At 43.7% G+C, this 55,873-nt stretch carries 48 protein-coding genes; 20 read left to right on the forward strand and 28 right to left on the reverse strand.

The features are described 5' to 3' along the window. Window positions 1-77: 77 nt before the first annotated feature. Window positions 78-422, forward strand: a complete 345-nt coding sequence (locus B9G53_RS26670; protein WP_141211704.1) for a hypothetical protein — start codon at window positions 78-80, stop codon at window positions 420-422. A 151-nt stretch (window positions 423-573) separates the two neighbouring features. Then, window positions 574-849: a hypothetical protein gene (locus tag B9G53_RS04190; protein ID WP_094529495.1), complete on the forward strand. Its 276-nt coding sequence runs from the start codon at window positions 574-576 to the stop codon at window positions 847-849. 75 nt (window positions 850-924) lie between these two features. Here B9G53_RS04190 and cysE read toward each other — a convergent pair whose 3' ends face one another. From cysE to B9G53_RS04210, 4 genes are all read right to left on the reverse strand, one after another. Beyond that, window positions 925-1,701 carry a serine O-acetyltransferase gene (gene cysE, locus B9G53_RS04195; protein WP_094529498.1) on the reverse strand — a complete coding sequence of 259 codons (777 nt, stop codon included), beginning with the start codon at window positions 1,699-1,701 and terminating at the stop codon, window positions 925-927. A gap of 99 nt (window positions 1,702-1,800) precedes the next feature. Next, window positions 1,801-2,436, reverse strand: a complete 636-nt coding sequence (locus tag B9G53_RS04200) for a carboxylesterase (RefSeq protein WP_094529500.1) — start codon at window positions 2,434-2,436, stop codon at window positions 1,801-1,803. Between the two features lie 50 nt (window positions 2,437-2,486). Beyond that, window positions 2,487-3,176, reverse strand: coding sequence for a GUN4 domain-containing protein (locus B9G53_RS04205; RefSeq protein WP_094529502.1), 690 nt, complete (start codon window positions 3,174-3,176; stop codon window positions 2,487-2,489). 173 nt (window positions 3,177-3,349) lie between these two features. Then, window positions 3,350-3,928: a hypothetical protein gene (locus tag B9G53_RS04210; RefSeq protein WP_094529504.1), complete on the reverse strand. Its 579-nt coding sequence runs from the start codon at window positions 3,926-3,928 to the stop codon at window positions 3,350-3,352. Window positions 3,929-4,493: 565 nt separating this feature from the next. On the opposite strand from B9G53_RS04210, the gene B9G53_RS04215 reads away from it, so the two are divergent. From B9G53_RS04215 to B9G53_RS04235, 5 genes are all read left to right on the forward strand, one after another. Further along, window positions 4,494-6,368 carry an iron uptake porin gene (locus tag B9G53_RS04215; protein WP_094529506.1) on the forward strand — a complete coding sequence of 625 codons (1,875 nt, stop codon included), beginning with the start codon at window positions 4,494-4,496 and terminating at the stop codon, window positions 6,366-6,368. 68 nt (window positions 6,369-6,436) lie between these two features. Beyond that, the gene (locus tag B9G53_RS27180; RefSeq protein ID WP_176453089.1) at window positions 6,437-6,808 is read left to right on the forward strand and encodes a hypothetical protein; all 372 of its coding nucleotides are present in this window, start codon (window positions 6,437-6,439) and stop codon (window positions 6,806-6,808) included. A gap of 379 nt (window positions 6,809-7,187) precedes the next feature. Beyond that, window positions 7,188-7,904 carry a 2-phosphosulfolactate phosphatase family protein gene (locus B9G53_RS04225; protein ID WP_094529510.1) on the forward strand — a complete coding sequence of 239 codons (717 nt, stop codon included), beginning with the start codon at window positions 7,188-7,190 and terminating at the stop codon, window positions 7,902-7,904. Between the two features lie 142 nt (window positions 7,905-8,046). Continuing rightward, window positions 8,047-8,940 carry a Dam family site-specific DNA-(adenine-N6)-methyltransferase gene (locus B9G53_RS04230; RefSeq protein ID WP_094529512.1) on the forward strand — a complete coding sequence of 298 codons (894 nt, stop codon included), beginning with the start codon at window positions 8,047-8,049 and terminating at the stop codon, window positions 8,938-8,940. Next, window positions 8,937-9,356, forward strand: a complete 420-nt coding sequence (locus B9G53_RS04235; RefSeq protein ID WP_094529514.1) for a PD-(D/E)XK nuclease superfamily protein — start codon at window positions 8,937-8,939, stop codon at window positions 9,354-9,356. The genes B9G53_RS04230 and B9G53_RS04235 overlap by 4 nt, the downstream gene beginning before the upstream one ends. Window positions 9,357-9,490: 134 nt before the next feature. Here B9G53_RS04235 and ahcY read toward each other — a convergent pair whose 3' ends face one another. From ahcY to B9G53_RS04250, 3 genes are all read right to left on the reverse strand, one after another. Next, window positions 9,491-10,780, reverse strand: a complete 1,290-nt coding sequence (ahcY, locus tag B9G53_RS04240) for an adenosylhomocysteinase (RefSeq protein WP_094529516.1) — start codon at window positions 10,778-10,780, stop codon at window positions 9,491-9,493. Window positions 10,781-11,262: 482 nt separating this feature from the next. After that, window positions 11,263-12,495: a 4-hydroxy-3-methylbut-2-enyl diphosphate reductase gene (locus B9G53_RS04245; RefSeq protein WP_094529518.1), complete on the reverse strand. Its 1,233-nt coding sequence runs from the start codon at window positions 12,493-12,495 to the stop codon at window positions 11,263-11,265. 73 nt (window positions 12,496-12,568) lie between these two features. Continuing rightward, window positions 12,569-13,648 carry a patatin-like phospholipase family protein gene (locus B9G53_RS04250; RefSeq protein ID WP_094529520.1) on the reverse strand — a complete coding sequence of 360 codons (1,080 nt, stop codon included), beginning with the start codon at window positions 13,646-13,648 and terminating at the stop codon, window positions 12,569-12,571. 178 nt (window positions 13,649-13,826) lie between these two features. Here B9G53_RS04250 and B9G53_RS04255 point away from each other — a divergent pair, with 178 nt between their 5' ends. After that, on the forward strand, window positions 13,827-14,426 hold the full coding sequence (locus B9G53_RS04255) for a nitroreductase family protein (RefSeq protein WP_094529522.1): 600 nt from the start codon (window positions 13,827-13,829) through the stop codon (window positions 14,424-14,426). Between the two features lie 275 nt (window positions 14,427-14,701). Here the strand turns inward: B9G53_RS04255 and psaK are convergent, their stop codons facing one another. Together psaK and B9G53_RS04265 are read right to left on the reverse strand one after the other, a co-directional pair. After that, window positions 14,702-14,974, reverse strand: coding sequence for a photosystem I reaction center subunit PsaK (gene psaK, locus B9G53_RS04260; RefSeq protein WP_094529524.1), 273 nt, complete (start codon window positions 14,972-14,974; stop codon window positions 14,702-14,704). A 223-nt stretch (window positions 14,975-15,197) separates the two neighbouring features. After that, on the reverse strand, window positions 15,198-16,841 hold the full coding sequence (locus B9G53_RS04265; RefSeq protein ID WP_094529526.1) for a transglutaminase domain-containing protein: 1,644 nt from the start codon (window positions 16,839-16,841) through the stop codon (window positions 15,198-15,200). 275 nt (window positions 16,842-17,116) lie between these two features. On the opposite strand from B9G53_RS04265, the gene B9G53_RS04270 reads away from it, so the two are divergent. Next, on the forward strand, window positions 17,117-18,040 hold the full coding sequence (locus tag B9G53_RS04270; RefSeq protein WP_094529528.1) for an acyl-CoA desaturase: 924 nt from the start codon (window positions 17,117-17,119) through the stop codon (window positions 18,038-18,040). A gap of 269 nt (window positions 18,041-18,309) precedes the next feature. Next, window positions 18,310-19,443, forward strand: a complete 1,134-nt coding sequence (locus tag B9G53_RS04275; RefSeq protein ID WP_094529530.1) for a cyclopropane-fatty-acyl-phospholipid synthase family protein — start codon at window positions 18,310-18,312, stop codon at window positions 19,441-19,443. A 108-nt stretch (window positions 19,444-19,551) separates the two neighbouring features. Here the strand turns inward: B9G53_RS04275 and B9G53_RS04280 are convergent, their stop codons facing one another. The 3 genes from B9G53_RS04280 to B9G53_RS04290 are packed head-to-tail and all read right to left on the reverse strand — an operon-like array spanning window position 19,552 to window position 22,414. Continuing rightward, a complete protein-coding gene (locus tag B9G53_RS04280; protein ID WP_094529532.1) occupies window positions 19,552-21,114 on the reverse strand; it encodes a mercuric reductase in 1,563 nt (520 codons plus the stop codon). A gap of 39 nt (window positions 21,115-21,153) precedes the next feature. Further along, entirely contained in the window at window positions 21,154-21,528 is a 375-nt protein-coding gene (locus tag B9G53_RS04285) for a DoxX family protein (protein ID WP_094529534.1), read from the reverse strand. 1 nt (window position 21,529) lies between these two features. Then, a complete protein-coding gene (locus tag B9G53_RS04290) occupies window positions 21,530-22,414 on the reverse strand; it encodes a DUF72 domain-containing protein (protein ID WP_094529536.1) in 885 nt (294 codons plus the stop codon). An 87-nt stretch (window positions 22,415-22,501) separates the two neighbouring features. On the opposite strand from B9G53_RS04290, the gene B9G53_RS04295 reads away from it, so the two are divergent. Beyond that, entirely contained in the window at window positions 22,502-23,014 is a 513-nt protein-coding gene (locus B9G53_RS04295) for a phosphate-starvation-inducible PsiE family protein (RefSeq protein WP_094529538.1), read from the forward strand. Between the two features lie 43 nt (window positions 23,015-23,057). Here B9G53_RS04295 and B9G53_RS04300 read toward each other — a convergent pair whose 3' ends face one another. Next, the gene (locus B9G53_RS04300; protein ID WP_094529540.1) at window positions 23,058-23,429 is read right to left on the reverse strand and encodes a PleD family two-component system response regulator; all 372 of its coding nucleotides are present in this window, start codon (window positions 23,427-23,429) and stop codon (window positions 23,058-23,060) included. Window positions 23,430-23,718: 289 nt separating this feature from the next. On the opposite strand from B9G53_RS04300, the gene B9G53_RS04305 reads away from it, so the two are divergent. Then, entirely contained in the window at window positions 23,719-24,702 is a 984-nt protein-coding gene (locus B9G53_RS04305; RefSeq protein ID WP_094529542.1) for an ATP-binding cassette domain-containing protein, read from the forward strand. 216 nt (window positions 24,703-24,918) lie between these two features. On the opposite strand, the gene B9G53_RS04310 is transcribed toward B9G53_RS04305, so the two are convergent. The 3 genes from B9G53_RS04310 to xdhA form a co-directional block, all read right to left on the reverse strand. Beyond that, a complete protein-coding gene (locus B9G53_RS04310) occupies window positions 24,919-25,887 on the reverse strand; it encodes an XdhC family protein (protein WP_094529544.1) in 969 nt (322 codons plus the stop codon). 3 nt (window positions 25,888-25,890) lie between these two features. After that, window positions 25,891-28,221 carry a xanthine dehydrogenase molybdopterin binding subunit gene (xdhB, locus tag B9G53_RS04315; RefSeq protein WP_217901504.1) on the reverse strand — a complete coding sequence of 777 codons (2,331 nt, stop codon included), beginning with the start codon at window positions 28,219-28,221 and terminating at the stop codon, window positions 25,891-25,893. Window positions 28,222-28,284: 63 nt separating this feature from the next. Then, window positions 28,285-29,700, reverse strand: coding sequence for a xanthine dehydrogenase small subunit (gene xdhA / locus B9G53_RS04320; protein WP_254923546.1), 1,416 nt, complete (start codon window positions 29,698-29,700; stop codon window positions 28,285-28,287). A gap of 242 nt (window positions 29,701-29,942) precedes the next feature. On the opposite strand from xdhA, the gene ispF reads away from it, so the two are divergent. From ispF to nadB, 4 genes are all read left to right on the forward strand, one after another. Continuing rightward, on the forward strand, window positions 29,943-30,422 hold the full coding sequence (gene ispF, locus B9G53_RS04325; RefSeq protein ID WP_094529546.1) for a 2-C-methyl-D-erythritol 2,4-cyclodiphosphate synthase: 480 nt from the start codon (window positions 29,943-29,945) through the stop codon (window positions 30,420-30,422). Between the two features lie 117 nt (window positions 30,423-30,539). Further along, on the forward strand, window positions 30,540-32,345 hold the full coding sequence (locus tag B9G53_RS04330; RefSeq protein ID WP_254923547.1) for an ABC transporter substrate-binding protein: 1,806 nt from the start codon (window positions 30,540-30,542) through the stop codon (window positions 32,343-32,345). A 152-nt stretch (window positions 32,346-32,497) separates the two neighbouring features. Continuing rightward, window positions 32,498-33,181 carry a hypothetical protein gene (locus B9G53_RS04335; protein WP_094529548.1) on the forward strand — a complete coding sequence of 228 codons (684 nt, stop codon included), beginning with the start codon at window positions 32,498-32,500 and terminating at the stop codon, window positions 33,179-33,181. Window positions 33,182-33,395: 214 nt separating this feature from the next. Next, window positions 33,396-34,988, forward strand: coding sequence for an L-aspartate oxidase (gene nadB, locus B9G53_RS04340; protein WP_094529551.1), 1,593 nt, complete (start codon window positions 33,396-33,398; stop codon window positions 34,986-34,988). A 74-nt stretch (window positions 34,989-35,062) separates the two neighbouring features. Here the strand turns inward: nadB and B9G53_RS04345 are convergent, their stop codons facing one another. The 8 genes from B9G53_RS04345 to B9G53_RS26680 form a co-directional block, all read right to left on the reverse strand. Further along, window positions 35,063-36,193, reverse strand: a complete 1,131-nt coding sequence (locus B9G53_RS04345) for a CO2 hydration protein (protein WP_094529553.1) — start codon at window positions 36,191-36,193, stop codon at window positions 35,063-35,065. A 59-nt stretch (window positions 36,194-36,252) separates the two neighbouring features. After that, on the reverse strand, window positions 36,253-38,262 hold the full coding sequence (locus tag B9G53_RS04350) for a hypothetical protein (protein WP_094529555.1): 2,010 nt from the start codon (window positions 38,260-38,262) through the stop codon (window positions 36,253-36,255). 103 nt (window positions 38,263-38,365) lie between these two features. After that, the gene (locus B9G53_RS04355; RefSeq protein ID WP_094529557.1) at window positions 38,366-39,211 is read right to left on the reverse strand and encodes a hypothetical protein; all 846 of its coding nucleotides are present in this window, start codon (window positions 39,209-39,211) and stop codon (window positions 38,366-38,368) included. A 175-nt stretch (window positions 39,212-39,386) separates the two neighbouring features. After that, a complete protein-coding gene (locus tag B9G53_RS04360; protein ID WP_094529560.1) occupies window positions 39,387-39,983 on the reverse strand; it encodes an antibiotic biosynthesis monooxygenase in 597 nt (198 codons plus the stop codon). A 47-nt stretch (window positions 39,984-40,030) separates the two neighbouring features. After that, a complete protein-coding gene (locus B9G53_RS28365) occupies window positions 40,031-40,156 on the reverse strand; it encodes a hypothetical protein (protein ID WP_254923548.1) in 126 nt (41 codons plus the stop codon). Window positions 40,157-40,322: 166 nt separating this feature from the next. After that, window positions 40,323-41,267 carry a cysteine synthase A gene (cysK, locus tag B9G53_RS04365; RefSeq protein ID WP_094529562.1) on the reverse strand — a complete coding sequence of 315 codons (945 nt, stop codon included), beginning with the start codon at window positions 41,265-41,267 and terminating at the stop codon, window positions 40,323-40,325. 5 nt (window positions 41,268-41,272) lie between these two features. Continuing rightward, window positions 41,273-43,966: a cyclic nucleotide-binding domain-containing protein gene (locus B9G53_RS04370; RefSeq protein WP_094529564.1), complete on the reverse strand. Its 2,694-nt coding sequence runs from the start codon at window positions 43,964-43,966 to the stop codon at window positions 41,273-41,275. Between the two features lie 89 nt (window positions 43,967-44,055). Continuing rightward, the gene (locus tag B9G53_RS26680) at window positions 44,056-44,247 is read right to left on the reverse strand and encodes a hypothetical protein (protein WP_141211705.1); all 192 of its coding nucleotides are present in this window, start codon (window positions 44,245-44,247) and stop codon (window positions 44,056-44,058) included. An 84-nt stretch (window positions 44,248-44,331) separates the two neighbouring features. On the opposite strand from B9G53_RS26680, the gene B9G53_RS04375 reads away from it, so the two are divergent. Together B9G53_RS04375 and B9G53_RS04380 are read left to right on the forward strand one after the other, a co-directional pair. Next, window positions 44,332-49,107 (forward strand): WD40 repeat domain-containing protein, encoded by a 4,776-nt coding sequence (locus tag B9G53_RS04375; RefSeq protein ID WP_094529566.1) that lies wholly within the window; start codon window positions 44,332-44,334, stop codon window positions 49,105-49,107. A gap of 59 nt (window positions 49,108-49,166) precedes the next feature. Beyond that, the gene (locus tag B9G53_RS04380; protein ID WP_094529568.1) at window positions 49,167-50,519 is read left to right on the forward strand and encodes an ATP-binding protein; all 1,353 of its coding nucleotides are present in this window, start codon (window positions 49,167-49,169) and stop codon (window positions 50,517-50,519) included. A gap of 181 nt (window positions 50,520-50,700) precedes the next feature. Here B9G53_RS04380 and B9G53_RS04385 read toward each other — a convergent pair whose 3' ends face one another. The 3 genes from B9G53_RS04385 to B9G53_RS04395 form a co-directional block, all read right to left on the reverse strand. Beyond that, window positions 50,701-51,555 (reverse strand): metal ABC transporter permease, encoded by an 855-nt coding sequence (locus B9G53_RS04385; RefSeq protein WP_094529570.1) that lies wholly within the window; start codon window positions 51,553-51,555, stop codon window positions 50,701-50,703. 71 nt (window positions 51,556-51,626) lie between these two features. Further along, window positions 51,627-52,394 (reverse strand): metal ABC transporter ATP-binding protein, encoded by a 768-nt coding sequence (locus tag B9G53_RS04390; protein WP_094529572.1) that lies wholly within the window; start codon window positions 52,392-52,394, stop codon window positions 51,627-51,629. A 50-nt stretch (window positions 52,395-52,444) separates the two neighbouring features. Further along, window positions 52,445-53,443: a metal ABC transporter substrate-binding protein gene (locus tag B9G53_RS04395; RefSeq protein ID WP_094529583.1), complete on the reverse strand. Its 999-nt coding sequence runs from the start codon at window positions 53,441-53,443 to the stop codon at window positions 52,445-52,447. Window positions 53,444-53,960: 517 nt separating this feature from the next. Between B9G53_RS04395 and B9G53_RS04400 the strand changes: the two genes are divergently transcribed. Together B9G53_RS04400 and B9G53_RS04405 are read left to right on the forward strand one after the other, a co-directional pair. After that, window positions 53,961-55,121 (forward strand): 5-(carboxyamino)imidazole ribonucleotide synthase, encoded by a 1,161-nt coding sequence (locus B9G53_RS04400; protein WP_094529575.1) that lies wholly within the window; start codon window positions 53,961-53,963, stop codon window positions 55,119-55,121. Between the two features lie 239 nt (window positions 55,122-55,360). Next, window positions 55,361-55,576, forward strand: a complete 216-nt coding sequence (locus B9G53_RS04405; protein WP_094529576.1) for a Nif11-like leader peptide family natural product precursor — start codon at window positions 55,361-55,363, stop codon at window positions 55,574-55,576. Between the two features lie 113 nt (window positions 55,577-55,689). On the opposite strand, the gene B9G53_RS27900 is transcribed toward B9G53_RS04405, so the two are convergent. Next, on the reverse strand, window positions 55,690-55,873 hold a 184-nt coding region (locus B9G53_RS27900; RefSeq protein ID WP_217901505.1), incomplete at its 5' end, for a hypothetical protein.

Genomic DNA, 55,873 nt, shown 5'->3' on the forward strand with positions numbered 1-55,873 from the left:
TGCCACGATCCCTAGATGGTCTAGATTCGATACTTTCATCTCTGTATTAATATTTACCTCCTCTTTTTTGATTTTCGATGATTTTGATTTTCGGTAATTATTTTACCCTTCCATTACGAGCGGAATGTAGGCTAAAAGAAACTTTTTTAAATCCACAGATTGAAGGGAAGTACATTGATGCATGTCTTAATTCCTTTAGGTTTCAGGATGGCTGTAATAAACCTGCCCAAAATGAGGTTGCTAATCAATTCTGTCGTTGGAGACGTTATTCAAGTGCAATTCAGTGGCAAAGCCAAGATTTTGGATGGAAAAATCGAACAATAAATTGGAAATGGACAGAGAGATATACGGATGGGGACTTGCAAGCTAATTTCTTCTCCAATGAAGGTGCTAATCGCTTCACAGTAATTGAATGCAGATAATGCGATTACCGATCATGTAGTGCGATCACCGATCTTGTAGTGTGTGTTAATACAATGTAACGCACCTTATTTTTGTCTTAACAAAAGCAATCTATTCGGAGAAGTTTCTAGTCAGTTATAATGCCAGATAAGGATCTAGGAATTCACAATTATGGAAGTCCGTCAACCCCGCTATAGTAAAGAAGAATTTGCCCAACGTGGCGATTTAATCTATCAAACGCAAATACGCCCACAAGTTGAAGCAGGTAATCATGGCAAAATAGTTGCTATTGATATTGAGACTGGAGACTTTGAGTTAGCTAACTCATCAATGATAGCGGTTGATAAACTTTATGAACGCAACCCCGATGCTCAACCTTGGGTGATTCGGATTGGACATAGAGCCGTCTTTCGTTTTGGCAGTCGCAGCCAGAGAAAGCCCGTATGATGTTCGGTTTTGAGTGAATTATAGAGGCTTGCCAAAAATTCCATAAAAAAAGACTCGCATCGCGAGTCTTTTTGATTAAATACCTCCACCTTCAGAAAATCCTTCATATTCTTGAGGATGTTCAAAATTATCAACACGATCGCATGGCGTAAGGTGACGAGGACGAACATTCTTAAGCAGTTCTGAATCAATAATATAGTTGTTAATGGGATGCAAGGTATGTGCCTCAGCATGTCTTTCCAACTGCTCTACCCGATTGATCAGCGATCTGATCACATCACCTTCAGGATCGGGAACTTGAAAGTGATCGAGAGCCGAAACTTTTACACCATGACGATGCACAATGCGTCCAGGAATACCCACAACGGTGCAATCGGGAGGAACACATTTCAACACTACCGAGCCAGCACCAATCCGCGAATTGCTACCGATTTCAATATTGCCTAAAACCTTTGCTCCAGCGCCAATAACCACATTATTACCGAGGGTAGGATGACGCTTGCCTGATTGCTTACCAGTACCGCCGAGGGTGACACCTTGATAAATCAAGACATATTCCCCAATGATCGCGGTTTCGCCAATCACTACACCCATACCATGATCGATAAATGCACCCATGCCAATTTTTGCACCTGGATGAATCTCGATACCCGTAAAAAACCGCGCCATTTGCGAGATCATCCGAGGTATAACGGGGATCTTGAGCAAATTTAGCCAATGGGCAAAACGATATAACCAAATGGCATGGAGACCGGGGTAGCATAACAGCACTTCTAGCCAGTTACGCGCAGCAGGATCACGCTCAAAAATGATAGCGAAGTCAGCTCGCAGTGTTTTGATAATATTTTTCAACGGTTTAAAAACCCTTTTTTAAATGCTACTGCTGATTTTAAGATCCTAGCGGATATTTTGTATCAAACGTAACTACCCTTTGGAGTGAGTATTTAAGGTTTAGCTAATTTCCAAAAAATGCTTGGAATCTTGCCAAATGCTGTCTAAGTCTTTCCCAAGGGCGTGATCGTCATTTAGTAATTTTAAAGTAACTTGCGATCGCCTTTTTGCAAATTCCTCACTCAGAGATGCTGGTACAACATCATCATCGATACCATGAAAGATAAGCATAGGTAGCGATCGCGCCAAGTTTTCTTCTGAATATTTCTGAGCATCAACAAAGAATTGAAATTGTAAATTTACATTACGCTTCAGCCCGTAATGGTAAAACTCACGCACTCCCTCCTGTTGCCATTTAGTAACATTTTCTTCGCCTAAAGCTTTGGCAATGCGATGACTAAAGCCAAAAGCTGGGGCAAGTAAAATTAACTTCTGCACTAATAGGCTTTTCGCTGCAAGCTGCAAGGCTAAAAATCCACCGAGGCTAGAACCAAGTACGATGATCGGCTCGTTGTTGTAGAGATAGGTGCGATCGAGATATTCCAGTTGCTCCGAGAGCGTCACTGACGAAAAATCTGTGAGATTGAGGTCAGGAACATGCAAGGTTAGTCCTAATTCAGCAAACTTTTGTTGCATGTATCGGGCTTTGGTGGACTGGGGACTAGAGGCAAAGCCATGTAAATAGAGGTAGTTCATAGAGGTTTTGAGTTTTCATTTTGCCTTCAGGCAAAATGAAAACTGTTTTATTACCAAGCAGGATGTGAAAAGATTGCTTGCATTGTTTTATTGCCGCGCAATTGGTTAGAAAGTGGCAAATGTCCCCTTGGAGCATCCAAACTCCAAATAAACTCATTGGGATAACGGGTAAAAGATCCATCTTTCTTCCAACCAATCTTTTGCCAAAACTTTTCCCAACCTTTGCCAAGACTAAGCCAGATTTTACGCTGTACCGAAAAGCCAAACTTACCTTCGGAATAAACTAGCCAAAGTTGATTAATCGTTTGTAAATCACTAATGGGAATGGACTTAGCATCGGTGAAATATAGCCAACCTCTTGCTAGAGCCGCTTCACCTGCCGCCTCACATAATTTTTTGCTAGTAACGCGATCGGCTTCTTCAAAGTCTTGTTTTGCTAGCAATATTTGAATTGGTTGATAGTCGATCGCCTTTTCTGACTTTAAGGTGACGACACCATGAGGAAAATGAATTTGGGCTAGTTCGAGGGCTTTAGGTAAATCGCTTTGCAATAGGGTTTGATGGATTTTGCCATCGATCCATGTCACTTCAGTATTCGCCGCTTTGCGGACTTGAATAAATTCATCTAATACTTGTAAGCCTTCTTCTCCAAGGCTAGCTAATTCGGCGATCGCAGGTAATTGGTTTGCCTCTTTACCTGAAAACAACTTATCTTTTAATGCAGTTAGTTTTGTATCCATCAGAATCTTAAAAATCGCAAAAATCGCACCACTTTGAATTTACACCCTTAACTAGCCCAAAGACTTTAAAAAGCAGCACCCATGGGGTGCTGCTTTTTACAGCAACTTCCGATCAAACGAACCAAAATTCTTAGTTGGGGTTTGAGCGCAAAGCGCTGTAAAGTCTCAACCAATTAGTCAATGTAGCCCATTAACCCTGCATTGTCGATCTCATTAGAAGCAACAGGTCTGGTCTCACCCATTTGGGAGTAAGTTTCGTCAATCACTAGTCCCGAAGAACCAACAGGACGCTCACCCGCGATATAAAACTTATCGACAATTACAAATCCATCTTCGACGATCGGACGCTCGCCCGAAGACATAAATGTGCCAGTTACATGGACACCACCACTCACAATCGGACGCTCACCGCCCATTGTGGTGTAGGTGCTGCTAATTGCTAACTTGCTAGCTTCGATCGGACGTTCGCCCGAACTGTTGAAATATTCAACTGCACGAAAGCCACCATCAATGATGGGGCGATCGCCATAATGCTTAAGGGTTTCAGTCACAATTAATGAACCTTTTTGTGCGATTGATGCTGCAACGGGTTTAGAGTCTTCTTTCACCGCCAAAGCTGAGATATCCACTGTACCTGTTTTTGCAGTTGTTTCGGCTTCAGTTTTAGCTTTGGTAGGGCGAGAGGATTTTTCTTCAGGCTTGGTGCTTTCTGGCTTAGTGGTTTCAGCCTTGGTTTCGTTACTTGTACTCATGCTTTGCTTTCCTCAAAAATTTTATATTCAAGATATGCTCAAAAACTTTTAATTGGTAATGACGATTGCTAATGCAACCATCGCGATCATTAAAAAAACTTCTAAAGCTGTAGCCTTTCTAGTTAATTCTACAGAAAAAGTTAATACTCTATATATTTTGATAAGTCTTTACAACTAATTCAAAAATCTAGCAAAATCGAGTAATTTAGTCAGATAAAGACTTATATCTCTTATTTTCTATCATTACCTAAGATCTATCACATCTTAAAATACAGTTTATAAAATATTCTAATCTCACTTAAATTTAATAAAGAACTAGATTTTTGATGGTGCGGCTTCGCCGCGCCATCAAAAATCGTCTACTTATGTTACGGCAAATCCCTTACAGCGCTTTGCGCTCAAATCCGAACCAATAAACTTTTGGAAAGTGTTGCTTTGCAACACTTTCCAAAAGTTTATTGGTTCGTTTGATCAGAACCATTAATGATGTACTTTTGTCTAGCATCCAATGCACTATATCAATCTTGCTTGATAATGCATTAAGTGAATATGAGGAGAAGTTTCAATGTTTTTTATCTCTAAAAACAAAAAAATAGCCAATAACCCAAATGAGCGTGGCAATCAAGTTTGTCTGTGGTTTGGGACGGCGATCGCCTCTTCGATATTGATTAGTAGTGTTGCACAGGCGGAGACTACCAACGCTAAAGCAAATCCACAAAATCTAAGTGATTCTGGTTTACAGCAGGCGATCGGCGATGCTCAAACTACCTCACAACTCTCAGACAAAAACGGCTCTACGCCAATTGCCCCATCAATTGCATCAACTGAATCAGCATTAATTCATAGGATTAATCAAGATCTTCAAGAACTTAAAGATCTTAGTTCTGACAACAAAAACGCTCAAAACGTCACATCTGTTTCCCAGCTAACGGACGTCCGTCGCACAGATTGGGCTTTTACAGCTTTGCAATCTCTAGTTGAGCGCTATGGTTGTATCGCTGGATATCCCGATCGCACTTATCGCGGCAACCAAGCAACTAGTCGTTATGAGTTTGCCGCAGGACTCAATGCTTGTTTAGACAAAATCAACGAAATTATTTCCGCAGGCTTAACCGATAAAGTCAGCCAAGAAGATCTTGCCACACTCCAAAAACTGCAAGAAGAGTTTGCGGCAGAGCTTGCGACTCTGCGCGGACGTGTCGATGCCCTTGATGCCAAAACTACTAAACTCGAAGCACAACAGTTTTCAATTACGACTAAGTTATTTGGGCAAGCTATTTTTGGCTTGCAGACTCGCTCAAATAATTCTCCCAGCATCTTTGGCACAAAAACTGCCGACAATGGAACCAACTTAACTTTTGGCGGCAATGTGCAACTGAGTCTGTTTACTCAGCTTGACCAACGTAGTGCCTTGCTTACCAGTATGAGTATTAGCAATATCACCACAGCAGCTACGGGCAACAATGGGCTGAACAATTCCTTTACCCGTCTAGGTTACGAATCTAACACAGGCAACACAGTTGTCCTCAGCGATCTTACCTATCGCACTCTGATTACCGATAACCTTGCCGCGATCGCAGGACCTTTGGGAGTTAGTCCAGTAACAGTGTTTCGGGGTCCAGATCGCTACCAGAGTGCGGGTAATGGTGCTATTTCGTTATTTGCTCAGCGCAATCCGATTTTAAATCTGGGTAATACTACGGGTGGCGTTGGTTTTGACTGGCAAATCGCTAAAAGAACTAGTTTACAAGCCGTCTATTCAGCAGGTAATCCCCAAACTGCCACTGGTAATGGCGGATTATTTGGGGGCAACTACACTCTAGGCGCTCAATTTGTGTTTGCCCCTGTTAATCCTGTAGATGTAGCTTTGTATTATTTGCACTCCTATACAAGCAATGTTGGTACAACAAACACACAATTGGGTAGATTAGGTACAGGTGTGGGTGACGACATTGTGGCGATTAATTCTGCGGGTGGTGCTTTGCCGCTTAGTACAGATGCGTTTGGCAGTACGGTTAACTGGCGGATTTTGCCAACGCTAAATTTGGGTGGTTGGGTTGGCTTTACCTCCTCGACTGTCAGTGGATTAACAGGTAGTGTGCAGACTTTTAACTGGATGTCATATTTGACTTTTCCCGATCTATTTAAGGAAGGAAATTTGGGTGGTATCTATGTTGGACAACTTCCTAAAATTACTGGTAGTAACTTGAGTGGGAATAGCAATGTTCCAGACTATCTGGGCAATCCGCTATCTACTACTTCAGGTGCTAACTCTAGCTCTCAGAATACTGCTACAACCCATGTCGAGTTGTTCTATCGCCATCGTATTTCCAATAACATCAGCGTTACCCCCGGTTTGATCTTCCTATTCAACTCTGGAAATCGATTAGATAGTGATACTGTTACTATCGGTGTCCTCAGAACGACTTTTACTTTCTAAAAATTTGACAGATTCCCATAACCGATCGCAACCAAGTTTTCAGCACCTTCTTATGGAGTATTCCGATCATGTCAAAAAGAATATTTGTCGCTATGGCTCTTGCTAGCTGTAGTTTTATCCCTTCTCTAATTTTTACTTCCAATACCTTTACTCAAGGAAAATCTTTAGAAGAGTCTTGTCTGATTGGTCTAGCCTGTGCGGCGGCAGCTGAGCCTAATGTCAATTTTTCTAACTCCAATGACAGTGAAGAACTGACTTCAAAAATTCTAAAGCTTAACGATGATAAATCGTTATCTTCTCAAACTGAGACTCAAAATATTCTTTCAGGCGATCTCAATTCCGTACCTGTATTTATACCACCTGTTGTAATTCCACCACCTGTTGTAATTCTACCGCCACCACCACCTGAGCTTCCACCACCACCGCCACCACCAGTTTAAGAGCAATGCTCTCTAAGTGGCTAAGAAGTAAGCTGCAAACCTAAGATCCTGCCTAGTCTATGTTTGTTAAAAGAGTAATGGCGGCGCTTCGCGCCGCCATTACTCTTTTTAGGTTTATGTCTTAAGCAAAACTTGCATTGCTATATATTTTGGTAAAGAATCTGCTAAATCAAAAATCAATGTCACGATAGATTTCGGCGATCGCTAATTCAATGCTCAGTATTAGCAATCATGGGGCTATACTCTAGTTGTCAAAACCACATTTTTATTGTCCTGCGAGGATAAACAAGGAGCTTCAGCCCCTGCTTTCATAAGTCTTGCAAAACAGGCAATCATAGAGTTTAATTTATATAAGAAGCCTCAATCATCAGATTTGTAAATGAAAATATTTGTCTATCACACGCCTGAGCTAGTGCCTGCTGAAGGTATGCCTGATTGCGCGATCGCCGTTGATATTTTGCGAGCCACTACCACGATCGCTACAGCGCTTGCGGCAGGAGCCGAGGGAGTGCAAGTATTCTCAGATCTTGATGAGTTGATGCGTGTCAGTGAAGCGCATCCGCCAGAGTTGCGGATCAGGGTCGGTGAGCGTGGAGGTAAGACTGTAGAGGGTTGTGATTTGGGGAATTCGCCCTTTGACTTTACGCCAGATGTGGTGAAGGGCAAGCGGATTTTTATGAGTACGACTAATGGCACGCGATCGCTGCAAAAAGTCCAAAATGCCAAGAGTGTTTTAGCCTGCGCGATGATTAACCTTGGCTCGGTATTAAAGTATTTACGCGAAACTAAGCCTGAAACTGTGTGGATTGTGGGTTCGGGCTGGGAAGGTAGTTATTCGCTCGAAGATACGACCTGTGCAGGTGCGATCGCGGCTAATCTCGAAGATGAGGCTGATTTTGGTAATGATGAGGCGGTAGCCGCAGCGACGCTATATAAAGCTTGGAAGGGAGAGGTTGAGGAATTATTTTATCAAGCTAGTCATGGCAAACGCTTGCTAAAGCTTGACTGCGCTGAGGATATTGCCTACTGTGCCAAGCTTGATGTTGTTGATGTGTTGCCCAAACAATCTAGTGCAGGCTTGCTAGTTGCTGCCTAGTATAGCGATTTTCATTTTGCCTGCGGCAAAATGAAAACTCAAAACCTTTATTGGGATTGATTTTTTGTTTTCAAATGAGTATGTACTCATTTGAAAACCGCTATAGTACTAGATTGAGTAAGCATTAATTTCCCTTGTCGCCATGCCACCGTCTCACTGTTCTTCTCTGCTCATGACTCCCTTGGCAAAACAAGTGGCAAATATTACTGGATCGACGGCAAAGCCAGAACGCCTTACTCCTCCTCTGAAATGGGCTGGCGGTAAGCGTTGGCTAGTGCAACATTTGCAGCATACTTGGCAAAAGCACAGCGATCGCCGTTTGGTAGAGCCATTTTGTGGAGGCTTAGCGATCGCTTTGGGCTTACAACCTCAAAAAGCCCTGTTAAATGACATCAATCCCCATGTCATCAATTTCTATAAATGTTTGCAAAAAGGCTTGAAACTGGAAATTGAGACAGCAAATATCCGCGAGTTTTACTATGCTCAGAGAGTAGAATTTAATCGCTTAATCCAAGCTGGTGAAGCAGACACACCAAAAGCCGCACAATTATTTTATTATCTCAATCGTACTGGCTATAACGGGCTTTGTCGGTTCAATCAAAAAGGTGGTTTTAACGTTCCATTTGGAAAATACAAAAAGATTAATTACAACGAAGATTTCTCGGCGTATAAAGTGACACTTTCGCAATGGAAGTTTACGAATACAGATTTTGGCAAAATTAAAATTAACTCAAATGATCTGATTTATGCAGATCCTCCCTACGATGTTGAATTTCGCCAATATTCTAAAAATGGCTTTGAATGGTCAGAACAAGAGCGTCTAGCCCAATGGTTAGCAAATCAAAACTGCCCTGCGATCGCATCCAATCAAGCCACTGATCGCATTCTCTCTCTCTACAAAGATTTAGGATTTAAATATAAAATTCTTGATGCCCCAAGACGAATTAGCTGCAATGGCGATCGCGTTCCTGCGAAAGAAATGCTTGCCTATAAGGGATTTGACAGGGAATTTAATAGGGGACTAGAACTATCATGAGTCTTCGCAATACGGAAACTGGCGCAGTTTTAGAGCAGATGGTATTGCATTCCTTAATCTATGGTGGCTATCTCTATCAGTCACAGCAATATATTGGCAGTCGCCCAGGCGGAGGAAAACATAAAATTGATGTCGTCGCCAATCGTGGCGATCGCAATGTTTTGATTTCTCTAAAATGGCAACAGGTGGGCGGTACTGCCGAGCAGAAAGTTCCCTTTGAAGTAATTTGCTTGATGGATGCGATGGATCAAAATCCCAATTATCAAAAGGCTTATTTAGTCCTTGGTGGTGAAGGTTGGACTTTGCGAGAGTTTTATATTTCAGGTGATTTGCAGCAATATATTCCCTATGGCGATCGCGTAGAGATTGTTACCCTTGAGAGATTCATTATGAAAGCCAATATGGGGAAACTTTAAATTAATCAAAACACTTCCTGTCAAGCAAAAGTCACTAACAGCCTGCACTGGGTGTCGCTTCTCTTCCTTCACTGACTCGATACCATTCACAAAAAAAAGAGGGAGCGCTTAGCGCTCCCTCTTTTTAAGAAATCTTATGTTCCTTCTGTCCAAGAATTGAGATAGTGAACTTGCTCAGGAGTTAGAGTATCAATCTTGATACCCATTGCTTGTAGCTTCAAACGAGCAATCTCTTGATCAATATCCTTCGGAATTGGCACAACACCCGCAGGCAAATTACCCTTGTTCTTAACTAGAAATTCACAGGCAAGTGCTTGGTTTGCAAAGCTCATGTCCATAACACTAGCAGGGTGACCTTCAGCCGCCGCAAGATTAACTAGACGACCTTCACCGATGACGATGACAGACTTGCCAGACTTGAGTTGATACTCTTGCGTGAAGTTCCGCACAAAGCTTGCGGATTCGCTGAGATCGTTAAGTGCAACTAGGTCAATTTCTAGATCGAAGTGACCAGAGTTAGCCACGATCGCGCCATCTTTCATGGTTTCAAAATGTTCACGACGGATTACATGCTTGTTACCAGTAACGGTGATAAAGATATCGCCGATCTTGGCTGCTTCATCCATAGGCATCACACGGAAACCATCCATAGCAGCTTCGATCGCCGCAACAGGATTGATTTCGGTAACAACTACGCTTGCACCCATACCGCGTGCGCGAAGAGCCACGCCCTTACCACACCAACCGTAACCAGCGACAACAATTACCTTGCCAGCCAACAAAATATTGGTAGCGCGGATAATGCCATCAAGAGTTGATTGCCCCGTACCGTAGCGGTTATCGAAGAAATGCTTAGTTTCGGCATCGTTAACAGCGATCGCAGGGAAAGTCAACTTGCCATCGCGGAACATGGCATTGAGACGCACTAGCCCTGTGGTGGTTTCTTCGGTAGTACCGATGATTTCAGGGATTTGGTCAGCGTGGTGTAGTACCAAAGTTGTGGTTACATCGCTACCGTCATCAACGATGATGTGGGGACGGTGAGCCAGAGCCATTTCAACGTGGCGATGGTATGTAGCGTTGTCTTCACCTTTGATTGCAAATACTGAGATCCCGTGATCGTAAACCAACGATGCTGCAACGTCATCTTGGGTCGAGAGGGGATTACTAGCGATCAAAACTGCATCGGCTCCAGCCGCTTTAAGGGCGATCGCGAGGTTTGCGGTTTCAGTCGTGACGTGGCAGCAAGCAGCGATGCGGATACCTGCAAGGGGCTTCTCAGCAGCAAAGCGATCGCGGATTTGACGCAATACGGGCATTTCGCGGCTAGCCCATTCGATGCGTTGTTTGCCTAGTGGTGCAAGTGTAATGTCCTTAATCTCGTGCTTAACGGTCACGGTTTCAGGTGCAATGGTTGTGGACATGTATAAGTTGAAATTTTTACAAAATTTAACTTCATTATATGCCAAGCAAACTAAATATACTAATTTACGAAAGTGTAGCGACACTTTTATGAATTATATAGCAAAGCAAGTTTTGTTTAGGACATAAAACCCAAGAATCGAGTGGCGGCACTTCGCGCCGCCACTCGATTCTTGGGTTTTGGTTTGTACTAGCTAACTTTTTTTGCTATAGCAATGTAAGTTTTGCTTAGGACATAAAAACCAAAAGATTAGGGGCGGCGCTTCGCGCCCCTAATCTTTTGGGTTTTGATTTTTGTTCGAGCTATCTCTTACGTTGCTATAAAAAGCAATTGCTGTAAAAGCCCTCACCCCTAGCCCCTCTCCCGCAGGAGAGGGGAACAAGAAATTATGGGTTTTACGCCCCTTCTCCCGCAGGAGAAGGGTTACGTGACTCCTAAATAGCGAACAAGGCGCTTAAGCGCCTTATCTGTATGCATTTGATATTAATTTTTTAACGCGAAAATCCTGTTGATCACATCTTCAACAACGCGATCGGGTGTGGATGCGCCAGAAGTTACACCGACCTTGATTTTGCCCGTGGGTAGCCAATTGGTAGCTTGCTTGATCGCTTTGCCTAGGGGCTTATGTTCGATCGCCTCCGCCGAGAGAATCCGATGCACATCATCAATGTGATAGGAGGGAAGATTGCGCTCGATCGCAATTTCTTGTAAATGGGTTGTATTCGAGGAATTGTAACCACCGATCACGATCATCAAATCGAGATCCTCTTCCACAATCTCAAACATCGCATCTTGACGTTCTTGAGTGGCATCGCAAATTGTATTAAAGGAAAGGAAATGCTCATTAACATGTTCCACACCATACTTTTGCATCATCGTCTTTTCAAACAACTTACCGATCGCTTCAGTTTCACCCTTAAGCATCGTGGTTTGATTAGCCACACCAACTCTTTCAAGATCGCGATCGGGATCAAATCCTTCTGACATGGCTTTACTGAACTTGGTGAGAAATTCTTGGCGTTGGCGAAGCCTCTCCGTAGGAGACTCGCCACCATTGAGCATGTAATTAGCTACATACTCGGCTTCTTTCATATTCAGCACCACCAGATAGCGCTTGGCGTAAGAACTTGTGGCGATCGTCTCTTCGTGATTGTATTTACCATGCACGATGGAAGTAAAGTCAGCTTTTTTGTGCTTCTCGACGCGATTCCAAACCTTCGATACCCAAGGACAAGTTGTATCAACAATTTTACTACCAAGTTTGTCTAGCAACTGAGTTTCCTGCACACTAGCGCCAAAGGCTGGCAAAATCACCACATCACCCTGTTCCACACCTGAGAAATCTTTGTCTCCATCATTATTCACAGGTACAAACTGAACTTCCATTTCCTTGAGTTTGGCATTTACGGAAGGATTATGAATAATTTCATTAGTAATCCAAATTCGTTCTGTTGGGAACTGAGTGCGCGTTTCGTATGCCATCGCTACAGCTCTTTCCACACCCCAACAGAAACCAAAGGACTTTGCCAAATAAATCGTCACATCACCTTGCGTATACACATAGTCATGCTCACGAATAGTTTGGATCAAGTCACTATGATATTGCGATCGCATAGTTGATTCAGCTTCTTCTCCATGTCCAAAGCCTTGTCGAAAATAATTAGGCGACTTATGCAAAGCCCTCCGCATAGCTTGAGTATCGAGCGTATTATCCATGCGCTTAGATTAATCCTAGGTAATTGTGCTGAAAGTATTATAACGGGCTAGCGTGAAAATTGACTTTGCAGAATTACGAGCTAATGGCTGTGGCAAGCCTATTTAGCTGATCATCCACATCTTTGCGAGCTAGAAACTCATTAGCCACAGCCACTAGATTCTCTAAGTTTTTGGGATCGGCTTGAAAGGTAGAAATCTTTTTGTTGGCGGGAACTAGAGGCTGATACCGATCATATCCTCCGTCAATTAACTGCGTGGCTATATAGTCAACCGAATCTGCGGAGCCATCAGAGAATACATCAAGCAGAGGAATTCCTTTGGTGATACTCAGCCAATCTAAGGCTCCCCAAGTTTGTGCATCAGCAGGGGTAATTCGGTTTTCCAATTGTCCTGTCCCAAATGATGCAACAAGAATATTATCCAAACTTACAGGTTCAGCGATCTCACCCTTTCTCCCCATCTTGATACATTCAGCGATCGCGCAGAGCGTTGGATTATTGGCAACTACGCCACCATCAATTAAGGGAACACCCTTAATCTCAGGCGGAAGCTTAATAGGTAAAGGGTTACTAATAATTGAGTGTTGAGGATCTTTTTCTAAACTAGCAATATACTTCTCTTCAGTCAAAATATATCCTGCAAATGCTGTGGGAGCCGCCGAAGAACAACGGCAAACTTCCCAAATTGGAATGTGCTTAAATTCAGGTTGATTGCTCTTAAAAACTACCGCAGTGCGATTGTAGGTATCATAGGAAACTACAATGGTTGGAGGTAATGAGCCAAATGGATCCTGATCAAAAATATTAACTTCCTGAAGCACTGACTCTAGTCCTTCGCTAGGAAATAAAGGAAGAGAAGGATCACCCTTCTTGATTTTTTCAATAAGATTATTCCACCAAAAGATTGGGTCCATGTCAGGAAAGATGCTGATACCTTTCTCCATATAAAATTGGCGAAGTTGAGATGTAGGTATTCCTCTAGCGATCGCACAAGCGATAATACTGCCTGTAGAGGTTCCTGCAAACAAATCAAAATAACTTTTTAGAGGCTGATCCAATTTCTGCTCTAAGCACTCTAAGATTACAGCCGTGATCAGTCCACGAATACCACCACCATCACAAGCGAGAATTTTAAATTTACTTGAGCTAGCCATAATTTTCTCTCCCTGTCAATCTGAGTAATGTGCTTTCAAAAAACCAATTTTGGTGTTTCCAGAGCCTTCGCTCTGGAAACACCAAAATTGGTTTCATCATGACAATTGCTAATGTGCGACTATAAAATAATTATGAATTGTCATTGTCTCAAAATTGATCTAGGAATGTTAATTTAATATGGAAAATCCTGCAATTACCGATCACGAAATCCATCCTTTGATCGCTGAGCGATGGAGTCCCCATGCCTTTGATAACAAGCCTGTTGAAACAGCAAAACTTGCTCAGTTGTTTGAAGCGGCAAGATGGGCTTCTTCTTGTTTTAATGACCAACCTTGGACATTTATCGTCGCGACTAAAGACGACACCGTGAATTATCAAAAACTACTCGATTGCTTAGTGCCTGCTAACGTGGTCTGGGCGCAAGTTGCTCCAGTTTTGGGAATCGTCGTGGCTCAAAAAAACTTTAAACATAATGGCAAACCTAATGCTTGGGGTGAATACGATGCAGGGCAAGCGGCTGCAACTTTAGTATTGCAAGCAACAGCTTTAGAGTTAGTCGCGCGCCAGATGGGGGGCTTTGATGCAGCTAAGGCGATCGCCACTTTTAATATTCCTGAAACGGCGAAACCTATGGCAGCGATCGCGATCGGTTATGCGGGAGAACCTAGCAATTTACCCGCAGATTTACAGGCGCGCGAAAATGCTCCTCGCTCTCGTCATCCCTTATCCAGCTTTGTATTTACAGGTGAATGGGGCAACTCAGCTTCATTTGTTTAGATTTAACGTGAGTTCGGGATAAGCTACAAAATTTTAAAAGCCAAAACAGTAAAAGCCTCGCTTCGCGAGGCTTTTACTGTTTTGGCTCCTAGAGAGGGTTCGCAGCGCGAACCCTCTCTAGGAGCTAGTTTGAAATTAACCCGAACTTAGGTTAGATTTACTGCGCTTTGCGCTCAAACCCGAAGCAAGAAAATCCTTTAAAGTATTGCCTTGCAACGCTTTAAAGGATTTTCTTGTACACAATAGAGCGTACGCTTCGCGCACGCTCTATTGTGTTATAGCAAGCCTGCTTGAGCCAAGCCCAAAATTAGCCCTGCGCCAAGAACATGACCGAAGCTAGTAACTGCTAGAAATTCTGGCAATCCAAAACCTGAAAATAACCCAGGTAATTCTACTGGTAAGCTAGGACCAACACCTTTGACTTGAATGCCATAGCGAGCAACAACCAACGCAAATACGTTAGCTGTAACCATGATCAATCCAACACTTGGTGACCAAGTAGGAGTAGCGGGAACTGCGGCAAGTAAGTTAAAAGCTAGATGTGTCATAAGTTTGTTTTCCTAAGTCTAATTACCTATAATTTTTTTAATTTCCATAATCCTAAGAGGTATCTAGACATCAGAAAATTCTTCTTAAGTTAAATTTATTAAACTTAGTAATCGTTTACAGTTCTAGCGATCGCGACAAAGAAAACCCCAAAGATGAAAGGTGGCACGAAGCGCCACCTTTCATCTTTGGGGTTTAAAGTGACGACAGATCAACATGAAAATTTTAAATTTCTTCCAAAACTTTGAAGCGAACATGATTAAGCGCAAGTTCACCAATGGAATAAGGTTGAGGTTGAATTGTCTCAAAAAATATGCCTTTTCCAATTTCTACATGATACCAAGGTAATCCCATAAACCAGCGTGTAGGATAGGGACGGGAGCCAGTATCATCAGGATTTGATTCCATTGGCAACCATCCAATACTGGGAATATAGAACTCAATCCAAACATGGTTGTAATACTGATGCAGAGGAATATTCATCACCAAATCATTTTCATGGGGACATTTATAGCGCCCCACCGTGCGACAAGCAATTCCATTTAAGCGCGTTAGAGCTAGTAATAAACCCACATATTCACCACAGGAGCCAGTACCTCTGACTAGAACTTCCTCAGGAGCAGCAATATAAGGTGTGACGCGATAGGAGAGCTTATCATAGACGTAATCGCGAATCAACAACATCTTTCGCAAAATATTGGTTTCATCTCCCACGGCTTCCTTAGCTGCGGCTTGAATGATCGGATGATCCATGCTCAATCCATCGTCATCGACTAGATAGAGCTTCTGCATTTCGGGAGATAGTTCAGGCACAAATTCCACCTCACTATCCTTGAGTTCATATTTGATGCCATGTAGTTCTAGAGTAGCTTTCCAGCCAAACATGCGAGATTCTTCAGGTTTCAGGTTGCCGAGTTTGAAGGCGGCGACACGCTGACCATCCACAATTTCTTCTTCAAAGGGAATGCCAATTGGCTCGATCGCTAATAATTTTTGACGATAGTTATCGGTGGGATAGGCAACTCGCCATGTGAGGTTATAGACGGAAGTTGGTTCTTCAGAAGAGAGTTCTTCAAGATAGATCATCTCCACTTTATAGCCACTGGTGAGGGTATAGTTTAACTTTCCATCTTGGTAATGATTGAATTTGAGCCGATGGATAAAGGTTTTTTCACGGGTAGAAACTGAAAATGGCTGATCTAAGTCGTTAGGATTATCACGGATGTAGTTTTCGTCACCTGAGTAAACCACATACAGATCATCTCCCAAAAATCCTAATCCCATCGGATTGGGAAATGGAGTTAAGCCACGGTGCAAAATTTCACCTGTTTTGGCGTTGAGGCGATAAATAGTCTCCTCAGTGCGATCGCTGACCCACAATTCTTCACCGACTAGGGTTAGCGCTTCAAATCCTGCCCCCGGCGCATCCATAATGCGTAGTAAAGTGCGGGTGGCGCGTCCAAACACAAAGATTTTGCCAACTTCGCGAGAACTTACATATACACCGCCATCGGATACGGCGATACCATCGATCTTATTGGGTAGCTCCATAAATGGTTGCAGCTCAAAGTCAACCATATTGCAGTAATAAATTCCATTGTCCTTAGTAATCCAAAGCGTCTCTCCCGCGATCGCTAAGCCCGTGGCATCTCGAAACTGCAACGCTGTATAGTTATTCAGTACGGTTGCGCCTTCGGAGAAGGGATCGATTTTGAGCAGATGTCCTTGATAGGCATCGACACAAAGCGCATAGGGTTTGCCACTATCTACATCAGTACTTAAATCATCAGTACTTACATCGGTTTGCCACACTAAACCGTGAAGGTTATAAGCGCCAATGGGATAAATCGTGCTTGGTAAGCTAGGCATAGGGTATTTCGACGGGTGAATAGGCGGATAATTTAGCAAAGCCTAGGGCTTTCTACAAATTCTGATCTGACTTCAAAAGCAACATTAGTTCCGTAGCGAAGGCAACAGAAAGAAATTATCGTAAGATTGTGTATGTGGGGCTTTGCCTCACATACACAATCTTACGATGGAAATGCGGTACTAAATTCGGTTACTTACAACGCTCTACACCCAAAACAAGAGATTTTTTGAAGGCGTTGAATATATTTTCTTTGATCACACTCTATGGATAGTAAATGAGGCAATATTCTCTACTCACAAGCGTTTTGTATATAGTCGGACCGATCCTGATTATTGTCAGTCATATCGGTTCACTACTTGTGTTCGTCACTGGTTTATCTTGGGGGGCGATCGCTTGGATCTTGCTACTATATTTCATTCGTATGCTTGGCACAACGGGCATTTATCATCGATTACTTACGCACAAAAGCTACCAAGCTCCTACGCCCCTATTATGGATAGGCTGTATTGTGACCGCATCGGCGGGACAGATGGGACCAAGTTGGTGGAAAGCACACCACATGCACCATCATCAACATTCCGATCAAGCCCTCGATACTCATTCTCCCTATCAGCCTAATCAAGGGCTAAAAGGATTTTATTGGTCACAGGGTGGGTGGCTATTATCTCCTCATTTTTTTCCCGATAAACTACCCTCTGACGTAGAAAGCGATCTGGTCTTAAAAGTGATTGATCGGTTGCATTTCATCCCTTTAGTCGCACTGGGAGCTATCTCGTATTTCATTGGTGGGCTGGAATATCTGGGGGCTTTCTTTCTTAGCACGACATTGCTTTTTCATGGCGTACAAACGGTCAACTCTCTTAGCCATCTTGTAGGGGAACAGCCATTTATCACTGCCGACCATAGTCGCAATAGTGGGCTTGTTGCATTTCTGACTTTGGGTGAAGGTTGGCATAATCTTCACCATGCTTTTCAGTCATCGAGTCGGCATGGTATTACTATTCGCGATGGTCAGGTTGTCTATCTGCCAGATCCCACTTTTGCGTTCATTAAACTACTGGAGTTCTTGAAGTTAGCCACAAAGTTGAGATTGCCTAGCGAAAAAGATTTGTTAGCAAAAGCGCGAATCCAAAATTTAGAGAATTTAGAATTAGCGATCGCTTCAGATAGATCAGCAAATAGATCAGCAAATTCTTAACATCGCAACTCGCAAATTTCAATACAAAAAAGCCTTGCTTAGCAAGGCTTTTTTGTATTGAAATTTGCGAGTATTCTCTCATGAGAATAAACTTGCATTAACTTAAATAAAATTTTAACGATCAAAAATCCCATAGGTAGCTATACTACATTTCAAATCAATAACTTAGAGTTCTTTCGTTAACTGCTACATCAAAAACAAAATGTTCTCAAGTTGATATCTTGCATGATTTCTTGTCTGAGCAATCTTCTAAACTAAGAGGAACCAACATGACTTCTACAAATTCCTTCCCAAATATACAAACCCATATCCCTCTTTTGGGAGATGCAACTCTAAAAAGTCCGATCGCTTACAAAACAACGCGATTGATGGCAAGCGCTTTTAATGCGACCCAAATGGCAATGGCAGAAGCCTATGTGAATGGGATGGAAATACCAGACTCTGTTTTCCGATCGCTATTGCATACATCCATGCCAATTTTGTTTAAGCATTTTCCTAGCCTACTCGCGCCCTATGAATGGGTATTACAGGAGTCAGATCAACTTGCAGAATCTTCGCGAGAACTGATGAAGGTGCAGTACGACTTGCCTCAAGCTATGCTGAACTCGATGCTAGGCGATTGGCAAGTCATCTATCCCAAATACAGCACTGGATTTTGGGAAAATGGAGCGGTAGATTTAGAAGAATCTCAAAAACATATGCTCGATCAGGTGATTGAACGGCTAGAAATTGTTGACGGCGATCATATTTTGGATTTTGGCTGTGGTTGGGGCTGTGTACCTAATTACATCATGTCTAAATTCCCGAATGTGCGATTTACAGGACTAAACTTGAGTCATCAGCAATGTGAGTACATGCGTAGCAAGATGCAAGATTCATCTAGTTTCCTGAGTTCAGGTCGCTTCACTTTGCATGAAGGTGATTTGAACGAGGCGCAGTTTACTGAAAAATTTGATAAGATTCTCTCCATTGGAGTCTTCTGTCATGTTGGCAATCTCACCAATGCTTTCCAAAAGCTAGCTTCATTTCTCAAGAAAGATGGAAAAGTATTCATTCACATCATTACTGTGCGTACTCCAAATCATATGTCGTCTGGCTTCACGCACAAGTATATTTTCCCTCACGGTCGCTACTGGAATTATGATGCAGTCCCCAATCATAACCACGATCTTAAAACCATTAATCGCTGGTATATGAACGGCATCAACTACCATAAGACTTTAACTGCATGGTTGGAGAGATTTGATGCCTCTCAAGACATTGCTAAGTCTCTAGACTACGGCATGGACTATGCTAGATTTCGACGGATCTGGCGTTTTTATTTGTTACTCTTAGGGACAATTTTTGCAACTTGCGATGGTGAGTACAATGGCAATGGTCAATATCTGATGGTTCATGCGTAATTTCTCTACAATTTAATAGGGAACCAATTTTTGGTGGTGCGGCTTCGCCGCACCACCAAAAATTGGTTCCCTATTTTACGGCTAAGCGCGAAGCGCTAATTTCCATCTTTAGCTGAATTTAGTTAAAAACTTTAATAATGACTGCGTGCGTGGCGTGAGCAAAGTTTTTCGATAGGCATCGGCGGCTTTCTTGATCGCATCGGCTTGAGTAGGATAGGAATGAATCACTCCAGATAGTGCATTTAGTCCCTGTTTAGAGGCGATCGCTAAAGTAATTTCGCTAATCATTTCGCCAGCATGACGCGCCACAATCGTTCCCCCAAGAATGCGATCGCTGCCGCGTTGATGCAAAATTTTGACAAAGCCTTCCGTTTCACCATCATAAATTGCGCGATCGACAGAACTAAAAGGAATCTTAATTTCCTCGGTTTCTAAACCTTGCGCTTGGGCTTCCTGAGCATATAGACACACATGGGCAATTTCAGGATCGGTATAGGTTACCCAAGGCATGACTAAATCACTGAGCTTACTTTTACCCAAACCAAAAGGAGCAAAGAGCGTGTTTTTAATCACAATCCGCGCCGCAGCATCCGCAGCATGGGTAAACTTCCAATTCATACAGATGTCCCCTGCGGCAAAAATCCGTGGGTTTGTCGTTTGCAGATAATCGTTCACGATTACACCTTTACGCTTGTCGTAGTTAACACCCACAGTTTCTAAATTTAACCCTTCGACATTTGGCGATCGCCCTGCACCGACGAGAATTTCATCGACTTCTATTTGGTGGTTAATTCCATTTTGTTGATAATGGATGATTTTGTCAGTGCTAGTTTGGGTGACTTGAGCGATCGCACAGTCCAAAATCAAATTCACACCTTCACGCAGAAATACCTGTTGCACAATTTCGGCAGCATCCGCATCTTCGCGATCGAGTAAATGCGAATTTTTATGCAGTAATGTCACTTCGCAACCTAAGCGTTGAAAAGCCTGAGCTAATTCACAACCAATTGCGCCACCACCGATGACGGCTAATCTTTTGGGTTTCTCAGTGAGTGAAAATACGGTTTCATTGGTTAAGTATCCTGCTTCGGCAAGTCCTGCAATTTGTGGATCAGATGCCCTTGCGCCTGTGGCAATTACCGCTTTTTTAAAATTTAATTTGATGTTGTTAACAGCGATCGCCTTGTGATCAATAAAGCTTGCCGACCCAAGAAACACATCAACGCCAAGATTCCGAAATCGCTCTGCCGAGTCATGGTGACTAATGCCAGCACGGATTTTCCGCATCCTCTCCATTACAGCAGCAAAATCAATATCAATATTTTGGGGTGGATTGATGCCAAATCTCGCAGCATCGAGTATATCCGCAACTACTCGCGATGAACGAATCACGCATTTAGAAGGAACACAACCAACATTGAGACAATCACCTCCCATAAGGTTCTTCTCAATTAGCGCCACTTTCAAGCCTAAACCTAAACCCGCTGCCCCAGCCGCGACGACCAATCCCGCCGTTCCTGCACCAATTACGACCAAATCATAAAGCGCCGCAGGTTGAGGATTTACCCAATCGAGAGGATGCACATTCGCAATCAAATCACGATTATATTCATCCACTGGCTGAATGAATTCTGCATAGCGATCGCTGGAATATTGTGAGGGTTGAGTCATGACTTGATATTAGTGAGCTAAAGATAAATGATAGTCAAGCTACTGCTTTTTTGTATACCACCAAGCCCAAGCAATTAGAACTGCTTGCAGTGGCAACCTTCCCCATCGCAACAGGTCTGAGTCAGGAATTCCATCCATTTGAATGCGATTAACTGCCATATTGATATTGGCAGGAAATACGGCAATAAATAGCGCGATCAATCCCCATGCTGCGGCTTGACTAACTAGAGGAACTAGCAAGCCAACTCCTCCTAAAATCTCAAATACACCACTAATGTAGACCAAAGCTAGAGGAGCAGGTAAAAAAGAAGGAACGATCTTGACAAAGGGATCGGGCGTTACCCAGTGAAGTGTACCTGCGGTGATCATGAATATCGCAAGCAAGACCCGTAAAACTGATTTAATTGTGATCATGTTAAAAGAGGGTTAATTGCTGTGGTGGTGGAATAAGCTGATCCCAAGGTAACACTGGCACTGGAACATTGGCTTTTTCTAACATTTCCTGAAAGTATCTTGCATTATGGGGCGATCGCTCTTCGATTGGGCAGTGCATAAAGAAGTAGATCTGGGTTCCCTGTGCGAGCCATTCGCGTACATAAGTTTCCCATTCTTGCCAAAAGCGAATATTCAGATCGCGTTCAGGGTGACTGATAAACCGCACAATACTAAAAGGGGCTGTCACCACAGGTTGCAAAGGCAAATTGGGTTTGCGGCGCTCCTGTTGAACTGGGATCGACAAGGCAGGATCAATGTCATCACCAAGTGGTAAATCATATATGGGGCGCGAATCTAGCAATACCCGTCCGATCCCTAAACTCTGTAATAACTGATTGAGGCGATCGCTATGATTCGGCTTAAACCAATCAGCATGACGCACTTCTAAAGCGATTTGATAGTCCTGAGTTGGTAATGCTTTTAGGAAATTTTCGAGATCAGCAAAATTCGCAGGGCTATAGCTGGGTGGTAATTGGATAAAGGCAACACCTAAGCGATCGCCAAAACTCGATATCAAATCTAAAAACTGGAAAGCCTGCTCTATGTAGGGCATCAGCAAACCATTATGGGTGAAATGTTTGGGGAATTTAGGGCAGAAGCGAAATTCTGCGGGCGTATCCTTTGCCCAACGCTCGATAGTTTGGCGATCGGGGATCACATAAAAAGTTGAGTTTACTTCTACCGTTGCCATGCGATCGCTATAAAGTGGCAAAAATTCCGTTGAACGACTCCCTTTCGGATAAAAATCACCAACCCAACCCTTAAAAGCCCAAACCGCACAACCTAAATAAAATATGTTAGACATTGCAAAAACTAATGAGATAATGATTGTGCTATAAATACAGCCTATGTTAATTTGATTCCATATTTCTTAATAGATGAAATTTTAGACATGCAACAGTCAAATAAATTAATTGACGCTCATATTGATAAAGCCCCAATCACTCCAAACCAATACCAAACTACTCTGCGTTGTCGTGTTGTCAAAACATTAGAGCTAGTCCAAGACACGATCGCGATTTCTCTATGTATTGGGCTATTCTGCGTCATGGTGTTGCAACTTAAGCAGACTTTCCTATCGTTAGTTACGACTTTGCGCTTTCACGAAGTCACTGCCGATATTTTATTTATCCTCATTTTAGTGGAATTATTTCGCCTATTAATTATTTATCTCCAAGAACAACGAGTATCGATTGGTGTTTCCGTAGAAGTAACAATTGTTTCGGTTTTGCGGGAAGTAATTGTCAAAGGGTTACTAGAAGTCGAATGGAAACAGATATTAGCAACCTGTGCCTTCTTAGTTGCCTTGGCAGTACTTTTAATCGTTCGGGTCTGGCTCCCCCCGACCTTTGAAGGCATTGATCCCGAACAAAAAGCATCACAACGACTCAAAGAGCGTCAATAGAAAAGGGGGTGCTTAGCACCCCCCTTTTCTATTTTGATTTGATTTATTTGACCTGACTAAGTAACTGTTTAATGGTTTTGATTAATTCAGGTGGATGATAAGGCTTAGTTAAATAAGCATCTGCTCCCTGTTTCATGCCCCAATACTTATCAAATTCCTCACTTTTGGTTGTACACATAATTACGGGTACATCCTTCGTAGAGGCATTATTTTTGATCCAACGGCATAACTCATAACCATTCATTTGAGGCATGACCACATCAGTAACAACGAGATCGGGTGTTAAAGCTTTGAGCTTTTCTACTGCCTCAGCACCGTTGTTTGCTTCCGTAACTTCCATACCATGTTGCTTTAAATGTGCCGAGACCATCTCCAACACCATCGGACTATCGTCCACTACGAGGACTTTTACCATGACTGCTTTCCTTGTTTTCCAATTGTGCGTTAGCGTGTATCGTCATCAAAACTCAATACCTTTGAGAATTAAGTCAGTTTAGAACGATCAATTGCTAATGCAATCATAAAATTTCTAAAACCTTAAAAATAAGATAAGGTTAAGAATATTGCCTACTCAACATTAACTGTTTTTCGATTGTGTCTTTACAGAGTTGTTGAGTCAACTTTATCTAAAATCAATAACCAATATCAATAAAAGTCATCGATATTGTTGACAGTATATCAGAATGCATCTTGGTTAGAGCGTTATGGCAATGGTTACAGTTGAAGGTTTGAGCAAAATTTATAACATTGCCGTCAAAGATGCGGGAATAGTTGGCACTCTTCGACACTTTTGGCATCGTCAATATCGGGCGATCGCGGCGGTTAAAGATATCTCCTTTGCGATCGCCTCAGGTGAAATAGTTGGTTTTTTGGGACCAAATGGTGCAGGTAAAACCACAACGCTGAAAATGCTAACAGGTTTAATCCATCCTTCATCGGGGCATGTCCAAGTGGCCGGACATATTCCCTTTCGGCGAGATCCCAGTTTTTTACAAAAAATTACTTTAGTAATGGGGCAGAAACAGCAATTAATTTGGGATCTGCCAGCCCTAGATTCCTTAAAAATGAATGCGGCGGTGTATGACATTCCTGAAAAAGTATTTAAACATCGCCTCGGTGAACTCACAGAGATGTTATCGCTGGAGGGTAAACTCACGCAACCCATGCGAAAGCTCTCCCTTGGTGAGCGGATGAAAGCCGAATTATTAGCTGCTTTATTGCACCAACCCCAAGTTTTATTTTTAGATGAGCCAACCTTAGGCTTAGATGTTAATGCTCAGGCAAGTGTACGAGAATTTTTGCGGGAATATAATCAGCGCTACCAAGCGACGATTTTGCTGACAAGTCACTATATGGCGGACATCACGGCGCTATGTAAACGGGTGTTACTGATTCATGAGGGAGGGCTAATTTATGATGGTAGTCTTGACGGCTTGCATGATAACTTTGCACCCTATCGGGAAGTGCGGGTGGAGTTAGCCCAACCGATAGGCGATCGCGAGGATTTACAAAAATATGGGCAAATCCTAAATATCGATGGTCAAGCGGTTTGCTTTTTAGTGCCACGAGAAAATTTGACTAAGGTTGTTTCTCAAATCCTTGCCGAATTAGAGATTCTAGATTTGTCGGTAAATGAACCTGCGATCGAAGAAGTAATTGGTCGTGTATTTCGTGCTGGAAGTGTTTAAGAACCCAAAAAATAGATGCGGTGCTTCGCGCCGCCTCTGTTTTTTGGGTTACGGTGTACACACAACAAGTCATAAAATGTGCATATTGACCTCTCAAACACGCTCTTACTCCCTTCCCACCGAAGAAATAGACATATAAAACCAAGAAATAGCGTTGCGGCGCGAAGCGCCGCAACGCTATTTCTTTCACTGGGCAGGGAGTATAGATCAGTAGTCTCAACTGATATCTTTAAAATCGCAGGATAGCGATCGCCCAGTGCCGCCACGCCGCAACATGATTAACTCTGCACTAATGCTGACGGCTATCTCCGCAGGTGTTAGCGCACCAATATCTAAACCAATGGGAGCATAAACAAATTGTAATTTCTCCGTGGAGATTCCTATTTGTTTAACTTGCTCAAGAACCTCCTTAACTCGGCGATCGCTACCGATCATCCCGATATAGGAACAGGGTAAATCGCGATTGAGTAAAGCTGTTAGAGCTTCCAAATCATAACGATAGCCTCTTGTGACTAGCGCAACATAGAGAGAGCCATGATTTGATAATTCGGTTAAAGCTTGATCGATATGCGAATAAATGAAAGCTGCTTGAGGATATCGTTCTAGATTTGCCCATTCAGGACGATCATCCTGAATCGCAATCCGAAAGCCGCTCAAATGTGCAACCTTAGCAAGTTGTTCCCCCACATGCCCCGCACCCACGATTAGCAGCATCGGTGCAGGCTCCAAAACCTCAATAAACCACTCCCCTCCTTTTTCCTTTTTCCTTTCTCCTTTTTCCTTAATTAAATATGGATGTGCATCACCAAAAGAAGTAACCAAAGTAAGCGATCGCCCCAATTTTAGTGATGCAAGGATCTGCTCAACCAGAGCGATCGCTTCTTCTCCATGCCAGCGCTCTAACAAGATCTGCATCCATCCGCCACAAATCCCTTCAGTCTGACGATTGGGTGCACCAGTAAGGTCAATTTCTACCAGTGTTTTCTTGCCACTTTGTAAAACTTCTCTGGCTTGAGAGATTACCTTCGCTTCTCCTGCACCACCACCGATAGTATCAATGCAGCGATCGCTGGTAATGAGCATTTTCGCGCCTACTTCTCGCGGTACTGAGCCTTTGGAGCTAATTATGGTCGCAACAACCACTGCCCCTTGACTAAGGGCGATTAGAAGATCTTCGTAAATCATAGGTCAGGCTTTTACCGCAGTGAGAGAATCAGATTTCACAGCTTCAATTGCCCAGAGGGTCGCTTCGGGAGTTGCGGGAATTGCCAATGATACTTGGCTAGCCTTACCAAAGGCAGCGACAGCATTGCGAATTGCTTCTCTGACTGACATCGCTAACATAAATGGCGGCTCCCCGATCGCTTTACTGCCAAAAATCACACCGTCTTGGGCGGCTCTTTCCAATAGATGTACATGAAACTGTTCGGGGACTTCGCTAACCGTGGGGATTTTGTAAGTGCTAGGAGCAAAGGTGAGTAAGCGTCCTTGGTCATTCCAGACCAATTCCTCCATCGTCAGCCAGCCCATACCCTGCACAAATCCACCTTCGATTTGTCCTTTGTCTAGTAATGGATTAATCGATTCGCCCACATCTTGAACAAGATCCACCTGTCTTAACTTGAATGTTCCTGTAAATCCATCGACTTCCACTTCACTAACAGCCGTTCCGTAGGAGAAATAATAGAAGGGGCGACCTTTATTTAGCTTGGCATCCCAAAAAATATTCGGCGTGCGATAAAAGCCGTTTGCAGAGAGACTAATGCGATCGCTGTAGGTGCGTTTTACGACTTCATCAAAAGCAATTCTGGCGCTGGGGTAGGTGCGGCAATAAATCCAATCATCCTCGAAAACAAGGTCTTCAGGGGCATCGAGATTGAGCATTTTTGCAGCAACGGTTGCCATGCGGTTACGGAGAGTCTCACAGGCTGCCTTGACCGCTTGTCCATTGAGATCGGAACCACTAGAAGCAGCAGTTGCCGATGTATTGGGAACTTTATCGGTACTGGTGGGCATGATCCGAAAGCGTTCAAGTTTGACACCGAGGGACTTCGCTGCAACTTGGAGCATCTTTGTGTGCAGCCCCTGTCCCATTTCTGTGCCACCGTGATTCACCTGAATGCTGCCGTCAGTGTAAATCAGCACCAATGCGCCTGCTTGGTTATATTCAGTTTTGTTAAAGGAAATGCCAAACTTAACGGGTGTAATGGCAATGCCGCGCTTTTTATAGGCACTAGTCTGGTTGAACTGAGCAATCTCAGCTTGGCGATCGCTAAAACGCGATTTCTCTTTTGCTTCTGACCATACGCGAGCGATGCGATTATGGACAATATCCTGTCCGTAATGCGTGGTGCTAGTTTCGCCAGTGCCATGATAGAAATTCCGTTCGCGGACTACTTCGGGTGGCAACCCAAGAGTGCGTGCTATGCGATCGATGATTTCTTCACAGACGATCATCCCCTGTGGTCCACCAAAACCACGATAAGCCGTATTCGACACCCGATTAGTCTTTGCAATCCATCCCTGTACTTCCAAATGAGGAACATAGTAGGCATTGTCGATATGCATCATTGCTCTCATCAATACAGGCGGTGAGAGGTCTAGACTCCAACCACCCTCAGCATATAGCTCAGCTTTTATCGCCGTAATTAGCCCCTCATTAGTAAAGCCCACTTGGTATTTACCCAAAAAATTATGCCGCTTGCCTGTAACGATCATGTCTTGATGTCGGCGCAGGCTGACTCTGGCTGGGCGACCAGTTTTATGTGCGGCTACAGCCGCCGCCGCCGCAAAGGGATTAGCCTGAGATTCTTTGCCACCAAATGCTCCACCCATCCGCAGACAGGTAACAACGACATGACTATTGGGTAAACCCAAAACCCTTGCCACGATTACTTGAGTTTCGCTAGGATGCTGCGTTGAGCTATAGACCTTGTAACCATTTTCGCCATCGGGAACTACCCAACTGGTATGGGTCTCTAGATAGAAATGATCCTGTCCACCTACTTCTAGTTCACCTTGGAGCGTGCGATCGCTATTTTGGAGAGCCGTATCAGTTTCACCACGCTTGATCACCCGTTTGTCGAGATGGTAACTATCGGCAGCGATCGCTTCTTGAATACTGAGAATTGCGGGTAAAGGTTCATATTCGACAATTACTTTGGCGGCGGCTTGACGAGCTGCTTCTTCAGTTTCGCCGACTGCCCAAACTACTACCTGTCCCCAGTAGCTTACTTCATCCGTTGGCAGCATCACTTCATCGTGAACGATCGCACCCGTATTATTCTCCCCAGGTACATCATCAGCCGTAAGAATTGTGACTAAGCCTGCGACTTCATGGGCGGCGGTACAATCGAGTTTGGTGATTTTGGCACGGGCATGGGGTGATAACACAGGATAGAGTGATAACATTCCTGCGGGTAATCTCTGGTCATCTGTATAGACAGCCTTGCCACTGACATGACCAACGGCGCTTTCATGGCTTTTCTGGTTGCTAACTTTCTGATCGGTAATCGTCATTTTCTATTCCTTCCATATCTACAAAAAATCCACAAGGTAGCAGTTGAAGTTTCGCTTCAACTGCTATGTATGTTCAACAAAAAACTTCTCAAACAGATTGCCTACTAACATCTTGCGATAATTGGCACTGCCACGCAGATCACTCAAGGGGGTAAATGCTTCATGCAGAGCAGGTTTTACCGATCGCACAGTTGCCATTGTCCAAGGGTGACCGATGAGCATTTCCTCAATCGCGATCGCTCGTATCGGAGTTGCCGCGACACCACCATAGGCGAGACGGGCATGGAGAATATTCTGCTGATCATCAAGATCAATTACAAAAGCAGCCGCAACAATGCTGATGTCGTCCGTACCACGTTTACCAATTTTGTAGGACTGACTAAGCCGTTTCGTTGCTCCAGAAGTAATCGTTTTAGGAATCTTTACAGAATGGATAATCTCGCCTTGTTTTAGTTCTGTTTGTCGATAGCCTTTGAAAAAATCCGCCAGTAATAAACTGCGATCGCCATCAATGCTCACCAACTTCACGGATGCATCAAGGGCTAATAACACAGGTGGCAAATCACCAATGGGGGAAGCAGTGCCAATATTACCGCCGAGGGTCGCCCGATTGCGTACCTGTCGCGCGGCGAACCAATGCAGCATTTCATCAAGACTTGGGAAAATCCCATGCAGCAAATCTTCAATGTGACTGAGGGGTACAGCCGATCCTATCTCCACATAGTCATCGGTTTGGCGGATTTGCTTAAGCGCTGTAATTCCCTCTAAGGAAATTAAGATGGAATAGGTGCGCCGATGCCAACTCATTTCTAGCCCTAAATCCGTTGCTCCTGCCACCAATGTTGCTTCAGGGTACTGCTGAAGTAGTTGCAATGCTTCCGCTAGCTCAATAGGACGATAAAATTGTTGCTCACTTCCTGTATAAGTGATCGCTGCCAAATCAGAAGTTTTGCTAACTAGCGCTGTACTAAAATGATCATCGGCATTATTTTTCGCCAATAGTTGCGCGGCTTTGCGGATTGGTAAATAGCCCGTACAGCGACAGAGATTACCCTCAATGCAGATATCATCACCTAGACTGTGATTATAGTAAGCCGCAAACATACTCATAATAAAACCGGGGGTGCAGTAGCCACACTGAGATCCAGCCATCTCTACCATCGCTGCTTGGACTGGATGTAATTGACCATTGGCGATCCCTTCGGCAGTAATGACCTCGCGTCCCGCGATCGCGCCAAGAGGGACTAAACAGCTATTCACCGCTTGATATTGAGGCTGCCCATGACTATCTTGACCAACGATCGCTACCGTGCAAGCCCCGCAGTCACCATCTCCACAACCCTCTTTTGTGCCCACATAGCCGTTTTGTCGTAAATAGTGCAGCAGTGTCATCGTGGGCGCAAGATTTTTTACGTGAGTTTTTGCACCGTTAAGGGTAAATGTAAAATCAGTTATGGGAGCAGTCACCTGTTGAGTCACGGGAATTGCCTTACTTAGCCTTACTTAATAGAGAAAATTGACAGGTCAATACAAATTTATTAATGAATGAATAGACTCTGTTTAAAGTGCGCCAAGATACAAAAGATCAATATCGTTAATTAATCAGCACAAAACCCAAAAGAGTAATAGCGGCGCTTCGTGCCGCCATTACTCTTTTGGGTTTTGTCCTCAGCAAAACTTGCCTTGCTATATTATGAATAGTTAAACTTAGCTACTCATCTATGAATATCCGTATTGGCAATGGTTATGACCTGCACCGACTCGTTAGCGATCGCCGCCTGATCCTTGGAGGAGTCGAAATTCCTTATGAAAAAGGATTACTGGGACATAGCGATGCTGATGTACTAACCCATGCGATCATGGACGCAATGTTGGGAGCGCTTGCCCTTGGAGATATTGGGCATTATTTTCCACCCTCTGATCCGAAATGGGCTGGAGCCGACAGCATCATGCTCTTGCAGCAGGTACAGGAATTGATTAGCGCACAGGGTTGGCGCGTGAATAATCTTGATGCAATGGTGATTGCTGAAGCCCCAAAACTCAAACCCCACATTAAGGCTATGCGCGATCGCCTATCCCAAGCGATGAATTTACCAATTGATTGTGTCAGTGTGAAGGCGACTACTAACGAAGGCATGGATGCGATCGGACAGAAAGAAGCGATCGCCGTTCATGCAGTAGTTTTATTAGCTAAAAGCTAAGGGCTTCGCAGTAAAATAAAGAACCATTTTTGTGGCGCGGCTTCGCCGCGCTACAAAAATAGTTAGTAGCTAAAAGCTTTTGATCTTAATGTTTACTTTGTTTATTTTTTAGGGAAGATGGCGATCGTGAGAAGAAGCATTCAGAAACGAACCAAGGTGAAACAATGGAAAGCAATCGTCTTGCTGCTACTGATCGGCATGTGTTCGCTGCTGCTTTGGGGTTGCGCGGTCAAACCAGAAGCCCTCAAAAATCGACTCGTAGTTCCACTTGATAGTGATATCAAAACTTTTAATCCAGTGCTTGTGCAGGATGCCTATAGTGGTATTGTGATTGGCTATACCCTCACTGGCTTGATTTCGGAGAATCCAATTACAAAAGAGTTAGAACCCGAACTAGCCGAAAAATGGGAATTTCAGCAGGATGGCAAACAACTTATTTTCACGATGCGTCCTGATCTGAAATGGTCAGATGGTCAACCACTCACCGTTGATGATGTTCTCTTTACCTATCAAAATATTCTCTTCAATGAGAAGATTCCCACTGGTACTCGTGATGTCCTCCGAGTTGGACAATCGCAGACTCTTCCCAAGGTTGAGAAGCTTGACGATCGCCGCATTTCTTTTTTACTGAGCGAACCCTTTGCGCCTGCTCTCCGCACATTAGGCGGCATCGGCGTTTTGCCCAAACATGTCTTTGAACCAACTCTCAAAGAAGATCCTAACGCGCCAGATAAGAAATTAAAGTTTCTCGAAACATGGACTCTGAGTACACCTGTTAGTCAATTAGTTGGCAGTGGTGCTTATATGATCCAAGAATATCGACCTTCAGAACGGGTGATCTATAAACCTAATCCCTATTATTGGCGGAAGGGAAAGCCCTATATCGAGCAATTTGTAATGCAGATTTTAGAATCACCAGATACAGCTCTGCTACGATTCCGATCGCAAGAGCTAGATATGTATCGTCTCCGAGGTGAAGACTTCCAATTGTTGAAACGTTTTGAACAACGCGATCGCTACAAAATTTATAATGCTGGCCCCGCCACAGGTCAAGCATTCATCATGTTCAACCTCAATAAGGGCAAAAATCCGAAAACTAATGAACCTTTTGTTGAGCCGAAAAAATCCAAATGGTTTAATGATGTTAACTTTCGTCGTGCTGTCGCCTATGCTCTTAACCGCGAAGCGATGATTACCAACCTGTCGCGAGGTTTAGCCCAAACCCAAAATTCACCAGTTTCTATCCCTAGTCCCTATTTCTTCCCTCCTGAAAAAGGACTTAAGGTTTATGATTATCAACCTGAAAAGTCCAAAGAGATTCTCTTGCAAGCAGGATATAAATATAATTCTGAACAACAACTCCTCGATGCTGAAGGTAATCTTGTGCGCTTTACTTTGCTAGCTCCTGCGGGTGGTAGAGTTGCGATGGGAGCGCAAATAAAAAGTGACTTGGAAAAAATTGGCATGAAGATTGACTTCAATCCTGTTGATTTTCGGATTATCTCCGATAAGCTCGACAACTCGAAGCAATGGGATGCAACGATTCTTGGCTTTACTGGAGGTGCTGAACCCAATAGTGCAATTAATCTTTGGGCAACCGATGGTGATTCCCATATGTTTAATAAGGGACCAGTTGGTGATGAGCCACCTTTCCCAGGTCGCGAAGTTGCTGATTGGGAAAAGAGAATTCATTCTTTGATGATCCAAGGCGCACAGGAACTGGATGAAACTAAGCGCAAGGCTATCTATGCCGAATATCAACAATTAGTTCAGGAACAATTACCCCTCATCCATTTAACGATGCCTTTATACTTAGTTGCTGTACGCGATCGCGTAGAGAATGCCCAACCATCGTCACTAGCTGGCAGTACAGGCGTGACGGGAGCATTATGGAATGTAGAACAATTAAAACTGAAATCCTAAGTAATGAAGAGCATTGCTACGCGACAATTACCGATCAAACGAATCAAACGAATTTTTGTAAAAGTATTGCTTTGCAATACTTTTACAAAAATTCTTGGTTCGGGTTTAAGCGCAAAGCGCTTTAAGATGTCATAGCAAGGAGAAGTTTGATCATGTCGGAAACTCAGCAAAAGCTTAATGATCCTTCGGTTACAGTAACGATCGCTCGACGAGTCAAACCAGAATGCAAGGCAGAATTTGAAGCCTTTTTGACTGGAGTTACCAATACTTGTGGACAATTTTCTGGCTATCTGGGCAGCAATGTTTTTCGTCCTGTCAATGCCGATGATCCAGAATATCGCATCATTTTTAAGTTTGATCGTCTGAGTAATTTACGACTATGGGAATCTTCAGCCGAGCGTCAGTACTGGTTTGCGATCGCCGAACCGCTTACGATTAGTCCGCCTCAAATTCAGGTGTTAACTGGTTTAGAAACTTGGTTTACGCTACCAGGAAAACCCACGATTACGCCGCCGCCTAGGTACAAAATGGCTTTAGTAAGTTGGTTGGCTGTGTTCCCTTTAATTACGGGTATTTCGGTGGTTTTTCAACATTTTTTGGGGATACTGCCTCTAGTCTTGCGCGTAGCCTTTGTGACAGCGATCGCTGTGCCAACGATGACTTATCTCCTCATGCCGCAAATGACGAGGTTATTTGCATGGTGGCTATATCCAGTCACAGAAATAACGCTACCTACAAAAGATGTTGTCCCTGCGATCGCGGACAATTCCTCAGCTATTCCTCTACCTGATTTACAATCTACTACCCTAGAAGAAAAACAACTGATACCAAATTGAAGAATTTAGGGAATGACAACCAAAGCAAGAAATTTTTGAAAAGTTTTGCTTTGCAAAACTTTTCAAAAATTTCTTGCCTTGAGTTGATCGGTAATTGCTGTAATTAACCTATTGAAACAGGTTTGAGATTTTAGCCTGCACTCTTAGAGCAGGACTGCGTAAGTCCAAGATCTAATGGGATAATATTCATTAATTGATAAGTTGGCTTTACTTGATGAACCAAACAAGGTTTGATGCTTTGATCATCGGCAGCGGTGCTGCTGGACTTTATACTGCCCTGCGACTCGCAGACCTAGCACCAAACTGGCAGATTGGTTTAGTGACTAAAGATAACTTGTCAACTTCAGCTAGTGATTGGGCGCAGGGTGGAATTGCCGCAGTTGTTGATAAAGATGATGCTCCCCAATTTCATGGCAAAGATACCTTGATTGCTGGTGTGGGTCTGTGTGAAGTCGAGGCAGTAGATGTACTAGTTAATGCTGCACCTCGCCAAATTCAGAACCTAATCGCCTTAGGTGTTGATTTTGATCGTACTGAGGACGGTAGCCTTGCCCTAACCTTAGAAGCAGCTCACTCCAAACGCAGAGTATTGCACTCAGCAGATACTACAGGTCGAGCGCTAGTATCTAAGCTTGCAGCAGCCGTATTACAAAATCCCAGTATTCAGGTTTTAAGTCAAACCCTAGTTTTAGATCTCTACATGCAACAGAGTCGCTGCGGTGGTGTTTTTTATCTAGAAGAAAATCAGGAAATAGGTTGCTTAATTTCGCCTGTAGTGGTTTTGGCGACAGGCGGCGGCGCTCAGGTATTTTCGCAAAATACCAATCCACCCTCAAGTACAGGTGATGGGGTGGCGATCGCTTGGCGAGCAGGAGCTTTAATCCGAGATATGGAATTTGTGCAGTTTCATCCCACTGCCCTTGCTTTAGCCAATGCTCCAAGGTTTTTAATCAGTGAGGCGGTAAGGGGTGAAGGAGCGCACTTGATTGATCATAAAGGCGATCGCTTTGCCTTTAATTATCATCCTCAAGGAGAACTTGCGCCTCGTGATGTGGTCAGTCGCGCCATATTTAACCATCTCCAGAAGACCAAAGAACCCACAGTATTTCTGGATTTACAGTCAATTTCTAGAGAGAGAATTGCCCATCGATTTCCAAATATCATCAAAATCTGTCAACAGTGGCAAATTGATATTTTCTCCACACCAATACCTGTCACTCCCGCTGCTCACTATTGCATGGGAGGTATAGTTGTGGATTCTTATGGAGCTACTTCCATTGAGGGGCTATATGCAGTCGGCGAAACCGCTAGTACGGGCGTACATGGTGCTAATCGTTTAGCAAGTAATTCCCTATTAGAATGCTTCGTTTTTGGGGAACGCTTGGCTGAACAGGTTTGTTCTCAACCAACTCAGATTTTTAAGACTCCAAAGGCGATCGCTCCCAAATTAGCAGATCATGGCAATTCAGCGACTATTCAAAATATTAAATCTGCAATTCAAAATCTAAGCTGGCAAGCGGCGGGCATCAGTCGAGTTCAATCGGATTTAGAAATCGCTTTAACACAAATCTGCACATGGCAAGCTGAGTTAACCCAACTTGCCGAACCGTCACGTTTATGGATTGAAACTCGAAATTTAGCTGACTATGCTTATTTATTAGTGCGATCAGCTCTATTTCGCACCGAAAGTCGTGGCGCACATTTTCGTTCGGATTTTCCTGATCCTGATCCGAGTTGGCAGGCACATACAATTATCGAAGGTCAAGAGATCAGGCGATCGCCTGCTTTGTTACCTATACAAACTTAAAAGATAAAAGCAGCGCGAAGCGCTGCTTTTATCTTTTAAGTTTGCGGGGCTTTGCCACGCGTACTTAATTGGATTTATTGCAATGTATATAACTGCGATTGCGATAGACGTGCTAACCAAGGAGCTAGAAATTTATCATTAGCTTGTCTTTCTTGCGGATCTTCAGTTTCAAAAGGATGGGGTGCTAAACCACGTAGGGCGGCTGTAGTGACACAAAACATTGACTTTTGGAACGACAGACAAATCTTAACTAGCAAATCCTCTTCGCCGCGATCTCCTTGTTGATAAACCTCATGCAAATAGTTGGGCAGAAAATGTCGCATATCTTGCATGAGTAAGGTAGGTGGAATCCCTGCACCACCTACGGGCAAAGGATCGGCATAGAGAACACCATAATTAAATTGCGAAATTTCTGTAGAAATTTGATGTTCCTGTGCATTGTAGGAAACTGTGCCACGGAATGGGAAGGATCGGAAAAATACCGCCTCCACATAGGGAACAGCCGTATCCATTAAGAAGGTTAGGTTTGCCGACACAGGCACAATTTCGTAATCTTCGCCATTGATCGTGACTTTATAGATATAAGGTACGCCAGCAGCAGCAACTAGACCATCTTGAACATGCTTAACAACGTCAGGAATGCTTTTGATTTCACCACGATCATAGCGATCGCTTAATTCTAAAAACATTGGCGACATAAACGACCAGAAATATCCTAGAGCGCTGTAGTAGGTCATCAGACGCACTTGCTCTAGCAAAAAATCTGGAAACAATCGATGCAGCACCGCCATCAAGGGATTACGTGCAGATTTGGCAGCGATCGCTAATTGAGCGCGTTGTTTAAAATCTGCGGAGTCCAAGTAAGCATCTAGACCACCACCACCATGCCAAAACATTGCTTTCATGCAATATTCGGCAAATTCAAAATTGATGCGATCGTGCCACCAATGATGACCAAGTTTATTTAGGGAGAAGTCTCCATTAAAGAACTTAAAAAACGGGAAAAAGGCAAGAAACTGATGCTCAGAAATATAGGTGAGATTCCTATAATATTCACCTAGTACAACACCATAACTTTTGAGGATACCAACAACCTCTAGCAAGTTTTCAGGAGAATCTGGAAGCAATGCACCACCTGATTCTAGGCGTTGCTTCACCGCAGCAAGGGCTGGTTCAATAGTTTTGTTTTGACTCAATACACTCATAACCAAATTTTACAATGCTTCTGCCTAAAACCCAATAAGTAAGGTTGGCTAAGCCAACCTTACTTATTGGGTTTTAACAATTTTTTTAAACGCTTCAGCAGCTTTCGTTGAATAATCGCCAAGGGTACTAATTTTTTGACCAGTGGAGAGCTAACTTGCAGACTTGCCTCACTCCATGCGTTGCGATGCCGATTAAAGCCATCACTTCTAGCGATCGCATATTTAACAACATCGACTAAACGCAAAGGCATTGCCCAATAAAAATGATAAAGCTCGTTAGGATCATCAAAAAATGGACAATCCATAAATGCTTCTGCTTCTTGTTGAGTTGGTGAGTTGTTAAAAGTAAGAAACATTTCGTCTAAGGCTTCCCGCAATAATTTTGGAGAATTATCGAAAGAAAAATCCGTAGGCAATCGCTCTACCAGATGCTGCACAAAAGTAATTACAGATTGTTGAAAAGCCTTTAGCCCCCAATCTAGAGCAGGTTGATTGTGAGTATGCTTGAGCAGGGGAACCACAGAACCATCTGTCTGCAAAGCATAGTCAAGAGTTGTGCCTTCACAACCTGCACAAAAAACTTCCATCGCCGAAACATAGCGATAGTCGATGTCATTACGAAGTCCTACAGAGTTATTCAAGTTAAAGAAAAAAGCGAGTACTTCTCCTTTATGCTTGAGTCCGCCTGTAGGTTTGTCCAAGGCAAAATAGAATCCAACGGGCATTCTCGTGCCAAATATCTCAAAGGCATTTTCTAAAGAAAGTTGCAAACTGCCACGCCAACCCACATCCACTAAACCAAAGGCTTGTCCATCAAGCATTTTTTCCTGATCTAAATATGCTTTTAAAACTTCACGCTTTCGCTCAGCAATCTGAAGAACTAATTCTTGTAAAGATTCATTCTTTTCTAATTTATTTCGCAGTGAGATTCTTTCTTTCGCCGATAAATTTTTTTGCCAAGTTTCACAGGAATATCCCAGTGGCTCAAAAATTGGCTGAGCAGATTGGCGATCAAGACACATTCGAGCTATGAGAGCATCAATCGTGAAAATAGTCGTATCATCAAACATCCATTCCCAAAAAGCTTTGTTAACCTTTGTTAACCCTGGCATCCTCAGAGCCTGACGACTGACGTAGAGATAACGCAGTTCCAATTCTGGATAGATCTTCGGAGCAAGTTCCTTGGCAATTTGCAGCAACATTTCACCATCCCTTGCTAAGAAGTAGATCCGAGCAAGTTGTTTCACTTTAGCCTGTTGCAAAATCCAAATTGTATAGGCTGTTAAAATAGGCGCAGCAACTGAAGCGGCAATATCGCGAATGATTGACTCTTTGGGTGTTTTAGTGTCTCTGGTTAGGCGTGTATAGCGAGATATACCTGCCCACAAAGAAGTAACTCCATTCGTAGCATTGGCATACTTTTGCAGTATTAATTCATAGCGATTAGGATTAGCATCCTGAAAATAGATAGAATTAAGCCCTAGTGAACTAGGGCTAGCAACATCAGAGGAATGACTATTGCCAATGTGAGTTAGATCTTGGGGACTCAGTTGCAGATCTTCTAAAACTGTTAAAAACAGATCCCCTATTCCTTTGGACTTGCGCCATTGTGAAGAGACATACAAGCGATCGCCTTCTTGCCAAAAGCCATGCTGCTTCAGTTGCTTTTCCAAAAAGGCTTCAGGTAAGTACATATCCGATAGAAACAAAATATTAGGATGCGATCGCCTTGCTTGTTCTATCAATTGATAAGCTTTAGGGACGGCGATTAGATATTCCGTTTCTACCGCTAGTTCCAAATTCTTGAGTTTATCGATAGTCTCTGTCGCAATTTCTAAAGTATTGTTAATCTCGCGATAGATTTCATCCAGATTAACTTCACCACCTTCATAAAACAAACGCGATCGCTGTTCAGCCTGAATTCTAACCTCACGAAAAGTATCAGCCGAGAAATTAATCCAGCCATACTGCACAGCGCGATCGCCACAGATTTTAAAAATCTCCGTGGGTTCGCTTACTAATCTGGTGAGCAGAGTATCAAAGATATCAAAGCTAGCTATTTGTGGCATATAAAGAATGAAATAAAGAATTGGAAATTAGGATAGGGGGTAAAGAACCAATTTTTTGATGGCGCGGCTTTGCCGCGTCATCAAAAAATTGGTTGCTATTGACCTATGGCTTAGAGAAAACTGACTGCCAAAATTTATGTCTAATATCGCTGACATAATGTCGCATAGCAATTTGTTTCGAGGCAAACTTATCTGGATAGATAAATTGATCATCAACATTCATAATATATTTGTCACGAGCAAGGGCATTGCCATGATTCCGTTTGATTGTTAAATTGACAATGGTTTGCTCAGAAAAATAATTGGGAAGTTCTTGTAGCTTTGCCAATCTTTGTACAGATTCATCCCAATCCAAGGGTTTCTTGAAGAGAATAAATCCAGCATTAATTGGTTCTTGCTGTTCGATATCCTCATAAATAAGTCGCTTGTCTAAGGAGTTTTTGCAGTCAGGCAAGTAATAAGTATGCATATCTCCAGAAGTCGCTAAATCAGCTAAATCAGAAGCCCCTTCAAAGAACAAAATATCAGAATCAGTATAAAGTGTTGCATCATCAATGGGAATAGACATCAGTGCGGCTAACTTCTTGCCCATAGCTTGCTGCGATGCATATTCATAGACCGATTGAGGTAAGTCATCTCTTTGGAATTTGGTTAATAGCTGGACATCTACACAGGGATGAACCCGTTTAAGTAACTGAATGCTCTTTTCAGTATAACTTCCATCAGACATAATCGTAAATGCTTTAGGAATTCCCACATGACGAAGGAAAGAGCGCAGACTTGCCACTTGTTCAGGTAAGTCTCTTTCACAGGATAGCGCATAAACTTTGATGGGGACTTGACGTTCTTGGGCGATCGGAAAACTAACTAAACTTGGAAGACTAGATTTGTAAATAGATCGGAAAAAATTACCTTGAAGTTTTGCTGAATGATAACCAATATTTACCATTTAATCCTCTTGAATTTATCGCGATCGCAATTTAATGATTATTACATCGCAATTATAAAGCCGAAATATAGCGATCGCTAATAAAAAACAAGAAAGTCAATGGGGCATGAAACCCAATTATTAGGATAGGCGGCGCAAAGCGCCGCCCATCCTAATCCTCATCTTTATTAAGATATTACCTTCTTGCTTTTTTAGTTCGTTTCGATGGTGAGGGGTAGAGCCAAAAGGCTAATATTTTGGTTAAATATGGCATAACTGGATAGGTCAGCAAAGCAGATACAAAGATCACCGAAATAAGTAAGCCTAATAACGCAGGTAGTCCTTGTAGAAATGGAGTTAGGAGCAAGTTGGCAAGTAAGATTAAAGGATATACCGTAATCACGCCAATAATTACCTGTTTGTAATAGGGAGGCTCTTTAGGACTGCCGATCTTACTTTTAGGCAAGGTAAACCATAGTTCTAATCCATTTGGCTGATGTTGTTGCGATCGCTTAGATATAAATGTTTGAGAACTCTGCATCCATTCTTGATAAACAGGTGAAGTTAGCCAATTTTTGCAATGGTCATAGTTGTCAAACTTAACGATGACCACATATTCAGGATATTGATGATCGCGTGGACGAATGACTTCAACCCCTATAAATCCCTCAAATTGTTGGGCTGAATGATTGATCCCTTTTGTCCAAGCTTCATATTCTTCTATGAGGTTTGGTTCAACAACTTCGGATATGACTAAGGTAATTGGATCGCTTTGTTGTCCAAAAGGCTGCATAGATTTACCACTAAATTAGTAAGGCTGGTCTGATTATAAAATCTAAACTATAAAGTCATAAGTTGAAAGTTAATGGGAATTGGACAGGCGATCGCATAACCCTGAGCATAATCTACTCCCATCTTCCGCAATTTTTCTAAGATCGTCTCTTCCTCGATAGGGGACGACCTCAATCCCATACATTATTACAAACCCAAACCCGTAAAGTTGCACCCCTGCGGGGCGCAACTTTACGGGTTTGGGTAATTTTGCACAAGTACTTATTAAACAGCAACGGGAAAGTCATACTGGTTGAACCTGTCCCAAAATTGTTCCAACGAGTTGAAGTTAAAATCAAATCTATAGCAATTTACCATCTTTCCACATGGCAGTACTCAGATAGCGCTCTCCTGCACTGGGCTGAATGATCACGATACGTTGATTTTGATATTGCGATCGCTTTCCTAATTGTAAACCTACATGAACTACTGCACCTGTAGAAATTCCACTTAAGATTCCTTCCTTTTGGGCTAACTGTCTTCCTGTCTCATAGGCTTCAGTTTCCGTGACGATCGCAATTTCATCGATCAGATCGACACGCAAAACATCGGGAATAAAACCCGCGCCAATACCTTGAATATTATGCGGATGGGCAGGTTGATCGCTTAGCACGGCACTATCCGATGGCTCAACTGCAATAATCTGGATCTGGGGATTTTTTTGTTTGAGATAGCAACCTGCCCCCGTAAGTGTGCCACCAGTGCCAACGCCCACTACTAGCGCCGCGATCGCGCCATCAGTATCTTCCCAAATCTCTACGCCTGTGGTGTGGTAATGGATTTTGGGATTAGCAGGATTGCTGAATTGGTGGGGAGAAAAAGCCTTGGGAATCGTCATTAATAACTGATTAGCATGAGCGATCGCTCCTTGCATATCGGCGATCGCAGGAGTCAAGACTACCTCTGCTCCATAGGCTTGCAAAAGTTTTTGTCTTTCCGCACTCATATTCTCTGGCATCGCCAAAATTAACCGATAGCCTTTGACCGCACAAACCATTGCTAAACCAATACCAGTATTCCCAGAAGTGGCTTCAATAATTGTGGAATGATGCGGTTGAATTAAGCCAGCCTGTTCTGCTTCCATGATCATACTAATGGCAATGCGATCCTTCACCGATTTAGCAGGATTCATTCCTTCCATTTTCAAGACAATTTCGGCAACGCAACCCATTTCCTGCGGCAAGCGATTGAGTCTGAGCAGGGGTGTATGTCCAATGACTTCCGTAATATCGTGATAGATGGGCATGGTGATTAAAAGACCATTAATTGAAAGAAAAAGAAGGTAAAACCCATTATTAAGAGCAGATGTGGCAGATTACTAAGAAGCGATCGCCCTGTGATTCGCAGTAGTGGATAGATGCTAAATACAACAGCGGAAAGAAGAGTCACGCCTTGCAAAAACTGGGCAACTTCTAAACTCCAAGTGAGGGTGAATAAATTCTCACCACCGTAGCCCAAGGTTCTCGCTAAAACGGGTAAGCCCCGCCCAGCTTCCGTAATTGCCGCAGGAATGTAATGGGCTAGGTTTGCCGCGAGGGTTAAGGGCAGATAGGCATAGATAACTTGTAAATATTCAGGTTGTTTAGGATCAAGATTACGGGCGATCTCATGGGTTAAATAGGTCAATAGGGCCGGAATACTTAACAAAGTTAGGGCGATAGCCGTACTCGGCAATAAATGGTCAGCATCTACAGGCACTGAACCAAATCCTAACCAACCGAGAATCCTGTGGCTATGGTGCATCAATACACCACCCAAGAGAAGTAATAGCAGAGCTACTTCCGCACCAAAAGCGCGATGATTTTCCAGTAAATCAGAGGTAGGAAAGCGTAAATTTAGTTGGACAGAACGATTGGGACAAGCTTTCATGCAAGTCATACAGAGTATACAGTCGCGGTTGTCCTGTAATTGAGCAGGATGGGAATAGAGCGGACAGCCTCCCGTAGCTTGTCCCTCGGTGGGAAGGGCATCAGCAAACGTAAGGTTGGTGGCGGCGCTGCCTTTGTAACAACCAAAGGTACTGCATTGGCTGCCACAGACCTGTTGAGTTGCCCGTACTTCCACCATCGCCAGTTTGGCAAACATTCCATTCATGCCGCCAATGGGACAGAGGTAGCGACACCAGAGCCGCCGTTCGTAAATGAGGCTAAAGATCACAGCTCCTGCGGTAATCGCTAGTAATAGCCAAGCCGAAAGCGCCGCATGGTGGGGTAAATCCCATAATTTTTCCCAGAGATAAATTGCCACGAAGCCGCCAAATAAAAGCCAAGCGCCCCAACGATTCAGCCATTGGGTATTCCAAGTGAGTTGCTGACGGGGGAAGATCCAGAGAGAAAATCGCCTGATCCATTCGGCGGTAATCATAAATGGACAAACGGCACACCAAAGACGACCGATAAACACAAACAGCAGCAAATACCCCGGCCACCACCAAGCCCAAAATAGATTGAGAGTAATACTGCTATCTCTCGTTTGCGGCCCAAGGAAACCTGCGATCGTCACAGGTACAAAAAACGCCATCATCACATACCAGATTCCTTCGGGATACCAACGGCTGAGCAGGATGTGCCGTAACCAAGGTACATCAGTCAGCAGATCAACACGAAAGGCATTTTTAGAAGATTGTACTGACCAGAGAGCTTGTTCGGAAATTACTGCTTGGGTGATGGGAGTCATGATCACTGCACGGTGCAGAATTTCGGCTAATTCCGCCAGATTCCCTGGATAATCATAGCTAATCAGCCGCCGCATTTCCGATTGATCTAGTTCCAATAATGGACGATTCTGTTCTTGACAAATCTCGGACAGGAAGTAACGCGCAAAATCGGGAATATCGGCTTTGCGCTGCGGCAGGCTAAAGAGTTTGATCGAAATGATATCTAGGTCGGCGGGTACATCTATTTTGTCTGGAGAGGCGAGGATTAAGCGCACCCAAGACTGGATCGATTTCGGTGGCTCATTGGTGAGCGTCCCAGCACCACTCACGCCGTGATTGGGTAAAATTGTTCCTGCTTTGAGGTAATGGATAATCCTTGTGCGATCGCCTTCACTCAAAATCTGAAAATTATTTAGTAAGAGAGTTCCCCGTTCTAATAACTCCAGAATTCCTTCTCTCAAACCGACTCGACCAAACAATAAATCCGTATCTAAGCGACCATCGGCGGATCGCGGTAACTTGGCACAGTCTAGCTCCGTAAATGGTTGATCGGCAAAACAAGAGCGATCGTGAATTAGCCCTGCCAGAAAAGTTTTACCAGTTCCCGCTTGTCCTTGAAAAACGATCGGTTGTAGGGTTGTGGCGGCGCGATCAATCTGTTCGCTTAACTTTTGAGTTGCCTTGCTGTTGCCAATGATCGCTTTATGTTTAGGAACTGCTTGAATGTAGGACTGCAAACCTTGAATGCGCTGTTGTTCTTTAGCAATGCGAGTACTATAGGCATTTAAGTCTTGGGCTAAGAGGGTATTGAAGAGGTGTTCCATTTCAGGATGTTGCTGCATCAATTGCCAAAACTGCGCTTGGGGTAGAAACCAGACCTCGCTGTTGGTAATGGCGATCGCCTGAGTTTGATGTTTACCCTCCTTGAGCTTAGCGATCAGGGTCACATAGCCAAATAGCTCTCCTGCACTGCGCGGACGGATCTGCGATTTGCCAATTGAAGAAACTCGATAAATTTCTACGGCTCCCCATTTCATCAGATACAACCCGATCGCAGGTTGATTAGCTTGATAGATAATCGTGCCTGCTTCCACTTTAAATAAATGCAGCGATCTCGCGATATCTTGCAAAGTGCGATCGGGTAACTGTCCCCACAGTCGATGAAACTTCAACCAATTGCCGCATTCCTCAGCCACATCTAGATTTAGATGCGGCAAACCCTCTATCCCTGCGCCCAAGGGTAGATATTCTGAAGAAGATAATGAAAGCGAATTAATTGTAGAAACCATAGTTTCACATTACCATCCAATCACCTAGCTAATAAATTTAGCCCAAGAACTTATAACAAGTATGCTTTTGCTTTTCGTGTTTGTACGTTCTATTCTGAAACTGTATTGATATATAGCAGTCCTATATCATTTGTGGATTTTTTTGGTTTGTGGAAGGACACCCCATCGGGGTGTCCTTCCACAAACCATTTAGGATTGCTATAGTTATGTGGTAAGAAGCGATCGCTCATGGGTATGGATTCAGGCAAGTGATAAACTATCAAAATATTGAGAAATAGCATTTATACTTGAGAATCTTTTGAGTTTTTTGATGCTAAGAAAATGGCTCACAAGGCTTAATATTAAAGCTGCAAATGTGAATAGAGATGAGTACAGATAGACAGGCTACTCTGAAACGGCTATTACGGGCGATCGCACTTTCTGAAGGCGATTTTGCTTTGTTGTTGGCGCGTTGTAACTCGATAGAGGTACGCGATTGCCTTGTTGCAGATTTAAAAGCGCAATTGGGATCTGGGCTTTACGATCGCCATATTACAGATGCGGATGGGGTGGTGAATCTTGTCGATATTTTGGATGAGGTGGGTGAGGGGACGCAGGTAATTAGTGTCACGGGGTTGGAAGCTTCGCCGCACTTGCATGATATTTTGGCGCTGGCGAATAATGCGCGGGAGGAATTTCGGAAGCGGTTTAAGTTTCCCTTGGTGCTATGGGTGACGGATGATGTGGAAGCAGAACTACGCAGGCGATCGCCTGATTTGGCAAGTTGGGCTGCGCCTCCCTTTGACTTTGCTTTGGATCGTGCAGAATTGCAAGCGATGTTGGAGCGTGAGACTGCGGATGTTTTGGATTGGGCGTTTGCTGCGCGGGAGGGTAAACGCGGGATTGGGCAAGAGTTACAGTGGGCATGGCAGGAATGGCAGCGCCTTGAGGAAAACCGATCACCTGAGTTAGCGGCAAAGGTGGCGTTGGTGTTTGGGATTGAGGCGGGGAGTGGTGATGCCGCAAGGGAGCATTTTGAGAATTGTCTGGCGCAGGTGAGTACGGGGAGTTTGGCGGCGGCGGCGCGTTATCGATTGGGGTTGTGGTGGCAACTGAGAGGCAAACAGGAACGAATAGATTTTAGGATAAATTGCGATCGCGCCCGTGTGCAGTTACAGATGGCTTGGCAGGAGCCTGAGGGTAAACAAGCATCGGTAGCCTTGGCTTTGGGTGAGATTTTGTTAGCTCTAGCTTTGCCTGAAACTGGGAAGGCGACCCAATGGGAAGCATTAGCAAATTTTGCGAATGAGTTGGTAATTTTGCCAGACTGGGCGGCGGGGTTACGCGCTGAAGTGGCGATCGCCCGTCAAGATTGGCAAGCTGCTAAGGCTGAAGCGGAGAAAGCTTTACAGGGACAGGAGCGCCAAGGTTTTTATTTGTTGTCCTTGGGGCGATCGCTGATTGGTATGAATCTTGCCAAGGAGGCGATCGCACCTTTAGAACGGGCGAAAGCTTTGGTATTGCCAGAGGTCGATCCTGATTTGCATATTCGGATTTTGCAAGCGTTGCATCGGGCTTATACGGCGGTGGGAAATTATCGTGATGCGTTTACGGTGAAGTGCGATCGCGAGTCGGTGGAAACGAGTTATGGTTTTCGGGCGTTTATTGGGGCAGGAAGGTTGCAACCACAACGTCGTGTCGGGGCGATCGGTGAGGATGCGATGGAGGAGGTTGCGGCTTCGGGACGACAGGCAGATATTGAGGCATTGGTGGATCGGGTTAAACGGAGCGATTGTCGGTTAACGGTGGTGCATGGCCCCTCAGGTGTGGGTAAGAGTTCGCTGTTGCAGTCGGGGTTAGTGCCAGCCTTGCGGAAGGTTATTCATCAGTCGCGATCTATTCAGCCTGTGGTGATTGAGCATTATGAAGATTGGCAAGGGGAATTGGCGAGTAAGTTGGGGAGATCCCCCCTAGCCCCCCTTGTAAAGGGGGGAAAAGAAGAAGATCTTGAAGTCCCCCTTTATAAGGGGGATTTAGGGGGATCGGAGTCGCTTATCGCGCATAAGTTGGGGAGATCCCCCCTAGCCCCCCTTGTAAAGGGGGGAAAAGAAGAAGAAGATCTTGAAGTCCCCCTTTACAAGGGGGATTTAGGGGGATCTGAGTCGCTTATCGCTCAACTACACGATCGCGATCGCCAAAATCTAATTACTGTTCTCATTTTCGATCAGTTTGAGGAGTTCTTTTTTAAGCATACGGATGTACCAGCACGCTGCAAGTTATATGACTTTTTGCGTGAGTGTCTGGCTGTGCCTTATGTATGGGTGATTTTGTCGTTGCGGGAGGATTATATTCACTATTTGTTGGAGTGCGATCGCCTTGCCAATATTGAACTGATTAACAATGACATTCTCAATAAGAATGTGCGCTATTATCTTGGTAATTTCTCGAAGGAGAGGGCGAAGGCGGTAATTAAGGAGTTGACGGAGCGATCGCCCTATCGGTTGGAGGAGGCGCTGGTGGATCGGTTGGTGGCGGATCTGGCGGCGGAGTTTGGGGAGGTGCGTCCGATTGAGTTGCAGGTGGTGGGGGCGCAGATGTTGCATAGGGAGGTGAAGATTACGACTTTGGCGGCGTATGAGGGGTTGGGGAAGAATCCAAAACAGGCTTTGGTGGAAAGGTGGTTAACTCAAGTCGTACAAGAATGTAAAAAGGATAATGAAGAACTGGCAGAACAGATTCTATATGCTTTTACTGATGAATCTGGAAAACGCTTAGTAAAGACTAAAAATGAACTACAAAGAGATATTAAGTTATTAATGCCTGATCTATCTACAGAAGTTCAAGATGTTTCTGTTAAAGGCGATCTAAGTTTTGTACTGAATGTATTAACTGGCTCTGGTCTAGCGATTAAAATTGTGATGGCACAAGAATCCTGCTACCAGTTAATTCATGATTATCTTGTACCACCGATCCGTCAACTGTTTGGAGGAAAATTGGAGAAACAGTTGGCTGATGAACGTCAAAAGCGAAAGCAAGCTGAAAAGGCTAGAGAGGAAAATATTCTCAACTCCCAAGCAATTGCTGATAGCCTCTATATGAAGGGTGTGATGGATAGTAAGTCGTTTAACCTTGAGGAACAAGTCGTTGTTTTAGAAAAAGCACAAACTTGGCAAGGAAAGATTACTGAGCTAAAGGTTGGTCGTATAGAGTTGTTAGCAACATTACACCGTGCTGCAAGCCTTCCCAAAGAGAAAAATCGCTTTGAAGAGACACAATCTATCACTACTGTTGCCTTTTCTCCCGATGGACAGAGCATATTAACTGGGGGGGATAACTCAGTAACTTTGTGGAGTTATCATGGGCAATTATTGCAAATCATCAATCGGGGTTTTAACAGACTCATTAGCGTTTCTTTTTCTCCCGATGGACAAAACATTTTAACTGGGAGTCGTAATGGTATGAATGATTTTATGGCTATTACAAGCGAAAATGAGTCTGTAAAGGCAGAATTATGGAGCCTTGGTGGACAGTTGTTACAATCTTTCGAATTGAAATTTCAATATAATCAGAAAAATCACTTTACTAGTGTTGCGTTCTCTCCCGATGGACAGATTTTGCTGACTGTTAATGAAGATAACATTGTAAGGCTGTGGAGTCGGCATAATCAACAAATGCTGCTAGGTTTCCAAGTACATCAGGCAACTGTTACTAGTGTTGTCTTTTCTCCCGATGGACAAAGCCTAATAACGGGAAGCATAGATAATACTGCAAAATTGTGGAACCGTGATGGGCGCTTATTACAGACCTTTCAAGGACACCAAGGTTCTATCACTAGCATTGCTTTTTCTCCTAATGGACAGACCATGCTAACTGGGAGCATGGATAACACTGCGAAGTTGTGGAATTTTGACGGACGCTTATTACAAACCTTTCAAGGACATCAAGATTCTGTTGCTAGTGTTGCTTTTTCTTCCGATGGACAAAGCATACTTACTGGAAGCATGGATAACACTGCGAGGTTGTGGAGTATTGATGGTAAATTGCTACAAATCTTGCAAGGTCACCAAGCTTCTGTCACTAGCGTTGCTTTTTCTCCAGATGGACAGAGCTTACTAACTGGAAGCAGTGATAAAACGGCGAGGTTGTGGAGTATTAAGAATCATTTTATACCTAGTTTTCAAGAAAATCGGGCAACTGTCACTAGCGTTGCCTTTTCTCCTAATGGGCAAAGCCTGCTAATTGGAAGTATGGATAAAACTGCAAAGTTGTATAGTCTTGACGGGCATTTACTCCAAATCTTCCAAGAACATCAGGAAAACGTCACTAGCGTTGCCTTCTCTCCTAATGGACAGAGTGTACTAACTGGGAGTGGAGATCACACTGCAAAATTATGGGGTCTAGATGGGCGATTACTGCAAACTTTCCTAGGATATTATCCCGCTTACGTAACTAGTGTCGCCTTTTCTCCTGATGGACAGAGTGTGTTAACTGGAAGTATGAATGATATGGCGAATTTGTGGAGTATAAACGGGGAATTGCTGCAAACTTTTCAGGGACACAATGCTTTCGTAACAAGTGTTGTTTTTTCTCCTGATGGACAAAATGTGCTAACTGGAAGTTTCGATAACACAGTGAAGTTATGGGATCTTGACGGTAAAGTAATGCAAAATTTTGAAGGGCATCTAGCTGCTGTCTACAGTATTGCTTTTTCTCCTGATGGACAAAGCATATTAACTGGGAGTGGGGATCACACAGCAAAGTTATGGGGGCTATATGGACGATTGCTGCAAACTTTTCAGGGACACCAAGCTGCCATTACCAGTGTTGCTTTTGCTCCAGATGGACAGGGAGTGTTAACTGGGAGTGGAGATCATACTACGAAGTTGTGGAGTTTAGATGGGCGGTTGCTGCAAACCTTCAAGGGACACCAATCTGCTATCACTAGCGTTGAATTTGCGCCCAGTGGACAGAGTATACTGACTGGGAGTTGGGATAAAACGGTGAAGTTGTGGAATTTTGATCTGAAATATTCATTAGCTTTACTCTGTGAGCATTTGCACGATTTTGCATCAGTTAGTAATACTCCAAACATCCCAGAAAAAAGTTGGATACTTCGGCAACGTGCTCAGAAAGTCTTTAAAAGTACTTCTCCACCCACTTAGGCAATTTATCGCTTCACTGGCAAAAAACTTACAAAAAACAAAAATCTATAAATAAACAAATGAATCTCGAATCAGTGAAATTTTTTAAGGCTTGCAACCCCAGTAAAACCCTCATCGTCTCCAACGAAACCGATCGCAAATATTTCATCGACTTCACCGCAGCCAGAAGCGGCAAACGCAAAACCGTCAGCCTCATCGACGAACTCTATCGCACCATTACCCGTAGCGACGATCGGAGCCATCAACTCTTTACAGGTCACATCGGCTGCGGCAAATCCACCGAACTCGGCAAACTCAAATACGAACTCGAACGCCAAGGCTTTCACGTCGTCTATCTCGACTCCAGCGAAGACCTCGTTATGAGCGACGTAGACATATCCGACATCCTCCTCACCGTCGCCCGCCAAATTAGCAAAAGTCTCACCGCCGCCAAAATCGAACTCAATCCCACAGGCTTTCAGGGACTCCTCCAAAAAACTTGGAGCGTCCTCCAAAGCGATGTCAGTGTCTCAGGCGAAGGTAACATTCCCCTGATCGGCAAAGTCGCCGCCAGCACCACAGGCGAAGTCTCCGCCGACTTCCTCGGCATCGGCAAATTTAGCGCCAAACTCAAAGGCAACCCCGACGCACGCGCCCGACTGCGCCAACACCTCGAACCCCAAACCGATAACCTACTGGAACTTATCAACAAAGAACTCCTCGAACCCGCCAACAAAGCACTCCAAGAACGCGGACAAAAAGGCATAGTTGCGATCGTCGATAGCCTCGATCGCCTCGAAAACACCAAAGAACGCAACCAAGCCGAATATATCTTCGTCACACGCGGCGAAAAACTCCGTCAATTCCATTGCCACATCGTCTATACCACCCCCCTCGTCCTCAACTTCTCTAACTCCATCGCACCACTCAGCGATCGCTTCGGCGGCGCACCCAAAGTCCTGCCAATGGTGCGCGTCAAAAATCGCGACAACCAACTCCACACCGAAGGCATCCATCTATTACGCGACATGGTTCTCGCCCGCGCTTTTCCCGATCTGCCCTCAGAGGAACGCGCCCAATATCTCGACCAAGTATTTGAAAATCAAGAAACATGCGATCGGCTTTGCACTGTCAGTGGCGGTCACGTTCGCAACCTCCTCGTTCTCCTCTACGGCTGTCTCCAAAAACAAGACCCACCCATCGATCGCGACACCCTCGAAGAAGTAATCGCCACCCAACGCGATTCCCTCATCAGAGCGATCACCGCCAATGAATGGGAACTTCTGCAACAAGTCAAAGCACAAAAAGCCGTAGTCGGTGAAGAAGGATATCAAACCCTCCTCCGCAGTCTCTTTGTCTTTGAATATCTCGACGAACTTGGCACATGGTTCGGACTCAACCCCATCCTCGCCGAAGCCGAACAATTGAAATAGTAAATCGCAACATTAATTTATCGCCCATATGGGGAATCAGGTGAAGCTTAATTTCATCCAAAATTCTTACCTATTAACTATAAGGATCTCAGTCAAACCCTTTAACTAACTTCACCTATTTACCTAGATGAGCGTCAAAGAAATCGCTGCTAGTATTCTCAGTATTTGGCAAGCTTGAGATTTAAGACTCAGCAATTTGTTGGCGAGATCGCACTAACATTCCATGCTTAGGTGCAAAAATCATCGCTGCTAGAAATAGCAAGGTTTGCAAAACCACAATACAGCCACCCGTAGAGCCATCAATGTGATAGCTGATATAGGTTCCCATCACACTAGAGAACATCCCCGAAGCCATGGCAATCAGCATCATATGGTCAAAGCGATCGCTTAATAGATAGGCAGTAGCTCCTGGGGTAATCAGCATCGCCACCACTAAAATAATCCCCACGGTTTGGAGTCCTGCAACCGCCGTTAGAGAAAGCAAAGACAACAAAACGTAGTAGAGGAATGTTGTATTTAATCCAATTGATCGCGCATGGGTAGCATCAAAACAAAACAGAATTAAATCTTTGCGTAATAGCGCTAGGGTTACCAAAGTGATGACACTAATAATCACAGTCTGGACAATATCGCTATCGGCAATTCCAAGGACATTGCCAAAGAGAATATGCCCTAAATCCACCGTACTTTTGACCTTGGAAACCAGCACAATCCCAAAGGCAAATAGTCCTGTAAATACTAATCCAATTACCGTATCTTCCTTAATGCGTGTATTGGACTTAATAAATCCGATAGCCATGACCGAACCCACACCAAACACAAAGGCTCCGATCGCAAAGGGAATATTGATTACATAGGCAAGTACTACCCCTGGTAATACTGCATGGGAAACAGCATCTCCCATTAATGCCCATCCCTTCAAGATCATGAAGCAAGATAGCGCCGAGCAAACAATACCAACCAAGGCGCTAACCCAAATCGCCTTGACCATAAACCCATATTGCAAAGGCGATACAAACCAATTCACTACTTCCATTACTTTTATTCCTACTTACCTTTTAGTTTTGTAAGGATTTGCCTCACAGGGATGAATCATCAAAAAAATTATTACTGATTGCCTTGAGTTAACTGAATTTTTGAACGCGATAAATCGATCACCGAACCGCCAAAAGTACGCGAAAGATTCTCTTCGGTAAATACTTCTGAAGTCTCACCATAGGCAAGAATTGTGCGATTGATTAGCACCACTTGATCACAAAATGTTGTAATTGAGTCAAGATCATGGGTAGAAATGAGAATCGTATAACCTGCATCACGCAGCTCCATTAACAGATTAATCATCATCTTCTCAGTCTTAACATCAACCCCTGCAAATGGCTCATCTAGAAGTAAAACATTGGCTTTTTGAGCTAAGGCGCGGGCAAAAAATGTGCGTTTCTTTTGACCACCTGATAGTTCTCCAATTTGGCGATCGCGCATTTCCCACATTTCCACACGCTCCAAGCTATCACGCACTGCATGTTGATCTTGCGATCGCGGAATCCGTAGAAAATTCATATAGCCATAGCGTCCCATCATCACTACATCATGCACACTCACAGGGAAGTTCCAATCTACTTCTTCCGTTTGTGGCACATAGGCAACGAGATTATTTCTTTGGACAAGACGGATTGGCAATCCATTAATCAAAACTCTACCGCTAACAGGCTTCACAAAGCCCATCACTGCCTTAAACAGCGTAGATTTACCCGCGCCATTCATCCCAACTAAGCCACAGATTGTTCCTGCTTTGAGTTGGAGGGAGGCTTTATGTAGAGCAACTTTGCCATGATAGGCTACTGTTACATTCTCAATATCAATGCTCAATGTATTCATAATTGTTCTCCATTTATCTTAGATTTTTGTATGTTCGACTTTTATATGTTCTATTTGCTCTGTAAGCCTTTGATTAAAGTATTGACGTTATATTCCAATAGCTTGAGATAAGTCGGGGTCAGTCCATCGGGAGGAGAGAGAGAGTCTACATAAAAGACACCGCCATACTTTGCGCCAGTTTCCTTCACCACCTGTTGCATCGCTTTATCACTGACGGTACTCTCACAAAATACGGTCGGTATTTTATTAGCCTTCACGACTTCAATCACTTTTTCGATTTGCTTAGGAGTAGCTTGCTGTTCCGCATTCACTGACCAAATGTAAACCTCCTTCAATCCATAATCGCGAGCAATATAAGAAAATGCACCTTCGCAACTGACGATGTAGCGCTTGTCAGGGGGAATTACAGCGATCGCTTGTTTAAGTTTGGCATCGAGAGCTCTAATCTGCTGACTATAGGTTTGAGCATTCGCATCATAGGTAGCAGCATTCGCAGGATCGAGTTTTCCTAACGCCTTACGAATATTTTCGACATAGATCAATGCATTTTGCGGCGACATCCAAGCATGAGGATTGGGTTTACCTTGATAAGCATCCTCAGTAATGTTGATCGGCTGAATGCCTTCACTCAAGGTCAGGCGATCGACTTTAGGAAAGCTGTTATAAAAGCGCTCAGCCCAACGTTCCAAGTTCAAGCCATTATCTAAAATCAAATCGGCTGATTGTCCTCGCCGCAGGTCGCTCGGTGTTGGTTCATAGCCATGAATCTCAGCCCCCACCTTGGTAATTGACTCGACGATAGCTTTATCTCCCGCCACGTTTTGCGCCATGTCAGCCAGCACCGTAAACGTAGTCAGAATCACTTTTTGATCTTTTTTGTCTTTACTCTCTAATGCACTGGTGGAATTAGGGTTGGGGCTAGCTGGAGTGGAGGTCGTCGGTAAGTTGCATCCACTCAGCCCGATAGCAAACACAAGACTAGTCAGAATAGCTTGATGGCTTTTCCAAGAGGTAAAACTTTGATGACTAATGAGTTGGGAAGGCTTCATGATTATTTTCATAATCGTTTCATTTTCTAGAATATAGCACATGCAAGCAAAAAATGAAACGATTATGAAAAGCTGGAGCTATCTAAAAAATGCCTAAATGCAAGTAATCCCAAAACACAAAATGGCTACTCCATTTTGTGTTTTTAAAACTCTTACTGGGTTTGTTTTCCAATTCACAAAAGTGTTGGTTCACTTTTGTGAATTGGTATAAGCGATCGCCGCGATCAAAATCTTGGATGACTCAAACATAATTTTTTTGTTTGGTTTTTTGACTGACTAAGCCCTAACCAATGAATGTATAATCATGTACAAGAAAAAATCAAAAGCCCAATAGGTGTTTTAGGGAGTTGCTTTAGCTTCAAGGGTTGAAATGCTCGATATACAATAGTTTTAGCCTCAGAGGACTTCGACATCTGAAACGCCTTTCATGAAAAGCATTGAGCCGTTTATGATGTTTTACCTTCCCGAAACACCTACTGAGCCTTTGTCATAAGCATATTAATTTAGGGATTTTGTAGTGGTTACTCGACAAAAGATCGGGGTGATTGGTGGTGGACAACTGGCGTGGATGATGGCGATCGCTGCCAAGCATCTTGACATTGAGCTAACTGTGCAAGCCGCAAGTCCTGATGACTCAGCCGTAACCGTTGCCGATCGCGTGATTTACGGTCAAGTTGCTGATGCTAGCGCCACCGCCCAGCTTGCCGAGCATTGCCAAGTAATTACCTTTGAGAATGAATTTGTCGATCTGGTTGCTTTACAAAAACTGATGGAGCGTACAGGCGATCGAGACTTATTGTTCTTACCAAAATTAGAAACCTTGGCGATCTCTGTCGATAAGCTGAATCAACGTCAACATTTTCGCAATCATCATATTCCCACACCCGAATTTTATAGTGTGGAGACAGAATTAGAACTTTTAGCGGCGGCTGAAAAATTAAGTTATCCCCTAGTACTCAAAGCCAGAAGACATGGCTATGACGGCAAAGGTACTTGGGTAATTGCTGATGAAATTGAATTGAGATCGGCTTGGGAAAGTATGCATCAAGCTCCTGCGATCGCTGAAGCCTTCATTCCCTTTGAACGAGAACTTGCTGTCATTGCGGCGCGATCAGAATCGGGAGAAATCGCCATTTATCCCGTTGCCGAAACTCTGCAAACCAATCAAGTTTGTCGTCGCACGATCACTCCTGCAAGGGTTGACGCGACAATTAGTAAAAAAGTAGAAACTATTGCCCAACAGATTGTGACCACCCTAGATGCGATCGGCATATTTGGAATCGAATTCTTTTTGACTGCTGAGGGAGAAATCAGTGTTAATGAAATTGCGCCGCGTACCCACAATTCAGGGCATTACACCATCGAAGGATGTCAAACTTCGCAATTTGAGCAGTTATTGCGCGTTGTTAGTGGGAGGCAATTAGGTAACGTTTCGATGGTTGCACCTGTAGCCGTGATGGTCAATTTGCTGGGTTTTGAGAATGTCACTGGGGCAGATGCTGATTATTTAGACAAACGCAAGGCGATCGCCAGTTTTCCTAATATTCATATCCATTGGTATGGTAAGAAGAGTTCTTCAGTCGGACGCAAACTTGGTCACGTTACAATTTTGGCAGACACTCACGATTTGGCTATAGATATTAGCGATCGCGTCGAAAGCATTTGGTACAGCAATTAAAAATTACTAGTTATATAGCGATCCTAAATGATTTGTAAGATTTGGATGTTTGTGAGAGTGCGCCCCTTCGGGGCGCACTCTCACAAACCATTTAGGATTGCTATATCTGAATGCAGAGCAGTGCGTCGCGATAATCATCTTTCCCCCGAATCTTGATACCCCTGTGCTGCTAGTCTTAAAGAACATACTGCTGTTTTTCTTTAGATTACGAGTAGCTAGCGAGAATAGGAATTTTAAATATGGCTTTTGAGCAAATCGAAGCATTTTTAAAGAAAATGCAGTCTGAACCTGAACTTAAAAACGAGGTACTCGCAGCATCAACCGCAGATGATGTTGCGCGAATAGCACTAAAGCTTGGTTTTGAATTTTCAGGTGATGAATTATTGAGAATGTCAGGTCAGAAGGTTGACAGGGTTACTGTTAGAAAAACTGATATTCCTGGAGAGTACAACTAAATGCTTTTTGAATATCTGATTGGACAAGTATAGCTATAGCCACCTGTATCAGGACAAATCAAAACCCAAATAGTGTGAGGCGGCGCGAAGCGCCGCCTCACACTATTTGGGTTTTATGTCCTAACAAGAATGGCGACAGCTATATTGGAAGAATAAACACCCAAAAAATATACCAAAAGAATATAGGACGGATGACAAGTGGAGTCCCTCGCATGATTTGCCAGAATCATGGTGCATTTAATATTGATATCTGCTAAGGAATGATAATTTAATAAAACCCAAAATTGGTTCGGCGGG

Source organism: Pseudanabaena sp. SR411 (assembly GCF_002251945.1).
GTDB lineage: Bacteria > Cyanobacteriota > Cyanobacteriia > Pseudanabaenales > Pseudanabaenaceae > Pseudanabaena.

Coding starts and splice junctions, on each gene's coding strand:
- B9G53_RS26670 (WP_141211704.1), top strand. CDS start 78: ATGATTTTGATTTTCGGTAATTATTTTACCCTTCCATTACGAGCGGAA.
- B9G53_RS04190 (WP_094529495.1), top strand. CDS start 574: ATGGAAGTCCGTCAACCCCGCTATAGTAAAGAAGAATTTGCCCAACGT.
- B9G53_RS04200 (WP_094529500.1), bottom strand. CDS start 2,436: ATGAACTACCTCTATTTACATGGCTTTGCCTCTAGTCCCCAGTCCACC.
- B9G53_RS04205 (WP_094529502.1), bottom strand. CDS start 3,176: ATGGATACAAAACTAACTGCATTAAAAGATAAGTTGTTTTCAGGTAAA.
- B9G53_RS04210 (WP_094529504.1), bottom strand. CDS start 3,928: ATGAGTACAAGTAACGAAACCAAGGCTGAAACCACTAAGCCAGAAAGC.
- B9G53_RS04215 (WP_094529506.1), top strand. CDS start 4,494: ATGTTTTTTATCTCTAAAAACAAAAAAATAGCCAATAACCCAAATGAG.
- B9G53_RS27180 (WP_176453089.1), top strand. CDS start 6,437: ATGTCAAAAAGAATATTTGTCGCTATGGCTCTTGCTAGCTGTAGTTTT.
- B9G53_RS04225 (WP_094529510.1), top strand. CDS start 7,188: ATGAAAATATTTGTCTATCACACGCCTGAGCTAGTGCCTGCTGAAGGT.
- B9G53_RS04230 (WP_094529512.1), top strand. CDS start 8,047: ATGCCACCGTCTCACTGTTCTTCTCTGCTCATGACTCCCTTGGCAAAA.
- B9G53_RS04235 (WP_094529514.1), top strand. CDS start 8,937: ATGAGTCTTCGCAATACGGAAACTGGCGCAGTTTTAGAGCAGATGGTA.
- ahcY (WP_094529516.1), bottom strand. CDS start 10,780: ATGTCCACAACCATTGCACCTGAAACCGTGACCGTTAAGCACGAGATT.
- B9G53_RS04245 (WP_094529518.1), bottom strand. CDS start 12,495: ATGGATAATACGCTCGATACTCAAGCTATGCGGAGGGCTTTGCATAAG.
- B9G53_RS04250 (WP_094529520.1), bottom strand. CDS start 13,648: ATGGCTAGCTCAAGTAAATTTAAAATTCTCGCTTGTGATGGTGGTGGT.
- B9G53_RS04255 (WP_094529522.1), top strand. CDS start 13,827: ATGGAAAATCCTGCAATTACCGATCACGAAATCCATCCTTTGATCGCT.
- psaK (WP_094529524.1), bottom strand. CDS start 14,974: ATGACACATCTAGCTTTTAACTTACTTGCCGCAGTTCCCGCTACTCCT.
- B9G53_RS04265 (WP_094529526.1), bottom strand. CDS start 16,841: ATGCCTAGCTTACCAAGCACGATTTATCCCATTGGCGCTTATAACCTT.
- B9G53_RS04270 (WP_094529528.1), top strand. CDS start 17,117: ATGAGGCAATATTCTCTACTCACAAGCGTTTTGTATATAGTCGGACCG.
- B9G53_RS04275 (WP_094529530.1), top strand. CDS start 18,310: ATGACTTCTACAAATTCCTTCCCAAATATACAAACCCATATCCCTCTT.
- B9G53_RS04280 (WP_094529532.1), bottom strand. CDS start 21,114: ATGACTCAACCCTCACAATATTCCAGCGATCGCTATGCAGAATTCATT.
- B9G53_RS04285 (WP_094529534.1), bottom strand. CDS start 21,528: ATGATCACAATTAAATCAGTTTTACGGGTCTTGCTTGCGATATTCATG.
- B9G53_RS04290 (WP_094529536.1), bottom strand. CDS start 22,414: ATGTCTAACATATTTTATTTAGGTTGTGCGGTTTGGGCTTTTAAGGGT.
- B9G53_RS04295 (WP_094529538.1), top strand. CDS start 22,502: ATGCAACAGTCAAATAAATTAATTGACGCTCATATTGATAAAGCCCCA.
- B9G53_RS04300 (WP_094529540.1), bottom strand. CDS start 23,429: ATGGTAAAAGTCCTCGTAGTGGACGATAGTCCGATGGTGTTGGAGATG.
- B9G53_RS04305 (WP_094529542.1), top strand. CDS start 23,719: ATGGCAATGGTTACAGTTGAAGGTTTGAGCAAAATTTATAACATTGCC.
- B9G53_RS04310 (WP_094529544.1), bottom strand. CDS start 25,887: ATGATTTACGAAGATCTTCTAATCGCCCTTAGTCAAGGGGCAGTGGTT.
- xdhB (WP_217901504.1), bottom strand. CDS start 28,221: ATGACGATTACCGATCAGAAAGTTAGCAACCAGAAAAGCCATGAAAGC.
- ispF (WP_094529546.1), top strand. CDS start 29,943: ATGAATATCCGTATTGGCAATGGTTATGACCTGCACCGACTCGTTAGC.
- B9G53_RS04330 (WP_254923547.1), top strand. CDS start 30,540: ATGGCGATCGTGAGAAGAAGCATTCAGAAACGAACCAAGGTGAAACAA.
- B9G53_RS04335 (WP_094529548.1), top strand. CDS start 32,498: ATGTCGGAAACTCAGCAAAAGCTTAATGATCCTTCGGTTACAGTAACG.
- nadB (WP_094529551.1), top strand. CDS start 33,396: ATGAACCAAACAAGGTTTGATGCTTTGATCATCGGCAGCGGTGCTGCT.
- B9G53_RS04345 (WP_094529553.1), bottom strand. CDS start 36,193: ATGAGTGTATTGAGTCAAAACAAAACTATTGAACCAGCCCTTGCTGCG.
- B9G53_RS04350 (WP_094529555.1), bottom strand. CDS start 38,262: ATGCCACAAATAGCTAGCTTTGATATCTTTGATACTCTGCTCACCAGA.
- B9G53_RS04355 (WP_094529557.1), bottom strand. CDS start 39,211: ATGGTAAATATTGGTTATCATTCAGCAAAACTTCAAGGTAATTTTTTC.
- B9G53_RS04360 (WP_094529560.1), bottom strand. CDS start 39,983: ATGCAGCCTTTTGGACAACAAAGCGATCCAATTACCTTAGTCATATCC.
- cysK (WP_094529562.1), bottom strand. CDS start 41,267: ATGCCCATCTATCACGATATTACGGAAGTCATTGGACATACACCCCTG.
- B9G53_RS04370 (WP_094529564.1), bottom strand. CDS start 43,966: ATGGTTTCTACAATTAATTCGCTTTCATTATCTTCTTCAGAATATCTA.
- B9G53_RS26680 (WP_141211705.1), bottom strand. CDS start 44,247: ATGCTATTTCTCAATATTTTGATAGTTTATCACTTGCCTGAATCCATA.
- B9G53_RS04375 (WP_094529566.1), top strand. CDS start 44,332: ATGAGTACAGATAGACAGGCTACTCTGAAACGGCTATTACGGGCGATC.
- B9G53_RS04380 (WP_094529568.1), top strand. CDS start 49,167: ATGAATCTCGAATCAGTGAAATTTTTTAAGGCTTGCAACCCCAGTAAA.
- B9G53_RS04385 (WP_094529570.1), bottom strand. CDS start 51,555: ATGGAAGTAGTGAATTGGTTTGTATCGCCTTTGCAATATGGGTTTATG.
- B9G53_RS04390 (WP_094529572.1), bottom strand. CDS start 52,394: ATGAATACATTGAGCATTGATATTGAGAATGTAACAGTAGCCTATCAT.
- B9G53_RS04395 (WP_094529583.1), bottom strand. CDS start 53,443: ATGAAGCCTTCCCAACTCATTAGTCATCAAAGTTTTACCTCTTGGAAA.
- B9G53_RS04405 (WP_094529576.1), top strand. CDS start 55,361: ATGGCTTTTGAGCAAATCGAAGCATTTTTAAAGAAAATGCAGTCTGAA.